Raw genomic sequence first — 57,671 nt, forward strand, 5'->3', positions numbered from 1 at the left:
AATCCACTGTTGCAGTTTTTCGAATCCCTCAATTGTATTTTTAAAAGAAAGATGTTTACTGGAAAGCACAATGCCACGAAAATTCGTAGCTTGAGCTACATGGACTTCTTTTGCCATATCGATGCCTACAACAAGATGGGAAGTGGTAATTCGTTCTATGCGTTGATTTTGTCCGTCTGATTGCTTAAACTTCATAACAAGAGCGCCTCCTTGATGGTGTTGGGTTTCGAACCCGTGGACAAACCCATCATACCGAGGCGCTCCTTTTTTGACAAAGCCCATTTCTTAGGCTACTAGAACGATTCAACTATCGTACTCGTTTGTGGAACTGAAAAGAGCTAAAAGGTTTCAACGATCGGAATGGTATTTACACGGTGTATTAAATAGAACTTGATGGCGGCACAGTCGATGTTAATAAACTGCAAACGATCGTTATGCATCCGTTCAGCCACCTCGTCTACGCTGACCCAAACTCCTCCCAAAATCGTTTTCTTCTTAGAGTCATGGGGATCTCACCGAATTCTCCTAGCAGTGAGAATGACAGCTTGAGGATGACCGTATTCTTTGATCTCAATACAGGCGAAATGGTGAACGCCTCCGAGATGACTGGTTACGACAAGAATGGTCGTACAAACTGGAAGGAAGTAGAGCTTAAACGGACGCCAGGCAATAAGTGAATGTTGGGAGTAACGAAGCAAAACGACTTAGGAGAAAGCGGCCTTCTCAGCGGGAGGGGCCGCTTTTCTCTTGGATTAACGTTTACATATTTACAAAAGTAGCATTTTATACATGAGGTCTGACCAACATTTTAACGAAAATATACGCAAAGGACATTTGGGCACATGAATAGCGGATTTTCCCTACTCTAAGGAATGACCGCTAAGGTATTTAATAGCGTCGATAATTCATATCCACTAACGCTAAGCGTATAAAACGGTCAAAATGTTGGTGCTACCTCCAAGATGAGTTGAACTATCGTTCCCCGCAAGTTTAACACTTTCGGGTTACTCAGAGTTCGTTTCCATTGATGAAATATGCTCTATAATATAACGATAATCTTCTTCAGAATCGGTCCAAAAAATAACCGGTACATGTTTTATTTTCATTTGTCGAAATGCTTCATTGCGGTGACGCCCATCAGCGATTTTATATTTGCCAGCGGAATAGAAGACGATTAGCGGCGGAAAATCCCAATTGCCATATGCCTTCTTCATTTTATCGACGACATGGAAAAACCATGCTATATCACTCTCTTTAGTCAGATAAGATGGAGCTCCTTCTTCAATTCCAAACTCCGATATATCCATTACGACCGGACCGATATAGTACCTCTGCTTAAGCAATAACCCGTCTGCTAATGCAATGTTCTTTCCGTCATTTCTAAGAAATAACTGAACCCACTCATCAATTGCACCACGTTGGGCATATTGAATTGCACATTTTGTACTGCCATATATCATTAAGTCATCCTCCACGCCCATGTCATGCTCAATCCTTTCCCTCCGACCGTTGCAGCGCATCGACCAGCTCTACAAAGTGACGCCCGCGCTCTTCAAAGTTGCTATATTGGTCATATGCAGTGCAGGCAGGGCTCAGCAGCACAGTGTCGCCCGGTGAGGCCAGCTTGTGTGCCTGCGCCACTGCCTCAGCCAGGCCTTCGCAGCGGACAATAGGCGGGCAGCTCGGCACTCCGCGCGCAGCAGCCTCGATTTGACTGGCCGCTTCGCCGATCAACAGCAGCACCTTGACATGATCAGGCAGCAGTCTAGCCATCTCGTCAAACGGTACTTTCTTATCTCGCCCGCCGGCGATCAGCAGCACTCGGCCCACATGCGCGTGCAGTGTGGCGACGGTTCGGGCGGGGCTGGAGCCGATGGAATTGTTGTAATAATGCACGCCGCCCACAGTTGCCACCCACTGGTTTCGGTGCTCCACGCCGACGAAGTTACGCACCGCCTCCAGGATTGCTTCATCCGACACCGTCCCCCGTACAGCGCTCATGGCAGCCATTACGTTTTCCACGTTGTACCACCCCGGCAAACGAATGTCACTGATGGGTAACAGACTGTCGATCACCCCGTCGTGGACAGTGTGCCCGCCGAAATATTTGGTCCGCCCCCTCCCGCGCAGCGCGGCAGTCGCTGGATTATCACCGTTTAAGACGGCAAAGTCGTCAACAGTCTGAAAATCCAGCAGGCGGCGCTTGGCAGCGGTATATTCATCCATGTCGCGGTGCCAGTCGAGGTGATTGGGCGAGATGTTGGTGATCACCGCCACATGGGGAGAACGCGTCATGTCCATCAGTTGGAAGCTGGACAGCTCGACCGCGCATGCGTCCAGCGGCGACATCTTGCCCACGCGCGTCAGCAGTGGCGTGCCAATGTTGCCCCCCAGATGCACCGTACGCCCCCCGTTAGCCAGCATGTCGGCAATCAGCGATGTGGTGGTTGTCTTACCGTCCGAACCGGTCACGCCGAAAATGGGACACGGACACAGCGCGAAGAACTCCTCCATCTCACTGGTTACACGGCTACCGCCCGCGCGGGCCGAGTCCAGCGCTGGATGGTCTGGGCGCATACCCGGAGTGCGGAACACCATGTCGCCTTCAACGCGATTCAGATAATTCTCCCCTAGGTGCAACCCGACGCCCAGTTCGTCCCACTCCTCTCGGGGCAGGGCGGGGTTGCGGTCGCGCACGGTGACGCGTGCCCCGGCCGAGCGCAGCATGCGGATCAGCGGTGCATTGCTGACGCCGGCGCCGATGACGGTCACATCCCGACCGACCAGCGATTGGATATAGGTAGCAAAAGCAGGATTCATAGGCACCTCCGCTTAGTAAATGTTAGGGGTAAAACCATTCTGCCCTGAAGCTTTCCTTCTCGGTTTAAATCGGTTTGACCGCGTCGTACCATATAAAGCAAGCAATAACCCCCTTAAATTGCATATTATTAAATCAAATATACCACATATTGGAATTAACCTGCCCGTTAGCTTAGTCCTGATTTCAGCTCTGTTATGAAAATGAATAATCCTCTAAATAATTCCAATAATGAAGAAGGAGAATCAAAAAGTAAACCTAATATAAGAGATAAGGAAGTCAAACCTTAGGAGGAAAACATGGGCAGATTAGTTCATTTCGAAATTCATGTCGATGACATGGAGCGTGCTAAGAAGTTTTATGGAGAAGTATTTGGGTGGACATTCGAGGATTGGAGCAATTATGCGGGAATGCCCTATTGGGGGGCTGTGACAGGCGATGCAAATGAGCCTGGAATTAATGGTGCTTTGGTGCAACGTCAAGGGGCTTCCGCAGTACCAGGCCAGGCTTTGAATGGCTTTGCATGTACAATGGGAGTGGGAGACTACGATTCTACGGAATCAAAAATTCTTAATCATGGCGGCAAGGTTGCATTGCCAAAGTATGCTTTACCTGGAATGGCGTGGCAAGGGTACTATATGGACACGGAAGGTAATATTTTTGGTATACATCAGCCAGATACGAACGCAAAATAGAATTATTTCGATATCACCTTTTCATGGAGGAGACATGTGAAGAATTGAAATCGTGCGGACTGAGTCCTTAGAGTTTCTCCAAAGCGAAAAGTCCTGATCAACACGGTCAGGACTTTTCGCTTTGTATTGAGGTGAGGGACTTCGCTCCCTAGAAAGCGGGTCGCTTCAATCCGCATGGAAAATCCAACCACCAAAAAGTCCGGTAGAATAAATTCATTCCCGACATGTAAAAAAAACATCGTCTGTTTTGACGATGTTAGTAGTTACTTATAATCCATTATGAATAAATAACCTGCATTCAAACGGATCGGTGTAAGCACTGATTGATTTTCTTGAGTTGGCTTACGCCCCTCTCCTTATTTCACGAGCAACTTCTGAAATGCTTCATCCTGTTGCATTTTCTCTTTAAGCTCCTGACAGTTGTTCTCCTTCGACTCAATCGTCCAACCGGCTACCTTCGTGCCGTAAACCACTGCCTCCGCCAGCTTCAAGCCGCGAACAAGGCCCATAATCGTCCCCGAGAAAAATGCATCCCCAGCACCGCTCGTATCGATAACTTCCACTGGGAATACAGGCTGATATCCCGATTCCTTCATTATCCGATCATAGAATATTGATCCCTCGGATCCAAGCGTGATCACCATCGCTTGAAGCCCCTGCTCTTCTACGTATGTCTGAAGCGCCGCCAGTTTCTGTTCGAGAGCCATATCACTGAAGTCGCTGCAGACCAGCTGCTCAGCTTCAATATTGTTGCAAATAAAGCAATCGAGCTTAGTCAGCAAATCACGGTTTTTAAGTATTACCTCGAGATTGCCGGGAATACCGTATACCGGCTTGTTGTGTCGACTTGCTATTTCTAGCATATGCCGGGAAATCTGCTCATTGAGGTCGATTTCCAAGACAAGATGGGAGGAACCGCTAACTATCTCCTCTCCACGCTGCATGATCATATGCTGCATTGTCGTCAAGTTCGGCATTTGGGAGATTGAGCCTACCAGCTCCCCATTTTCATTCAATAAAGCAAGCCACATCCCCATACCTTGATTAGGTGTTGCAGGCAAGTACTCGAGCGAAACCCCTAATTGCTTAAGGCGTTTCTTGATATCCTCACCAAGTGCCGAATCGTCCACTGTGGAAACGAGTGCTGTCGACAATCCAAGATTGGCCAAATTCTCAACAACATTGCGTCCAACTCCACCATGCACGAACTGAATACTGCCCAGGTTACGTCCTAGTGCGTTATATTGCTCATTAGCAAATCCTTTGCAATCGACAAAAACAGTGCCGACGACGGATATGAAATTTGTCATTCTAAATAAGCTCCTTATCCATATAGAATAAACTTTATTATACATGCATCCTTTCCCATCGTATATGCCCAGCTAATAACAAAGAACATTTCTTGACCCCAGGTAAAACTTCAATTTCTTGTGTTTCTCTGCAATGTAGCCAACATAGTAATGCAGAAGCCAGCCGACTATTCGTGATATAATTAATAAGGGTAGTTTTGTATGTAACGCGAGGGGAGATCATGCCTATGCTTGCTACAGCAAACAAGAAGACAGAGACGTTTGAAGGAAATCGCTTTCCGTTCAAAATGAGTATCCAACGGGATCATTCTTTTCTTGTTAGTTCCCATTGGCATGAGCATTTGGAGCTAATTCTTGCTAGCATATACCGGGTCATGCTCCCTTCTATCGCTTCCCGTAATGCTACTGCTCTCGTTCTATTACATGCCGGTTTCGTGGGCGGGTATCAGTGGTTCCGCGCTCTTTAGCCTTGCTTATGTGTCCCTGTTCAGCATGCTCATCGGCTTTGTGTTCTGGTATCGTGGTCTTGCCCAGGGCGGCATAGCCGGGGTTGGACAGTTGCAGCTCCTCCAGCCTTTCTTTGGCCTCCTGCTTGCGTCTCTCGTTCTGCATGAGTCAATCGGTTGGCCTATCTTTACAGTGAATATCGCTGTCATACTGTGCGTAGCAATCGCACGGCGGTTCGCAGCATAATCTACATCCGCTTCTTGATGAACCAAACAATTCATCGTTTTCCCCCTTGAGATGTTTAATAACATCTATTGTACGGAGAAAACCCTGCAAAAGCTGCCCGTTAAATGAGCAAAAAACTGCCAATTTTTGACGGCAGTCTAGTCCTGTCGGTTATTGATACGCAATCAAGCATTCAAAATGGTCTCTGCGAAAGCAACACTTTTTATAAGGCTCTGATATTCCTCAGGGGTTGTGCCGTCTTCCACGCTCCAGCATGCTCCCATAGCAGCTTCTACATAAAGGCATTTCTTTATTATGTTGTTCGGGATATTAAGCCTTTCTTCTAAAATGAGTATAATATCGTTTATTTTCATATATAATTCCGTAGTTATTTCATCACCAAATTCGTTCAATATAAAACGTGGAATATCAAATACAGGGTCGCCTATTACGCCTTTAGGATCGATTATTACATACTCTCCATCATTACCAAGTAAAATATTATCATGATGAAAATCGCCGTGGAGCAGCATCTTTTGTGAATACAATGTTGAAACTAATAAGCAGATATCTTTTGCTTTTTTCATATGCAAATATAACTCTTCACAATCTTGTCGCTTGCTCATGTAGTCTGTTATTCTATCGACCCACTCGATGTAAGTCGGATATATTTCTGTATTAGCAGGCGTTATATGCAGTTCTTTATAGAGGGAACAAAATACAGATAGTCTACTATTCAGAGAACTCTCATCCCTTAAAGGATTTCCCGGTTGCACACACTCTTCAAGCAGGACGCCGTTTTCGATATCAGCTTCAAAGACTCTGCAAAATCGTCTGCCATTATATTGACGCAATGTATTAAATTCTGTATATATTTCTCCAAATGAAGGATGAGCTATTTTTAGCACTACATTTCCAAGCCTTTCTGCGTAACATTTAAAAACTATGTTTGCAGAATATGAAGGAATAAATTCAATAAAGGTTAAGCTCCACTTTTCGGCATACACTTCAATATCCCTCAAAACTTTTTCATAAAAAGCTTTACCAAAACGATTGGTTATATGTTCAATTTCATTTTGACTGAAACCATATTGCTTGCTCATCTTAAGATCTACCCCATCCCCGCCTAATGGTAATTAACTGCAGCCAACAATAGTTTTATTTAGCAATCAATCAAGTTCATATTTTGCGTATCTTAGATCCCATAAACTTGTATCATAATTCTCTTTGAATTTATTAAATATTTCTTTCTCAATGATCTGAAAAATAATAGTTTCCCCCCACTCATCAGCTGCTTTAATTCCTTTTGAAGTTAAATACTTTAATCCTTCATCCCTCCCATTTACTTCCGTTTTAACTCCGCCTTTTTTGAGGATACCGAAATGATAGTCTCTATAGATGAGAGATTCTGCAATCCAGAACGTTTTAATTTTATATTTTTTGGATATTTCCATTGGTATTTTCTGATCAAAAATAAATCTACCATTAATATCAAAAATCAGTGTCCACGGTTGCGCATATCCCACTCCAAGGGCAGAATCCATTGTTACTGAAGCAATTTCTTCAAAATGCACACCGTCTTTTGATTTATAAAATATGTCAAGAAACGTATCTTCTTCTACTTTAACTACATCGGCTTTTATACAAAGTAATCCAATATTCCACGCCATCAAAGTCACCTCATAGTAAAAATTCATGATAAACAGCAGTGTTGAATGAATCAAATCAGAGTAGATTATCATATGTTGTGTCATTTTACAATAACTAACATTTACTCAATTTAAATAAAAAAGAGACCCCACCGAGGTCTCCACTTCGTTACATTTTGTGAATATGATTACCAAAGGGCTATTTTTTCCTAGCAAGCTTTATGGAAAGTGGTAGTAGAAAAACAGTATATGCAGCAAGAGCATATAGACAAATAATGAATGCCTCCGTGTAGCCTCTGGCGTTCGCTTGCCGCACCCCGTCCGCAAACAGCCGCTTTGCTTCGCTGGATACAGATGCTGTTGCATCTACGCATCTAGGTGACATAGACGCATGAGAGCTTATGGTTTCAGGATAGCATACCCGGAACTTGGCTAATACGGCCTCACTCTGCTCTGCCGACAAAGGTGCATACGCAGCCAATTGCTGACGCATCTGAAGCTCAGTCTGGTGGCCCGCCTTTTCTGCATGTTGACTAAGTGAGTTCGTCCATATGATACCAATTAGAGCGATTCCAATAGCATAAGCCACCTGCATTCCGGTCGTCAAAATGCCCGATGCGGAGCCAATATCTTGCTTCTTCACTTTGGAAAGAACGACATTGGTAAGTGGTGCGGCAATGAAACCCTGACCTATACCAAGCAAAGCTAATGCTGGAATCCATACATAAATATTGGGCGATATCCCTGTTCCTTGTACGGTCAGGGCCAAAAACAAATACCCTGCTGCCGTGAGCACAGAACCGACGCTCAGAACATGTGAACCGATCTTTGAAGCCAATCGCGATGACATTAACGATGCGAGGAAGTAACCTAGACCCATTGGTAAAATGACCGCTCCTGCTTTAAGCGGAGTAAATCCGAGCCCGATTTGGAACAAATAAGCGGAGATCAAGAAGAAGCTTGCTTGCGACGACATGAGCAAAAAGACGACAAGCATCCCGATTCCGAACCCTCTTTGACCGAATAAGTTCACATTCATGAAGGGGTCGACATTTCGCTGCAAAAGTCTTTTTTGAATCCAAATGAATAAGGCCAGCACGGGAACGGACAAAAGCAAACTGATAACGAGCGTAGACGGCCATCCTACTTTCTGACCTTGGACTAGCGGGTACACCAGCAATAATAACCCTGCAGCAACTAACGCCGCACCGAACCAGTCCGTCCTCGATGCAACCATCCCTCTTGACTCCGGTATCAACGGAATCATGCTTAATATCAATATACCGATAGGTACACTAAAGAAGAAAACCATTCTCCACTCCAGACCCCAGGGGTTCCAGTAAAGTAGCAATCCACCGATCAGTTGACCGGTAGAGGCAGCCAGCCCTTGTGTCGCCCCGTAAAGTCCAAATATCTTACTTCTTTTCTCCGGCGCATATTGAGCCTGGATAAGTGACAATATTTGCGGTGAAATCAGCGCTGCGCTCAATCCTTGAATGACCCGCACGACAGTGAGCATCCCAACATCAATGGATAGACCGCATAGCAAAGAGCTGATCGTAAATCCAGCGACGCCAACAAGCAATATCTTCCGTCGACCGAATCGGTCGCCGAGTCTGCCGCCAATAATAAGAGCGACCGCATAGGCCAGTGTATAAGCCGAGATGACGAATTGGACACCGAAGAAATCAGCATGAAGGCCGCGTTGAATCGACGGCGTCGCCACATTAACAATAAAAATATTGGCCACCGCCATAAACACAGATAGCAGCAAAACCGTCAGCATAATTCGCGGACGCTGAAGAGTGTTCACCTCCACCTGCGGATGATTCAGTGAACTATGTGCTGCAGCTTGCGACATCAATTTTATCCTCCTTGTGTACCCCCTGGGAACATTGACATGTGCAGGGATGCTCGATTACAATAAATGAGACAGAACTGTCTCATCCATCATTGATTCGTATGATACAGACAGATCTGTCTCATGTCAATAGCATTGTTCCTTAAATTTGGAATCGGGTGATTATTATGGAAAAAAAAGAATCGGCAAAGGAGCGGATTTTGCGGGTCGCTTCCAATTTATTTTACAAAGAAGGCGTTCGGGCTGTCGGTATCGACAGAATTATTGAGGAATCTGGCGTAGCTAAGGCGAGCTTTTACCGGAATTTCCCTACAAAGGATAGCCTCATCGTTGCTTATCTAGAGATAAGGCATGGTAAGAGAGCTGATTCGATTGCAGAAGCGAAACGGCGACATCCTAACTCTCCTAAAGACCAGTTCTACTCGCTTCTTGAAGATTTAGTCGAGCGGATGAAGGATCCGGGATTTCGTGGCTGTCCGTTTATGAATGCGGTTGTGGAGTTTCCCGATCTGGAGCATCCCGGTCATCGTTCTGCCGTAGATAACCGGCATCGGACTTGGGATATGGTAGAGGAAATAGCGAGGGAAGGCAAAGTGCAAAATCCGGTCGAGTTGGCCGCTCAGATCCGGATTTTAAGTGACGGGGCTATGATGAGTGCATATATCGATAAGGATTCGTTCCATCCAGACTATTTCCTGAGCGCGGCGAGGCGGTTGATTGAGGATCACTTTTCCCGGTAAAAAAAGCCGGCATCGCTATAAAGCGTGCCGGCTTCTTTCGTAATCGATCTTACTGTGAAGGTAACAGATTTCGTAAATCATCCATCGGAATGACTAGATGGATATTATTCATTGTCTTCAATGATCCGGATATAATGCCGGACAAACGCCCATACCTGTCAATGATCGGCCCTCCGGACATTCCGCTTACGATCTGGGCCGAGGTCAAAATCCGTCCTCTCCCATTGATCTGCGCGTTCGGCGAGTTAATAATGCCTTCGCTAATTATCGGACTGTCCTTCATAGGGTAGCCTATAGCGAATACCTTCTCGCCATGCTTTACTGCCGTTTCCCTAACCTGAAGGGAATGATACGCAACGTGCTCCCCCAAACCCGAATCTGGAATGGGAAGCTTTAAGATCGCCGCATCCGTCTGTTCATCACAGTTCAGCACTTCGATGGGAGATACCGTTCTTCCGTCGCCCATAATTCCTTCAAGCCTCTCCCCCTCTTTAATGACATGGCAAGCCGTTGCCGCGATGCCTTCCGGAGAGAGGATCACTCCTGTTCCGGAAGCCTTTAATATACCGTCTCCATTCAAAGCCCGGATGTAGAACACTGCGCTCTCTGTGCGCTCATAAATGTCTTCCGCATTGAAAGTGGCCGCCTCATCTGCATTGACTTTGGCAAGCAGACTCATACCTGACAACAGCAAAACGAATAATCCTAAACATAAAGCCGTTATTTTTCTTTTCAAATTTCATGCCGCCTCTCTGGCCCTGATGCTTATTTCATCGCTGCCATAATATCCCGAAAAGCCCAGTGAGCAGGAGGCAGGTCGCTGAATTTCTCAGGCAGATCCTGTTTCTTAATGCCTATGATTCTGTTGATCAAGACGACGGCCTGCGCCCTTGTAATTTCGCTATCAGGCTTAAATGTGCCGTCCGGGAAGCCCTCGACATACCCTGCTTTCGTAAAGGCATTGATGTATTTTTCCGACCAATGGCCGGATACATCAGACAAAGATGCATCACCTGTTTGGTTGATATCCAGCTTCAACACTCTGGACATAACGACGACAAACTCTGCTCTTGTCAGCCCTTTCTCACCGCCAAAGGTGTTGTCCGGGTAACCATCAATAATACCTGCCGACGCAAAGAAGGCGATCTGATTTTGTTTGCCGCTATCAACGTCTCTGAGCAGGTTTCCGACGGTCACGTCCTCTCTATTCAGCAGCGGAGCAAGCATATCTGTAATTTCGTATCTGCTGAGCGAATTATCAGGCCTAAATTCGTTATTCTCATAGCCTGATATGTACTTCATTTGGCTTACATCGCTTTTCAAATCGAACTTGGCATTCTCCACCTGGTAATGGATCGTCACGACCTGATCGTTTTGATCGGTAATCATTTTGATAGTCATATTCCGTGTGATTAACAATTCTCCAGTATAGCGGAGGCTGTTCTTTGTTGGAGTGCTTCCATCGGTCGTGTAATAAATTATTTGGCCCTCTGGAGCCTTTAATGTCACTTTGCTGTTTTTAGCGACAGTTACCGAAGCTAAATCATCGGTCTGAACTGCTTTTTCGCCAATATAAGCTATAACGGCCGGCTCTGATACTACAGGTGGGAACCAACCGCCACCTCCTCCACCTTTCCCGCGGGAAGGCTCTGGCTCCTGTTTGGTCCAGATCGCGGAGAACACCTCACTGCTTTCTTTTTCATCAGCCATTGTGATTGCCTTGATCGTTGTCGTATTAGTTAATACGATAGGTGCGGTATATACCTGAGACCACTGATCTGGCTGGCTGCCGTTCAATGTGTAGTAGATGATGCCATTTGCTTCATCTGCAGCTAGTGCTACAGAAGTCTTGGTGTTGAACGGATTGTCCCCGGTTATAGCTTTAGGCTTTTGAGCGGTCTCTGCAAACGCAGGGACCGGCATATTCACGGTCAACTCTCTGGAGTCTCCATTCACCGTTGCTCTCAAGATAGCCTTTCCGGCTAAGTTCATCGAGCCTTTCAGAGAACCTGAAGCGCTGTTGATCGAAATTTCCCTTGGATCAGCAGTCCAAGCTAGTTCACCGTCCTGAGTTAGCTCAAATTCAGACTTGATGTTATGAATAACATCTTTATCACCTAGGATAATGGCTGCCGCACTCAGCTTCGATGCTCCGTTTCCATTGAACGCAGCAAGCTGAGGATAGAATCCTTTAGCTGCCTTCCATATTCCTGTATTCAGGCTTACCGGCAGCGTCCCTTGGACAAAGTCTTTGGCTAGCAGTCCCGCTGCTTCGCCTTCTACTCCTGCTGCCCTGTTTCCATTAGCATTATAGTATGCCGTGTCCGATTTGAGCATTTGCTTGTTAAAAGCGGTGTTCTTGATCATAGCTGCCGCTTCTTTCTGACCCACAATGCCTCCGAAAAATGTTTTGCCTAGTACGATTTTTCCACCTACCGCAGCAATAACCTCACCGTAATTCATCGAATCACTTATCACGCCTTCAGATGCGTGTCCGGCAATACCGCCAGCCCATGCTTTCGTCGTCGCTTTGGCTTGAACGCGTCCCGAATAATACGTGTTCCCAATCAATCCTTGGTTCAGCCCCACGATACCTCCTGCTGTTGCTTGGTCCGATGTGACGGAGATATCTGCGAAGGAGAACGACTCCCTGATGTCCCCGGCTTTTCCGTTTACTCCGGCAATGCCTCCCACCAGCGCTTCTTGTCCTGCATTCTTCGGATGGATGATGCCTCTTGAATACGCTTTGCTGATTTTCCCTTCATTGGAACCTGCAATTCCACCCAAAACGCTACCCGCAGCGTCAATAGTACCGTTCACAACAACTTGTTCGGCGCTGCCACTGTTCGCTCCTGTCAAGCCGCCGATATGATTGGCCCCGTTTAGCGTAAGAGATTGAATGCTAGCATCTGAGATTGTGCCTCCATTATTTCCTGTCGCTCCGCCTGTAAAGTCGGTGCCGTTTACGGTCAAACCTTGGATGCTAACACTTGAAAGTCCGCCTTTATTCTCACCTGTTAATCCGCCGGTATTATTGGCGCCTTGTACGGTCAGATCATGCATGGTGACTTTCGAAATCATGTTTTCGTTGCTTCCTGCTACCCCGCCTGTGTAATCAGCTCCGCTAACGTTTAGAGATTGAAGGATAACATTCGAAATCGCGCCTTCATTTTTCCCCGTAATCCCCCCGGTATAATCGTCTCCCTTCACCGAGCCGCTAACGGTAATACCGCTAATGATAGCTCCGCTATGGTTAATCCCAGCTACAATTCCTGTATTAGCGCCGGCAGTAAGGTTTGCATCTGCAAAGGATACATTAACAATTTTCCCGTAGTTCTCCGCAGTAAAACCATAGGCTGATGTTCCGGATGCTCGACCTTGAAGTCCTTTAATTGATTTACCCTTGCCATCGAGCTCTCCATGGAAAGCAGCAAAAGGTACCCATGAGGTGTCACCAATGGAAATATCTGCGCCTAGGGAAAGCTTGTTCAAACTAGGCTTGACATCGGCTGCTCTATTAAACAACCGGTAATAGTTCAAGTTCACATCGTTATACAGGGTAACTACGCCATTTAGCTGTTTGACGTTCTGGATGACGATTTCACCTTCACCATTGAGGCTCAGGAAGGAAGCATCCATCTCGAAGTTCCATTTGCCAAAGCCATAGGCGCTTGTCATGTCATCTTCCGCTTTTGCTGCTTCCACTGTCCCTAGGCTGCGGCCGAATGGAGCCAGAGATCCTAGATAAGAGGAAAGCGTTACTTTACCGTCCCTGAAATTGTAGCCGATAAGCGCCCCCTTGAATGCATTGGCGCCAGTTACGTTCATCTTAATGTTCTCAGTGCCTGTGTACGCACTTTCGATAATTCCATCGTTGTACCCTGCAAAGCCCCCAGTATACGACCTGGTCGCATGATTAACCCCGTTGGTCTCCACTTTGCTTTGCAAAGCATATGCTTTCTTCACCATTGCCGATCGTTCCACGACTCCAGCAAACCCGCCGGTTCTCGTATCGAAGCCTGTATTTACCACATCTCCCGTGGCGTAAGCCTCTGTAATCTCGTAATGATCAACCGATCCCGCAAAGCCGCCTGAGTAAGCTCCCGTTATCCCTTGGACATCAACGACTCCTTTAGCATAAGCCCGCTGAATCGCTCCTGCCCCTGCCGGATCAGCGTCACCGAGCGAGCCTGCAAAGCCGCCCGCATAAATCGTATTATCCTGATTGTCACATACGACCTGAACAGGAATATCAGCAAAAGAATCGGCGAATCGCGTATTGTCCGACATCCCCACAAAGCCGCCGACGTGAGTAGCCGGCGTCATGCCCGGTTTCGTAACCGCACTAGCGATGACTATCTTCTCTCCTGCGGTTGCTGCTGCATTCGAATAATGAATTTCCCCGCCTGCCGCTCGACCGACGAAACCGCCGACATGATAAACGCGGCTGGAATCTGCGGCAATGCTGTTATGAGCGGAAGTACTTACAATAATGCCGCTGCTGAAACCTGCGACGCCTCCGACATCAGCCGTTTTTCCTCCGCTGACGGCAATGGCTGGAGTTGTTACAGAATGATAGATGGAAGCCGCCTTGTTTTTACCGGCAATACCGCCGACATACATATCGGCTCCATTATCCACTCCTGTCGCTTTAATGGATTTGGCCGACACGTTGGCATTGTAAATTCCTTTGTACAACGGTGCCAGCTTGCTGAAATCAAAGCTTTGATTGACATCCTTCGAAGATATAAGCCCCGCAACGCCGCCGACAATGGCTTCGCCCGATCTGGAAGCGGAATCGATATCCGACTTCACATCAACCATATAAAGAATAGAATCGTCTGCCTGGCCTGCAATGCCGCCGACGGTCACACGGTCTCCGGCAGCTTTGAGCGAGCCGCTCACTGAAGCCTGCCGTACTGCCGTATTCGCAAGCTTACCCGCAACTCCGCCTAGGATCGCTTGCTCGCTTGTCTCGGAGCTTGCAAGCATGACGTTGTCTACCTTAACTTCATCCAGATCAAAGAAATTGCTGCCTTTTCCTTCCTTGGTTCCCACGATGCCGCCCACAACGCCGTTTCCAACCATATGCTGTATGGTATTGCCAGCCGTGATAACTGTATGATTGATCGGATTATCAGAGCCGGATTGACCTGTGATTCCTCCCAAGGTCGATTCCGCTCCAAGCGCTTCCAGCTTGCCTTCAGTGAAGGCGAGATGAATATTTTCCGCCTTACCGGTAACATGCTGCCCGATCAATCCTCCCACGATACTGCCCGTACCCGTAGTTGAAATTCGGGAAGCAATGTCCATGCTGAGGCCACTGACATCGCCGTTCTGCCTTCCGATGAGGCCACCTATCGTAGCATTGCTCGCTGAACTGCCAATACTTGAATCCGTCACTTTGAAGGTGAACACGTTCGGATTGACCGCAAACGCATTGTCTCCAATAAGACCGCCTGCTACCGGATTCGTCCCCGTTGCTTCAATTCGGCTTCCGCCTTCCAAGCTAACGTCAGCAGTTGCTACAGTGCCTGTATTTTTTCCTATCAGAGAGCCAACGGTAGCACCGCTGATCTTAGCGCCTCCTGTCAGCTTGATGCTGATATGGGATACAGTCCCTTTATTGACCCCGGCAAGGACGCCTGTGAATTGTTGCCCGGTTAAAGACAGGGGCTCTAGCTTGATATTCTCTACAATAGCCTTCTGTCCGATGACTCCGAACAATCCGGAGTAAGAGGAAGTCGACGTCAAAGTTAGGCCATCGATCAAATGGTTGTTTCCTTTAAAATTCCCTTGGAACGCGCTATCTTCATTGATACCGATTGGCACCCATTGTTTCGATTGAATGTGGATTGGACTCATCACTTTGATCGTTCTGCCTTCAAAGGAGAATTTAGGAACGCCAGGTATAGTTCCGTTCACGATCGCCGCAAGCCCAGCAAGCTCCGCCTCGCTTTTCACCTCAAAGTTAATCGCGAAGGTGTCACGCACATACCAGTTGATGTTGGCATTCACGTCGCTGCCGCCGCCCGTCTCTCCTCCACCATTGGCAATACGGATTAACTCGGGATATTTATATTCCGCATCGAGCGAGCCGTATCTCCAGGTCGAATCGAAATCCCAGCCGGACAACCCAGGGAAGTAGTTTCTATCCTTAAGCGTTGCCGCCAATATTGTGCTAAGACGTGCATGTGCATTAAGCCAGAGGAAGCTGCCATCCGCAAAGTCCGGCAAATCTCCATTAATATCATTGTCTACATCTTTCACGTAATAAGCTTTATACAGCAATTCTTTGTTGGTATTGTCGTAACGTCCGGCAAAACCGCCGGCATAGGAGCCGTCACCGGCCGTCACCTTGCCAGCTGAGTATGCCGTTGTCACAGTACCGTTCGTAATTCTGCCAAGCAGGCCTCCCGCGAAAGAATGGTCTGCATTTGCAATGACTTCTTTAGCTGCATAGGAGTTCGTGATTGTGCCTGCTGCATGCTCGCCCGCCAAACCTCCGACAATCGAATAGCTTCCGTTCGCGGTAACCTTGGAAACCGAGTACGATTTATCGATCGCTCCACTGTTGCGGCCTGCCAAGCCTCCCAGATAGACAGAGCTGCCTTCGATACCATGAGCATTGCCCGTGATAGCAATGTCCACGTAGGACGCCGTCACTTGGCCCAAATTTTCTCCGACCAAACCACCGGCAAGCGTATTTTCACCTTCGATAATCAGGTTCGCATTGGAATACGTGTAATATAGCGTTCCACTTTCCATATTCCGTCCTGCCAAGCCACCTACGATGCCGGAATTCCCATCGGAAGTAATCGAAATTTTATCGGAAATGCTGTTATTGGCGATCAGACTGCGATTCTCACCAACCATGCCACCAGTTACCGAAGCCTCTGCGTTCACCAAGATCGATCCTACGATTCGGCTGTTCTGAATCGTACTGACTGCCTTGCCCGGATCGGAGCTAGGGTCTCCTGCCCGACGATCATTGATTCCGACAATACCGCCGATGATGGAAGAAGTTGCAGTCGGAGTCACCTTTATACTAAGAGCTGCCGTATTATTATTTAAGATAACGGAGGTCGTTTCCGTGCTCAGGTTGTATCCAGTCATACCACCAACTAATGAGTTTGGACTTCCTATGACTAGACTGACAGAGCCTGATGCAATTTTTTCTATACGTGATTTGCTGCTGTATCCGGCGATACCGCCGAAATAGGAAGATTCTGCAGTCGTTGCGCTGGTTATAAACAAGTTGTTGGCGTTGATTTTGACTTCGTCTCCGATGATTTTACTATTTTCAATTTTACCCGCTAGACCGCCTGCGCTGGCATTGGCTCCCTTAACGGAAATCGTCGCATAATCAGGGAGTTTAGCATCGACAGCAACGTCCTTGATCTCGGTATTTTGAACATATCCGGCAATACCGCCAATGGAGGCATTCCCCCCCGTTGCCTGGATCAAGGTCGCTTCTCCGGCATGGACCCATGCGCTGCTAATGCTTGCCGGCGATGCACTTCCATCCGGCGCTTCGGAGCGTCCGACGATTCCTCCGACCTCACCTGCTTCGCCGCTAACCTCAAGCTGATGATTATCAGCTTGAACGTTGGTAATAGCCCCCCTATTTTTACCGGCGATACCACCTACTTGGTTCGCAGTTCCCGAAGCGTTCACTTGAACGTTCAGAGCATTGCTCTTCGGGGTGTTCTTTTGATTTTCACCATAAAGCCCACCGATCTCAAGTGTGTTCCCCTGAGCCGTAACAGTTATATCTTTAGCTGTGATAGCAGAGCCGTCGTTAGTCGTATTTTCTTGAGTCGTATCCTGAACACCTACGGCGCCGCCAATCTTCCCTGCGTTAGCAGGAACTAGAATCTTGACGCCTTCGATATCGAGGAAAGCTTGTGGCGTACGGTTAATACCGATAGCTCCACCTACGCTGCTATTATCGGCTTTAACATCGATCTCCAGCTGCTTAACCTGAACCGGGGCCCCCACTGCTCCAATTTGAGCTTCAGCTGTGAGTGTTCCTGCCACTGCTCCCAAGTTATAGCTGGTTCTTCCCGCTTCACTCAACAAGCCAATCTGGGTAACAAGAGTGTCATTAACCGTAAGAGGTCCCTCATTACGCCCAATAATACCACCGGCTGTCAGTCTGTCGATGCCGTTTGCAGCAGCAAGCTTCACACTATCGCTATCGTGGTCTCCTTTATCGCCAACCGTTGCACCCATAATGGACCCTTGTGCTGTACCCGCAATCCCCCCTGCGAAGCCGTCCGCGGTTTGTACCGTCGCCGTTACATACTGGATGGTTGCCTTATTTACAGTACCTTTCAAATTTCCTGCTATGCCGCCGATGAACCCATCGGAGGTAATCCTAACATGGCTTTCCTTCGTGTTTCCTACACTAGCATCAGAAATAACTCCTCCGTCCACATACCCTGCAATACCGCCGGTATATGTGCTAGCGCCGCCTCCCGTCGATGTAATCGTACCACCCTTGTACGTTTGAGCTGCGTCAACGATCCCTGCCGGTGTCTGCTTTAAAGAACCATTGTTTATGTTTGCATTACCACCTGTCAAATAGCCAACAATGCCGCCTGTGCTGACCGTGCCTCCAGAGCTGGAAGCTGCAGCATTGACAGTAATATCGCTTGCAAACGTTGCGTTTGCTATCGTTTTATCAGAGCTATCAGCCGGAATGAAGCCGATGAAGCCCCCGGTATACAGCTTGGATATACCGTCTACCTTGATATCCCCGGCACTGGAAACGTTGCTGATCCCATTCCCCGTTCTCGCATAAGCTCGGTTAGAGATGATACCGCCCGTGTAGACTCCCGTTCCCCCGCTTACGGTGATGCTTCCGCTATTCTCGTAAGCGAGTAGAGACGCATTTTCGAATAAAGCCCTATTCTCTGCGTAGCCGATTAAACCGCCGGTATAGGCTTCATCCGGTTTGTCCGCCAGCGCTCCGCCCGATACGCGGATCGCTCCCGTATTTTTGGCTGCTCCCTTAAATGAGAAGTCCCCCGTCGCATAACCGATAAGTCCACCAGTATAAACGTGGTCTTTTCCTGATGCCGCAATGCTTACACTATTGACATGGCTCTTTTCCAACGAAAAGATGCCTTCCGTATAGCCGACGAGCCCACCAGTATAAACGTTAGTTCCGCCGTTGTTCGTTACAACTCCTGTATTGTTGAAAGTAACATCCGCATTGGCAGTACCTAGTGAACCTGCAAGTCCTCCGGCATACGATCCACTTGCAGAAGGAGCAGCGATACTTACCGCACCGCTATTGGAAGTATTTACAGAAAACTTCGCCAGACCGTTCGCCTTACCCAAAATGCCACCGGCATAGTTGTTCAAACCGCCGATAGCTGTAACGGCACCTGTGTTGGAAATGATCGTATTGTCCTGATTCATCTCGACGGACACCGGCGAATAGCCGATAATCCCCCCTGCATATACATTCCGGTTAGCCTTACTAGTTGCATTTAGCGCACCGTTATTCCATATTTTTACGTATTTTGCTCCGCTGCCGTATACACTGCCCGTGACCCCTCCGGCATACACATCGCCGCCGGATGCAGTTATCTGAGCGTTATTTTTCAAGTTGGATAAGGTTCCTTCGCCCTGGCCGACGATCCCCCCGACGTAAGTAACCTGATTAGACGTATCTATTTTTATAGATACATCATTTGTAATATCGTACAAAATACTGTTGTTTACCATCTTGCCGACCGCTGCGCCCACATAGACATTTTGAGTGACGGAAGGCATGTTAATGCTGCCTGTCCCCGTAAATTTGAAGCCTCCCACAGTAGCTCCGTCCATATAGCCGATGAAGCCCCCGTACATGATATTGTCATTTACGGTCATACCGCGGATTTCCTTGGAAATTCCACTTGCTGCAATCAACGTCCCTTTGAACGGTTTTGTCTGTGTTCCAATCGGCACCCACAGGTAAGCAGATAAATCCAAGTCCTGACTGACCTCCAGAATTTTCCCGTTAAACCCGTTGATAGGTATCCCATTTCGGTTGACCCCGTCATTAACTAGCTTGGCGACGCCAGCCAGTTTAGCCGGCGTATCGATAGTATAAGTCCCGTATTCGGTAGCATTATCAAACCAGGCCGTATCCGCATGGCCCCCATCCGTCCAATGGCTTGTGCTTGCACTTGCATGGAAGGTCATTAGGCCTGCCAATAATGCTATAAATAATACAGCAAATCCAATCGCATAGATTGATTTTTGCTTCATTGCCATGTTCACACCGCCTTAGTTTGGTAAAAATCCGAAGAGCTACCGGCAAACGTCCTATAGACTTGTGCCGGTAGCTTTCGTTTATTTGTTGCTAGAGATCCATGAGTCAAGTCTTATTGCAATAGCTGCTGCTTGAGCCCTTGTCAGATCGTCCAGCGGATTCACTTTATTGTTATCTCCTTCAATAATTCCGTTCTTAATGCAGAGTGCAGCCGGTATTTTCGCCCATTCTGGGACATTCGCTGCGTCTGAGAACGTGCTAAGCAGCTTGTCGGCTTCCTCTTCAGATAAATCTTCGACAAGTCCAAGCGCTTTAAGCAATCTTCCCGCCATCGTCATGGCTTCGATTCTCGACATCGTCTCCTGAGGAGCGAAGGAACCATCTGCTAGTCCGTTCACAATACCCATTTGTGCTGCAACTGACACACTCCTGTCGAACCAATCATCTACGCTGACATCTGTGAACGCAGCCTGCCCGTTCCTATTCATCATCCCTGCAACCCGAAGCAAAATCGTCGGATATTCGGCACGCGTAATATGACTTTCCGGCTCAAAGCGGTTCGTATCCTTGCCAAGTACAAACAGCTTGGAAGCAGCTTGACTGATACTAGCCTTGCCCCAATAGGTATCCTCTACATCTCCGAACGCTTTCTCGTTTCGTAAAAATGCCAGATTGCCGTCTCCCGTCAATTGAGCATCGATGTACGCTGCATCGCCAGATGCATTTATCTTCCATGGCAGCGGTGTCCAAGCTCCTTCCGGATTTTTCAGCACAACCGCTGTAAGCTGTCCAGGTTCAAGTGCCCCCGGCATCGGCACTCGCAATGACGCATAGGAATTCCAGCTAGTCGCCGGAATATTAGTCTTGATGGATACGCCTTGACCTGCTACCAATAAGGTAGAATCCAGACTATCCGCAATGCTTCCGAGAGAGTCGAGGACATAGCTCTCATTCGGGAAAATATTTACTTCCAAGTTCCCTTTCAGACCCGCGAGCTGTTTAGGTGTCAGCGTCAGTTGGGCCAAAGGAACATTGATGACGATATTTTTTTGTTTGCTGATAGCCAGCTGAACAACATCCGTATCTACCCGGAACGTATATCCTCTTACTGTATTATCCAGAGAAGTGATTACGATGTCTCCACTACCTGCAGCGTCCACACTTTTCGCTGTAATGCCGGCTACAAGTACGTTGTCCTGCTTATCGGCGTTAATACGCTGCTGGTTGATGGTTACTTCTGACGTTTCGACCGGGATGCCGCCGCCACCAGCACCGCCTCCTCCTCCGCCGCCTCCACTTCCTTTGGAAGAACGGAATACGTTAGCAGAGAGTTTGCCTGTCGAGGCTACAGCCAGCTTGCCCGAAGAGGTTCTTTTAGCCACAATGACGTCATCACCGGATTCGGCCTTAACATTCCCATCCTGAGGCAGGAAGCTCCACTCACTTAAATTTTGACCCAGCGTTGGAAGCGCCAATGCAGTACCTTTCTTAAACACTTTGTACACAAGTTGATATCCAAGCATTTCACCGGCATCGGTCACAGTCACCTTAGTTCTACTGCTGTCGTTCGCTATAGCTGAAGTGGCTGCTGTGATAATACCGAGCTCAGTCGGCGTTGGAACCTCTACAGTAGCAGCCGCCATCGCTTGCAGCGTGACCCCTTCAGAAGCCTGATAGCTTGCCTGGACAAGACTTGCTCCCGTTGATAGTGCTGTAATCGTTCCGTCTTCGCTCAGATCGACCGCATCACCTGACAGGATAGAGTAGCTGACTTGTCCTGGAGCGGCAACCTCCTTGAACTTCGGCTTGCCTTGAGCGTCTTTGCCGTCAGATACTCGGAGAAATGCCTCCAGCTTCTGGCTGTCCCCTCGCTTCATGACCGGGACCTGACGAATCACAAGACCAGCGGGTACGTTATACCGATCGTTCGTAATCTCAACAACAGCCGTGTTTTCATTACCTGCTCCGTCCCCGGCTTTAACAGTGAGACCTACGGTCGGATCGTTCGATTCCACAGCAACTTCTCCAGAGAATCGCCCGTTATCCTCCACTTTCAGAGCTGTCTCTTTACCATTCCCGATCACCTTAACAACAGCATCGTTCGAGCTTCGACCCGAAAAATGGATTTTCCCGCCATCGGTCCTTGCACCCGTTAATGGCTCATCCAGATATAATATCGGAGCAATCGTATCTACGGTCAGGTACAGCATCTTGACCTTGCTATCCTTCGTTTTCGTATTGGTTGCTACCAATTCAATTGCGTAAGTACCGTCCGTCGTGAGCGGTTTAAGCTGAAGCACGCCATGGCTTCCGCTGCCGTCATTATCGAGCGTAACTTGGCCAATCGATTGATTGTCGTAGAAGGCTTCTACTTTCACATCCAATTGATCCGAGAACAGCTCCATGCTCTGCTGTGCGATATTGTTGGTTAGCCAATCGATTTTTGGCTGAGGCTTTTGCAGCAGCTCCTTGCTTTGCTGAAGGTCAGGCTTCGCAGGCACAGGAAGCAGCTTGCTCACGCTATCCGTTCGGTTTGCATAATGGTAGTTCTCGTTTTTATCCACTTCCTTAGAAGGCTTGACAACAGACGAAACGCCTATCGTATACTCCTGCCCAACCTGCAATCCGACATACTTCACTTTGGCCGGATCAACGGCCTTCGAGTTAAGGCTCTTCGGATCAGTATCCGGCGCCGATGTCGTTGTAGCAGTCCAGCCTCCAAGTAAAATGCCCTCGTATTTGCCGGTTGCAGAGTTCCAGTGACCCGCTAGTTCCTTTTCCGTGAACATCAGCTCGCCGAAATTCGTATAAGGCTTCAGCTTGCCTCCCTGCTCCTGCATTGCATTGATGACATAGCTGTGTTCAAAGTTTTTCAAGTTGTCTTTCTTCGGCGCTGGCTTGAAGGATAGTTCGAAGTATCCGTTCCCTGCCGGCTCTATAGTCACGTCATTGACTGCCTGCGGAGCTAGACGATCAATGATTTCGAATTGCTCCGCCGAGGTTTGGGTACCGAAGGTGGAATCGGACTTGAGCTCTGCCCGCAAATAATAGCTGCCCTGCTGCATCAGTCCGGTAATATCCTGAACATCCTCTTCGCCTACACCGTCCTCATTCAGTGATACTTGAGTTACGTCAATGGCTTTACTGCCTGTAGTCGTTTTCCCGTTGACTCCGCCACTCTCGTTAACCGGAACATTTTTGGCAATCAGAATACCCGGATCGCCCGGTTCGAGCACTTCCTTGCCATTCTCAAGCTTTGCCGTATCCGCACTTACTGGATCTTTGGTCAAATACAGATTGACCGTATCTCCCGATTTCGCATTCTCTACGGCCCAATTTGCCGTGAACTTGTTCGTGCTGCTGCTATCTTTAGTCAAGCTGACATTCTTCAACTGTGGTAATGTCGGAATGTTAAGCAGTCTGGTCTGTACCGCCGACTCGGAGGTAAGGGTCCATATGCCACTGCCAGAAATCCGTTCCTGTGGAAGAACGATATATGCCTTCCGATGATCCACCTTATCGCTCGAGGTTGCAGCCGAGATGTACTGCGTAAAAGCTGTCGCTCCCGGTTTCTTATTATCGTTGTCAAATACGATCGGATAAGGTTGTCCTGCCGCATCCTTAAGCGTAAGGTTCGGTATTTCCTTATCCAAGTACTCTACTTCAATAATTGCGTTGCCGGATACACCATTCATCGGTATTTCATGCACACGCCCACTGTTTTTCACTGTAATGCCACCGATACCGATGTTCATCGCACCGTTATCCAGCACTTTAACTCCCTCAGCTACGTCACGATAAACAATCTCTTGAGTTTCTTTTTCCGCCTCTATCCAGGACGTGGCAACCGTCTTCACCCCTTGCCCGATGACGAGCAGACGTGGACCACGATTAGGATCATTAATTAACACATGAGTAAATCCGTCAGGAAGCTGCTCGCTTGAGGTGCCGAACTCGACCCCGCCGCCCCAGTAATAAGTAACACCGAGGGAAATGAACAGAATCCCCACGCTTCCCCAGACCTTGTCGTTGTTAACCCCGAAAAATACGCTGGCCAGCGGCAATCCACCGACAACAGGCACATCTTCAGGAATCTGAACCTTGGCGCCGATATATCCTTCAAAGTCGGTCCGGTGCTTCTCCAGATTTTGTCCTACAAACACTCCGACTTTACCTACGATGACATTCCAGCCGCCTATGTCGACTTCCGCCTGCATACGTACGAACCATGGAGTTACCCATTGGGCTTCAATCAGAGCCTGCGTCAGCATGTTGATTAAATCATCTTCCTCAGGATCACCTTTTGGGGAGAAATCCAGTTTCCCCTGCAATGCTATTCCCGTCCGCTTCAGAGTAAGATCGATATCGCCAAAGAAGTAAGCGGGCGCAATACCGAACCTTAGGCTGACTCCAGCCTCTATTACAAGCGGAAACGGATCATCCTTGGTGCCTCCGGCTATCGTATCTGCCAGCTCACGAACCGCTCCCCGCACACCTGTTAAATAAGTGGCACCGGTAATCAGCACCCCGGGGTTTTTAAGTGAGGCACTAAATCCCAACACATCCGGTAAAATCCGACCGTCATCTACTTTTTTGAAAGCAATTTCCACACCAACTTCGGTCATGCTCTTTAACTGGGCATCGAATTTTAACCCGTAGGTGTTGGAAACACCATCAACCTGCTGCACATAGTGGATGATGTCGATTTCACCGCTCGGCTTCTTTGGACCTTCCGGATCCTCTTTAGCATCTTCCTTGCCTTTGTTCTTCGGTTCGAATAAGCCTAATTCTTCGTTAAGATCGAATTTCAATCCGGCTTCGATACCTACGAAGCCTTTATCGTTAAATTGGACGTTACGCACTTCAGCGTTCAGCACCTTAAGCGAAACCGTGCCCCCGAAGGAAACACCGCCAGGTCTTAAAATAAAATCGTTAAATGAGATACCGAAGCCGGAAAATGTAAAGTTCGGCACGGCAAACAAGCTGTGCTTGTTGAAATAAACGAGCTGGACCATAACTTGGCGCAGCGGATTCAGTCTGTCTCCAAGCGCTCCTGAAGCCCATTTCAAGCTACCGTTTAAGCTGTCGTCCTCTTCATTTCCTTCTTTCTCTGGAAATTCCGCTTGTGGAATGGTATATCCTTCTCCCAATGTTTTCTCAAAACCATTGAAGAAATCTAACGTCCATTCTCCTCTGTGAAATACAAAGCCACTGCTGGCTACGCTAAGTGTTCCATCCCCTTTTACAGAAAGCGTGTCAAAGAATGGCATGCTATCGTAGCCGTTCACCTTCGACTTGGCACCGAAAATGTCCAGTTTGCCCCGGACAAATACCATATCTTTGCCTCGATATGACACGGCTCCGTTAATAATGGCCGGTTCGGTTTTCGTATCCACGACCACTTGTATATCATCGCCAGAGCCTGCTTGCTTGATCATCCCGCGAATGTCTACAAGCTTCTCCCGATCTTCATCTTCAAAAAATTCTTCCATCTCTTCTTCCGATTCGAACAAAGCGTATTGGTACGCAGGTACTTCCTTCAAAGCCTCGTCATCCAAAAATTCTGCAAGTTCGAACTCAGGGTCCAAAGCCTTACTTGCTATGCCAAAAAAAGCTTTGGTCTGTTTGAAAATGGTTACCGCACTGTATAAATCGGCTCCTTCTTTGAAAGGTTCTCCCGGGAATGCGCTGTTGATATCCTCCAGCAGCTGTCCGCTCAAAGATGGCGTGACATGGCTTAAATCGACCGTTTGCTTGTAAACAGCCATCAGTTTAGCTTCTCTGATTCGATTGATCTCGTTATCCGTGACGGCAAAGGTTTGGTTCGTCGTAATATCGTACATCGCAGCGATTTCCGTATCGCCGCCGGTGTCCCCTTTGTAATCAATTTCGACCTGATATTCACCTAAAGGCAGCTCAGGTCCAAGGCCGGCCTGAATCACCTTCCCTTTGTCATCAACCAAGTCTCCGCCTCGATACGTAATGCGCATATCTCCAGAGAATCCGTCATCTGTCGGCTGCAAAATAACCGAGCTTTTGACCGGCACTTTATACCGTTTGCCCGTTACCTTCTCCTTAAGATACAGATCGAAGTTAGGCCCACTCGTATCGCTCCCCGGATTGTAAGCATCGATATTCGTCATATTTACCGTAATGTATTTCACATCACCGCTGTACGCTTCTTTTGGTGATAGGCCATAAGCATACGTAGGCACTGCATTGCCGATGGCCGGCAATAGAATAAAGTTGGATTTATTCGACTCGTATTGAGCTTTTAACCCGTCATCCGTCTGCCCTTCAAGCTTGACTTGGGTTTCCGGACTTCTTACGGTCATCATGTATTGCTTGGTCGTCGGCCAAGGTCTTCCCTTAGCCTGCACTTTAAACGAGGCCGTTACCGTATCACCCGGTTTATATTTTGGAATAATGCCTTTCTCCGCCTCTTCCGGCGTCGCTGTCTTTCTGAACTCCAGTTTTTTGCTTCGATATCCTTCGGTTAGAGCCTTGCCGCTCGCGTCGCGCACAATCTTGCCTTGTTCATCCAGCTTGACGAAGCTAAGTCCACTGTCCAAAGTCAGCTCGACTTCGATTTTGGACTGCTCCATATTGAACATAGCGAGGTTTTCCACCTCGGCGTTCATATCGAAGATACCTTCGCCCGCATAATTGCTGTTATCGCTTAATGTTGCCAGCTGCTGTGGCGTATCGAGAAACCGAATAGAGAATACTTTATCCGGCTCAATGATTTCACCTAAGCCATAAACCGTTTCAAAAGTTTGAATGGCCTCGTTCGCGAGAGGCTTCGGCTGCCAATAGAAGGCAACAGCAGAATCCTTCGTTCCGTAATCATTCGTATCTCTCGTGAAATCAAGATTAGGATTCGGCGTATAGTCCCATTTCGTATTCGCAAGGCCGTTCCAATGCCCCACGATCATTTCATCCACGATGTTAATGTTCTTTTCCGCGAAGTTATTGAATCCATAAGCCATCACATTGGTTGCTTGCGGGTTTGTCTGGTCGAGCTTGTCCCTCATAACCCAATATGGCGGTAATTTATATAACGGTCTATCCTCTTCCGAGATGCTCGGATCATTCTCGGGATCATGAACCAGCTTTCTCTCTACCATAAGAGGAACCTTGTAAGCTGTTCCGATCTGGAACTCGGGCCCGTCATTTCCCCCGACCATCGTATCCAGCAGCATACGGGAGCCAAGCTCTACCTGAGCACCGCTTCGGTTGACTACCTCATAGCGGATATTGACATTTCCGACGTTTTTCTTATCCGATTTGTCACTATATAGCATTAAGATTTGCTTAATCTCAACGCTCTTGATTCTCCAAATCGTTTCGATTTGCCTTGTCCCATTCGTGTTCTCGACAATTCGAGGCGGAGTGACTTCAGAGAAAAAATCAGCCCCAAACTTGTACGGATTACCAAAAATATAATCGGTCCCGTCGATCCGAAAAGTCGTAAAGGAAGTTTCCGGATCATCGCCACGGAACATCATATTAACGTTATCATCTTTTTTCCGTATTGGCTGCCCTTCTATCGTTCTTATGCCGTACCGCCCAGTGCCATTGTCGACCGTGATTTTAATAAAATCATTTTGCAGCACCGTCACCTTGGGAGCGCTGAGCTCCGCCGCAAGAACAGACGCAACTTGGGCATTCGAGCCCATGACGAATATAAGTACAAACAAAAATACAAGCGTCCTTTTGACAAGCTTCAATTAAACTGCCTCCTATCCTGAAACCGTATTGCCATCATTTCCTTAATAAGGACAAGGGCATCCTTGGCAGGAGCCCTTATCCCAACTATCCTGTCTTAGCCAATCTACTCTTTTTTGCCGATAAAGAAGGTCGAATACTCACGTTCCCGTTCCTGGTTTCTTACGATAATCGTATACCAGCCCGCTTCAGGGAAAGTGACCTTAAACTTGCCGTTCACCAAATCGCTGTACGAGATTTTGCTGGCAATGTATTTCATTTGCCCTTCTCTGTACAGACCCGGCTGATACATCAGATCGTAAGTACCCCATTCGTTGATCTGCTGCTGTCCGTTGACATCCATGATGTTATATTTCGAGATGCTGAAGGTGAGTGTATTTTTGTCAAACAAGGCGGATTCGCCACTGGAAGCGGATATGAGTACATCATCAGCGAAGATGAGCATGCCTTCGTTGGAAACTACAGTAACGTCCTGGTAGGCTGCCGAGGTATTACCTACCTGATCAATAGCGGTATAAGTTACCCGCTGCCGTCCAAGCTTGGATAGATCCAACCCACTGATCGAAACGCTGATTGTATCTGCAGCGGACACATTGTCGCTAACGGTGTATCCTCCCAAATCTTTGCTGAATTCAAAGCCCTGCTGGTTTTGCGTAATGCCGACCGAGGACAAGTTCAGCTTGATATCCGGCGGCGTGTTATCCAATCCTTGGATGGTAACAGGCACTTTCCTCGTATTCCCCAGAAGATCGGTTAAAGCGATGAGAGTTGAGCCATCCGCAGAATAAATCCGTGAATAAGTAAATGAGCCGTCCGAACCGCTGATTTGATTCGTATACTGACCGTTCTCACGAATAGGAGTCGTTCCAGCAAAGACCTTATTAGGATCTTTAGCTTTTCCGGCGAGCGACACTTTCATCTTGCCCTGTGCATATCGCTGTCCGTTAATCGTTACAATCTTGTTGTCCGGCAAAGCGTTGCCAGCAGCATCTACGAAGGTGTAAGTTACCGAATCAGCTACTGGTGGTGTGGAAAGGACGTTTTCTACCGTTTCCTTAACAACCGTCGTGTTGCCGTATTGATCGGAAACCATAAACGAAGCCGTGCCGTTTTCCAGCAGCATCACGGTATTTTTTCCATCTGGCACGATGAAATCTTTGTCATTTTCTTTTTCTTTAACCACGGTTAAATTGACTCCGTTGGAGTGCAGCACGTTACCCGCGTTATCCGTGATTGTTCCGAACGTTTTGCTGCCGTTCTCGCCGTAAGCATAAGAACGAACGATCTTCACCTTTGGCGCGCTTTTATCGATATTATCCACTTTTGCTATGGCTTCGCCTTCATTCCCCGCTTCGTCCTTAAACTTAAACGTGAATTCGCCGTTCTCTGTAAAAGTATGAGTCGAGCGACGCTCTGGATCGGTAACGGTAACCGGTTCGGATAAGCCGGTCAGTTGGACGGTTACATTCCCGTTCGTTTTTCTTGTGGTCAAATATTCAATGGTTCCCACTGGTGGAGTGGTGTCTACATTTTTGACTACGGCATACAGCGTCGCTTTTCTTGCTGCATCGGCGTTATCCGTCAGGTCAAAGGAATATAGTCCGTTTTGACTGACATGAAACGTGTTGCCGGTACGTACTGGCGTCGAAGGATTGACAGTCGAAGGCACGACTTTGATGCCAAGCGGAGCTGCGATATCTAGGTCTACACCTACAGTTGCATTGACAGGCCTGTCGGTGCTTAATGTAGCCAATGCATAGACCGGCATACTTTTGGAAACGCTGCTGGCATCCAAACTTTTCGGCTCACCGACCACTCCGGCAGGCGTTCTGTATTTCACCTGAATGTGCAAATCATTTGTGTTGTTCGTAGGTACCTTAAGCGCCACAAAGTTCGTATAAGGGCGCCATCTTAACCAGCTAGCCCCATTATCAGGAGATACAGAGAAATCATAGCCGCCTTTATCTACTGACTCGGCTGCAAGTCCGAGCTGCACAATAGCGGTATAGCCATCCTCCGCGTCACCGTACAAATAAATCAAATCCGATGTCACTTCTTCCGGAGGTTTCTCAGCATCTTCAGACTTGGATAAGGCGAATACGCCAGTTGTTTTGGCGATCACGCTATTCTGAGCTGCATCCATAGCCCATACGTACAGTCGGAAGCTTTTTTGTTCACCGGGTTGAAGCACGTCATTTTTAATTTCGACTTGCCCATTAGTCGGCAAATCTATCCAGCCTGGTGAAGCTTCGTTCGGCGCAGGCAGTTGTTCGTCGACCCACTGATATTTCTTCTGCTGCATCTCCGCTTCTTTAATACCCGCCTTCTCTGCGGTAACGGTTACCGATTGGGAAGTCTGTGGATAGTTAACTCCGCTTTTGCTGAAGGTGACTACCGGAGGCTCGTTATCGAAATAGTAAAGCTTGGAGAAGAAATACTTTTTCTCAAATCCTCCGTCATCTACCTTAATAAAAATGTGAACATACTGTTCGCCGTTTCTCGCCACATCAGCAGGCACGGTATACACACGCTCTCCATTACTTCCACTTGTAAAGGATGGAAATGGTTTGAAGGAAGCTTCCTCGGGACGTACCTGATTGCCACTAATCGAATAGCCCGCATACGTCACATAAACCAGATTGTTCACAGACATCAAGGCTTTCCCCTGATACGTGGATTGCGTTACTGTGCTGGAGTAAGTCGATTGAGTGACCGTTCTCGAATAAGTCGACTGGGTTACAGTCCCCGAATACGTCGTGGATGTCACTGTTGATAGCGACGACAAACTGGCAAGTCCAGTGAGCTTAAATTGGACGTCATGGCTTTTGACATACCCCGGATTGGCTTCCGGTGAGAAGCTGCCGCTGATCTGATCGGATGAATTCACCGTCACCTTCTCACTGTCAACGATCCGTTCATTGCCTGCTTTATCAGCCGTTTTGACTTTCAGGACATAAACTCCGTCTTCAACAACCTCATTTTGAGTCGTTACCGTCGCACTGTTTCCTGTCATCGGCATCCAAGCTGCGTCTTGTGCCGCGCTTGTTTCTTTCACCCATTGATAGAAGCTGCTGCTTACACCGCTATGCTCGTCAGTAATCTTCAGCTTCATTTGGACCGCTGCCGTGTTATCTCCGATTTTTTCTTCGAAAGTGACGGTCGGCGCTTTGTTATCCACCTTGATGGTGCCGATGCTATGGATCCAGTTGGAATCGTCTGTCATAAAGTCGTCTAACGGCCATATTTCGATATCACCGTAGTCGCCCACTTTTTTCAGGACTTCATTATCTGCATATATTTTTTTATCCGCATCGGAACCCGGAGCCTTATCTAACCATTCTTGGTATTGATCGTGATGGTCCTGACTGAAGTTCTGCTGCTTCTTGTATTGCATCAGTTCCCTCGCCGAGTCCCAAGTCATATCGGCTGTCCAGGTGTGCAAATACCATTCACCGCTTTTATCTTCTGCTAGCGCCTCGGAAGGCAAAGCGATCAGATTCGTTTTGTTATTGGCAGCGCTGAGCTTAATGTTTTTAAATGCCTCATCTGGGTACAAATCTTCACTCGGCTGCTTGCCCTTTAGTGAGTATCTTTTAAGTGCTGCAAAATGATCTGCTTCTTTTCCAGCAAAAGGATCATTCGGACTTTGGCTCCACATGTAGTAGACAAGCCCTACGGCTGGCGCAGACGCTCCCGTCATATTGGACGGCCGGTAAATTCCTCTGCTCGGTCTTACCTCACCAGGCCTCGTCGGATCAAGTGAAGGTACTATCAATGAAGGATCGTTGGCATCTATTGTTACTTTCCCGCTCTTTTGATAGGTTTGATCCGAGGCCCCTCCCGTCTCATAACGGTAGCTGACCTCCGGCTTCGTATTGTCTATCCATAATTGTGCCCAGTCAATCTTCGAATTGACGTTGGAGGCGTCTTCACCATCCTCCGGATCTGTGAAAATACCATCATAATTGGCGGGCTGGATCAGCATATTGCCAGCATAATCCTGCAGCACGTTGGTGTCTTTATTCCGGTTGGTTACAGGGTCGATGATGTTATCCTCATGAGTCAAGGCAATGACTTTCAAAAGCGGTGCCTCAATGTCTACTCCGTCCGGGATTTTCAGATGAAAGGTCCACTTATCCGTACCATCACCCGATACATATTGGGCTTTCATACCATTACTCAGTAATAGGTACGTTTTGGTCTTATCCCATCCTGTTTTCACGACAGCTTCTTCCGTCAGCTGCACGGTAAAATCAAAGGAGTCGTTCCTGTTCAAGGTGACCCCGGTTAATATTTCCGGCTGAATGCCGTTGCCTACCTTCGTATATTTAGGAGGTACCGCATCTACGATGACCCGGAGTCCTCCTTCTTCAAAGTTGAAGGGATTCACGGTTTTACCGACCAAATAATTATCGCCTGCGCTGCTTGTACTGCCTGCCTTATTAAAAGCTGAAAAATCTTGCACTATATTGCCTGCTGCATCAGCAAGAACAGCTCCCCTGAGCTTTTGTTCCAAGGATGAATCGATATCGTAAGTATCATCGTTCGCGTTCTTCTCCTCATCATTCCTTTCCATTTTCGGTATAAGAGGAATATTCCCGCTATGATGATATTTAGAAGCCGTATATTTGTACTCAATGCTTTTATTAAGCGGAACTTTATCAAGACTTTGAGCAAAATCTGATGCTGTATAGTTTGTATTTTTTAAATACTGCTGTTCACCGGCAGCTGGCAGCCCTGTACCAGCAGGGTTTACAAACAGTGGATGCTTGAGAAAAGGATCGCTGTATGCCGAACTCACAGATGTCGGCCTCACCGGTTCGCTGAAGTTATAAGCGAGACTAAAAAACTCATCTTTCTTTGCATATAGCTCTCTTTGGATCGGTTGGATTTTTTCATTATTTCTCCAAGCTCCGTTCCCTTTAAATGTGTAGTCGGTCAAACTCGGGCGCGACTCATCTTTAAACTTTATGTATAATCCTCTTGGACCCGATGGAGCATCCGTATCATCCCTAACGCCTTCCACATTAATCTTAATCTTTGAATTCTGATTTATCGAAATATCACCTGTGCTCCTTGGACCAACACCGCCATCCCATGCCGTTTCGTCAAGCAGATCATGACCATCGACATTCACTATGACTCTTGTTCCTTGGAAGCATTTAAAGGCACCGAATAGGCCACACCCGCTCCCTTGCTCGACCCAATCCAGTGCGGACCAGCCGATGGCAACCTTAGCTTGACCGCTTTGGGCAAGATCTTTTAATGCAGGATTTTGTGCAACATTGACTTCCAGATCCATGGTGTCGCCTGAATAAACGAATAGATCACCGCCAACAAAATCTTGTTGTCCCCCTATACCGCTTCGAATATAGCCGGGGGTGGAACCCTGAAAATTCCCTAATGCATTCTCTGCTGCAAAGGTACAATTACCGATTCTAACTTGGATCGAACCGAATCGAACCTCCTGGTCTCCAGTTATACCGCATGAAGCACTTGCCGCCTCCACCCTCGGAACATCCCAGGGAGAAAACAGCGATAACAGCATGCTCAGACATAGAATAATTGAGCACCATTTTCTTGCCGTCTTGCTGTTAAGCATTCAAAATAGACCTCCTCAAAAAATACTTTAGTTATTAAACTAAATAATTCTTCTGAATCTATATGCTTATATTTCTAAAAAACATCCCTTTTTAGAGTAAACCGGGACCAATCTAGCACATTTTTACATCATACGACATCGAACCTTAAAGAAACCTTAAAAACATAGGTCTTTCGACACAGAAATAAGCGTTTTTCACAACAAACCTGCATAATAAGACTTATGTTCAAACAAAAAGCGACAACCCCTTGATTTTCATCAAAAGGTTGTCGCTTTTTCCGTCACACTATTCTAGACTGTTTCGCAGGAAGGCTCGCCCCAACCGGAATCAGTACTGTAACCTTGGTTCCTTTGCCGGGAGAGCTATCCATTCTAAGGTCCGAATTATATTCATATTTAAGACGTTTCATAATATTTTTCAAACCAACTCCCTGCGAAGCATCAGGGGTCTGATCCAAAAGCTGCTTGAGCCTCTCAGCCTCTATGCCGACCCCATCGTCTTCGATTTGAAAGCAATAATGTCCATTCGTTCTGCTCGCTGTTATTTTAACTGTTCCTCCATCCGTTCTGCCTCCTATCCCGTGACGAATGGCATTTTCAACGAGCGGCTGGATGAGCAGAGGGGGGATGCTGACACCGTACATCTCTTCCGCTATGTCATATTCAATCCATAGTCGATCTTTAAATCTCGTGCGCTCAATCTCCACATAGGATCGGATCAAGTTCAGCTCTTGACCGAAGGAGGTCCGTTTCTGAACATTGCTGAACCGAAAGCTTCCGCGCAAATAATCGGCCAAATCTGTGGTTAACTTTCGCGACTTTTCCTCGTCCGTGTAGCTCAATGCTATGATAGTGTTGAGTACGTTGTACAAGAAATGAGGCTTGATCTGAGACTGGAGAAACGCTACCTCCAACTCGATCGCCTTTTCAAGCGAATCCTTCATTAACAGCAAGCCCTTAATTCTCGCCTTAAGCTCCATCGTATCAAACGGCTTCGATAAAAAGTCGTTTGCCCCTGCTTCAAAAGCAGCAACCTTATCCTGTGGCTGTGTCGCCGTCGTCACCATCAATACGGGCATTTCAAGCAGCGTATACTTTTTGCGAATCGTTTGGCATACCTCGTACCCCGACATTCCAGGCATCATCAGATCCAGAATAACCAGATCGACCGCATTCGGTTTATGGATTTGTTCTATCGCTTCCATCCCGTTTTTGACGGCGATGACATTGCAGCCCAGAGGCTTAAGCGCATCGATCAAAATTTTCAGATTCGAGAACTGATCGTCAACGATGAGGATCGTGTGTTTTCCCCTACTTTCCATATAGTATGGAGTAGGGAAGGAATAGGCCTGCTCGTTCCCTATTCGGTCATACGCGGTTCTGTCTTTCTTCGCTCTATCATCGTTTCCAGCGGATGGCAGACTGAATGTAAACACCGTGCCTTCGCCTTTTACAGAGTAAACTGTAATTTTGCCTTGCTGCAGCTCGATAAGCTGCTTAACGATGGATAATCCTAAGCCGAAGCTCTGGCTGCCTGAGGATTCAAACGATTTAAACGGTTCAAAGATGAATGAGATAGCATGCGGATCGATCCCGGCCCCCGTATCCTTAACGGAAATCTCGATTTTCCCGTCCCGCTCCTCTGCCGATACTTCAATACTTCCGCTCTCCGTATGCTTAACGGCATTATCCAGTAAATTATTTAAAATTTGCCGAAAACGGTTCTCATCCGCCAAAACATTCGGTAAATATTCCGGAACGTTATTGATTAAACTCACATTTTTCCCTGCCGTCAAAAAAGAGAATATCCGTAGAACAATGTCCACCGTTGTTCGCACATCGACCGGTACGGGCCGTACGGTAAGATCTCCCTGCTTGAGCCTCGACAGATCCAATATGTCGTAAACGAGCTGTGACAGCTTCTTACTGATGCTGTGCACCAGCTCCAGCTTCTCTTGCTGCTCCACCGGCAGCGGCTCCCGCACATCATCGATCATCGATTCGGAAATCATGATAATACTTTGCAAAGGCATCTTAAATTCATGTGATGTTTTCGAAAGGAAATCATCCTTCAATTTATCCGCTTTGAGCAATTGCTGGGAAAGCTGCTCATTCTTCTTGAAAGCGTTAGAGAACCGTAGCGACATTAGCAAGGCGAGCATCAACAGTACGAGGAATACCTCGAATGGGAAAGTCATATAAAGCGGCACGTTCGTATACACGTTAAAGCTTTGGATCATGGAATGATAGTTTAAGGCGATAGCAGCTACTACCAAATACATGCTGCCTTCCACCCGGTGAAATGCAGCCAGCAAGTACACATACGTCGCATATAAAAAGGGAGCCGTCGCATAAAAAGTCGTAAGCAGCATAAGAATCCTGCTATTAGTAATATCAACAAGTCCGAAAATCATCAAGGCTACCCCGAAACCGATACCCGCATACACAAGCCACTTCGAGCAAAAAGGACGAAAAGCCGTGTAGACATAAAAGAGAAGCGCAATGCAAGCTGCGTATACAGAAATCGTCTGCATGCGGATGTACACATTGTACGACACGAAGTCGAATAAGACGAACAGCAGTCTCTCACCCCGCGTCGATAAATACACCGTAGTAAATATGCACAAAAGACCAAATGCAGCAAGGGAATAGTCGCTTTTCCGCTGGATATACATGCCGATAAAATACACGCCGATGATAAAAAAACAGCAGATCGAGATTAAGTCGTGAGCAATTGCAGTATCGCGCAGGCTGGAAATCTGGTCCGAATAACCAAAATAAATAGAGTTGGCAATACCGCTGCTGGCTGCATAATCGTAGTTGGCCACTTGGACGATAATTTCGTTCCAGCCCGGCTTTAATGAAAAATAACTAACATACGGTTTGTTGCTTCCGGTGTATGACGTTTTATCCGGCAGAATTCCTGCAGAGCCTACTATCTCACCATTGACTATGATACGGTTGGACATTTGGATGGATAATGTTTTTAAGCCGTAAGTTCGACTGACGTCATCTATTTGGATTTGCAGCCGATATGTTGCGGTTCCGAAAGCATCCATACGATCTGTCCATGACCCAGGTACCGTAATCAGATCGGATGAAGGTGCTGAGCCGTTGTTTTGCTGCATAACTTCATGTCCAAGCAGCTGCCCAGGATAAAATTCCCACTCTCCATCGAGTGGAACAGCTCCTTTCTCGACAAAGAGCCAGCCCCTCAGATCCATGCGGCCGCCTGATGCGACTGGAGTATTTTTAATGTTAGCCATGAACAATTGGTATAAAAATCCGTAGCTAACAGCCAATATGATAAGGGTTACGGCCGCTGCCGCCAGTTTTTTTCTCATGCCGCTCTCCTCAAATGAATTAGGCGAAGCTTTTATATAAGCGAACCGTCTCTTCTTCTAGATCTACGCCCAGATTCACCCGAACCGCATGGTCGAGCTGCCGGAATATTTTTAAAGCCTCATTGCGCTTATCTGTATGGATATACAGTTGAATCAAATCTCTGCCGTCTTTCTCCGAATCAGGGGATACCTCCAAAACATGCCTCAGGCTGTCGGCAGCCAGTAGAGCATTTCCGCACTTCATGAAATAGTTGTAAGCGATCCTCAACGTCTGGATATATTTGGATTTGAGCTCTTCGCGCTTCCACATGGCCCAATCGAAATCGCACCCCTGCAAATACTCCCCAATATGTAAAACATTCAATCTTTCGTATTGCTTCTCGTCCAAAGCCTCGTTTGATGCCGCTTTTTCCACTATAGATAAAAATTCAGCTACATCACTTTCCATTGAACTCGTATCTATAACATATCCTTTGCCGACTTTATTCACTTTCAGATTAACGTTATTCGCCTGAAAGCTTTTGCGTAAATAGGAGATGCAAGTATATAAGTAAGTTCTTGCCTTATCTAATTCGGACTCAGGCCAAATCGAATTAATTATCATTGCGGCATCGACTTGATGACCAACATGATGAATTAAAAAAGCGCACAGCTCCTTCTCCTTATTGGTTTTCCAAGGAAGAACTCCGTTTGCTGTCTGTATCTGGAATCCTCCAAAGCATTGAACGAAAGTTCCAGCTTTATCCTCAGATTTCCTATGGATTTTGCCGGATATGGCTTTCATGCAGCGTGAGACAGTATTCCGCAGCCTTTCTTTTGTAAAGGGCTTCAATAAGTAGTCCACAGACTGAATTTCAAATGCTTCTACCGCATATTCCGAATAGGCAGTGGTAAACACAATTTCGGTATGGGGTAAAATGGTCTTGATCCGTCTTGCCGCCTCCATTCCCATCATGCCCGGCATTTGGATATCCAAAAACACAGCGTCTGCCTGCAGCGCTTCAAGAGCCTCCAGAGCTTGCACCGGATTCGTAAATCGTCCTACAACCGTTACATTACCGATCTCATGCAATAAGATTTCCAAAATATCGAGCGCATTTTCTTCATCATCGATAAGTATAACGCGCATTTACCCATTCGCTCCTTTTGTATGGCTACACCTGAAACCATCTTAGCTAAAAGCATTATACAATGAGGTTTCTTTATAAATCTACTGGTTCTACACCAAAACCAATGCTTTGTCCCTCAGTCCACTGCATCGCATGTAAAATAGACCAACCGAAAATCACCGGTTAGCCTCATCTTATGAGGGACCGCCCACAGCAGCCCCTTCATTTATGAATCTATCATTATTTTAAACTTTGGGTAAAACCTGTTCTCCATGTCGGATATAGCGGCAACCAACCATACTCGTTGCGGGCTTTGGCATTCGACGCCCCCCGTTCTCCTCTATTGCTTCCCGGCTGATATTCCGGGGCAGGGGCTTGCAGGGCATCGGCATAGATCGCCAGCCATTCTTTGCCTGAAGCAGGCTCGTCATCTACGATGTTAACCGGGCCAGCAGGCCAATCCAGCGCCAGCACGGCAGCGTTCGCGGCATCCTCCACATGAAGGAAGGATGTAATTCCGTCCGTTGCTTTTACTTGCTGCTGTCGTACTCTTTGCGCCATAACACCTTTCTTATCGTACCAGGTTTCGGGTCCATAAAACATCCCATAGCGGAGAATGACGTGATGCGGCATCTCGGCTACGGCCCCTTCCAATGCTGTGATACCATCTATTGTCGATTTTCTGGGCAATGGAGCCTGGATATCTAGTGGAACTGCCTCTGTGGCAGGACGATCACCGGGTTCATACGCCCAAGCGATACTTTGCGAGATAAAGCGCTCGACCCCCGCCGCCTGTGCAGCATCTATCAGATTACGCGTTCCTTCTATTCTAATTCTGCTGTTGTCTTCTAAATTCCAATTGCTTAAAGACGTGAGCTGATGAATGATCACATCCGGCCGTGCCTCGCCCACCACCGATAGAATCGCCTCTTTATCAAATGCGTCGACAACGACGGGCCTCGCCCCCAGAGCTTGAATGAGGGGCTGGCGTTCTTCGTTATGAGTCATTCCAGTAACTTCATGACCCGCCTGTACCAATTTTGGAAGCAATAAGCGTCCAATCACACCTGTGGAACCTGCTACGAATATTTTCATATGAGATCTCAAGCCTCCATCGCCGTTCCCAAGGCTAACAGTTTATTTACTGTTTTCCAATTACGGATAGTGGCTGGAACATCCAGCTTATGAAGATTGGTTGCCAGCTTGGAATCGCGAACACTATAGCGGAATAATAGGTAAATCTCTCGCCCCACGATGTGATACATATCATTCTCACTTTGGTATCCCTTCAGCCGCTCCGCCTTTTCCGGCAATGGCTCTTCCAGCAAAAACGAGACATACAAGCTTTCTGCATCTGACGCTGCCTCCGCTTCGGCCACTTCCTCATCCGAGAACGGACAATGAGCAGCAATCCTTTTCAGCTCATCAAAAGTCCTTAGTACAACCGTTATGGAAAACCCAAAAGCCGCTTCCAATCTATGCTCGATCCGTTCGCGCAGCGGCTCTTCCTCCTCATTCGCTTCAAACAGCACATTGCCGCTCTGTATATAGGTTTGTACCCTGCTTAATCCACCCATTAATTCGAGGGTCTGCTTCAAATCCGCCATCTTGACTTTATTTTTGCCACCTACATTAATTCCTCGCAGTAAGGCGATATATATCATCTTCATCCCTCTTCTTTCAATGCGAATCTTGACTTCTAGCACGCATCACATGAAGTAGTATAAACCATCTTGACTGACAACCATGGGCAGTGGATCCCATGCAAAGGTTATCTTGCCTTCGCAACAACTCGCGCCATAGAAGAATCCGCTTTAATATTTAGCGGCAGAGCTATAATTTCAAACGATGGTACCTGCAACAGCTGTTCTACATTCGTTAAGTTTTCGATAATCAGAATCTCGTTATGAAACAAACGCTTATGAACTTCAAAGGGATACTGATCCGGCGAAGGCAAATCCAAGCCGATCATTTTCACTTGCTTTCTGATGAGCAGCTCTGCAAATTCAACGGTCAGCACGGGATGATCCGAATAATACTTGGGCTGTCCGTAATATTGACTGTACCCTGTATACAAAATGACGATTTGCCTCTGCTTAATAAGCTGTTCGTACTCTTTCTTGTAATCTATTATGGTTTCTTGGGACACATCGATCAGACATGCTTCTCCTATAAAAGTATCCACAGGAAATTGATTAAGATACTTGTCACAATCGATAAGATGCATAGGTCCGTCTATGTGGGTGCCTGCATGCATGTTTACGGATAATTGATGGTTGTTGTAACCATCCTGCTTAAATTGCTTGGATTGCACCAATACAGTTTCCGCATCTCCGGGATATACGGACATTCCATCATGGATGGTATGCGAAAGGTCTATGAACATCCTTTCTTAACCTCATTTCTTTTCAGCACTCAGTGAAAATAGACTGTCCGGGTCCAGATGTTTAGTCAGCTGATCCAGCTCCGGTGAAGGAAACCAGTCATTTTCCAGATAATCGCCATATTTTATAGTGTGTATGACTGAATTGGATGAGAGGTAAATGTTATGCCAAACCAGAGGAGTAAAGGTGATGCTCTCTCCTTGCTTTAATACACCTAGCTTAAACTCCCTGTCCTTCTTTATAGCATAGGCTATCCATCCTGATTGCACTACATAAAATTCGGACACCGACTTATGATAGTGACTGTTCTGCCAAGCACCATCTTCCGAAGCGACCGTTCGGCAATAGGAACTTCCGTCCTGGGAACAATTGAGCCTGAACCTGCGCTCCCCGTTTTCCATCAAATCGAATTTAGTTGCTACTCCAAACAAAGACGCTTCTTCTTCAGAAATGCGGATCATTTAAACACCTCCATAGGGTGAAGCAACCTTCTAGGCTGCCTGTAGCGCTCATTCATTATCCAGCATGCTTTTGATCATTTTAAAATTAACCAATTGAATGCCTCTACGCTCTACAACCTGCGACTCTATGACCCGGTATCCATGCCTTTCAAAAAAAGGTCTGGCCGTAATGCTCGCCTCTGTATCGATTTCGGCAAGCCCTAATGCTCGGGCCTCGGTCTCCAAAGTATTCACTAAAGCGGTAGCGATGCCTTGTCTTTGAAAATCCTTGTGAACGTACAGCCGGTCTAAATGCCCTTCCGATGTCATGTCAGAAAAACCGACGATCATTCCGCCGCCAATTTCAGCAACATAAGTACTGTTGCGGCTCAACGAGTCTCTCCAGGTTGCCAGCTTGAGCATCTCCTCATCTCTAGGTGCCCAAGCGTCCAGCTGCTCTTGAGAGTAATCCCTGCCGTTCACCGAATGCACGGTTTCATAAAACAACGCGACTATTGGACTCGTATCGGAGGCTTGGAACTTTCTAATTATCATGTCATTTCCTCCTTTTCCACAAGGAAATCATTACCATTGCCATTTGTTTAAGTATATTATAATTGTTTATTTTTTGCAGCGAATGCTTGGATTGTTCTTGCTACATAGGATTGTATCACATTTGCCTATGGATCCGGGCAGGCTGCCACGTCAGCCTGTTTTTTTGTTTCCACGAGATCATGACTATTTGCTTATTGCAATATACAGTCGCATTGTATATAGTATAACTATACAGTTGAACGATATACAGTTGTATTGAATAAAAGGAGAGAGCATATGAGTCGTGATAAAAATTTGCCACTGACGGAAACCGTTTATTATATTCTTTTGGCTTTAGTGGAACCGGCGCATGGATACTTAATTATGCAAAAGGTGGAGGAGCTCAGCGGCGGGCAGGTCAGAATGGCGGCCGGCACACTTTACGGAGCGGTCGAGAATCTGGTGAAGCTGAAATTCATACAACCTGTCCAAAGCGAAGATAGTCGACGCAAGGTTTATTCCATAACAGAAAAAGGAAAAGAAATGTTAAGGCTCGACTTTGAAAGAATGAATCACATGATTGAAGTGACAAAAAATATTCTGAAATGAGGAATCAAGATGAGAAAATATAAGTTTTTCATTGATTTTGATAAAGAGGAACAATGGCTTAATGAGATGGCCCGGCAAGGCTATACACTCACTAAAAAATCAATCGGTTATGAGTTTCAACAGGTCCCCCCAACCAATACGGTCATCAAGATGGATTATCGGACATTTAAAAAACAAGACGATTTTGAAGACTATCGCGCCCTGTTTGAAGACTTCGGCTGGAAACACATTGCAGGAACAAAGAGCTCTGGAGCTCAATACTTCAAGAGTATAGATGAAAACGAAAATCAAGATATTTTCTCAGACGCCGATTCCAAAGCCAGCCGATATAAAAGAATATCTCAGATGTGGATCTCGTTGGCTTCATGCTTCATCTGTTTATTTGCCGTCTTAGTTTCAACCGACTCCATTAAAGTGGGAGCTCTTCTGAATCCGAAATTATTATATTTTACTCCGGGACTATGGGAGAAAACGGGATCTGCCTTTTGGAATGCCTTTTTCTTTGAAACGCCGTTTGTGTTATTTAGAGGTTTCTTCTGGTTGCTCATTCCGATGATGATAACGTTTTATCTTATCTTTGCATATAAAGCGAATAAACAATACTTGAAAACACATGAAGATAAGTAACGGTCCCTTTACTACTTCATAAAGAAAGAGCCGTCGAAAACGGCTCTCTACAGTTATGGTAAGGCATATAAACAGTTTGTATTCATCCGATAAGCGAGCATCATCTATTAACCTAAATGAAACGTTCGGTCACGAACTATTTTACTAACAGTATTCCCATGGATGCAAATGGCCTCATGGTCTGCAAGTCTATGAACCTCGCATTGATGGTTCGCTTCAAATTGCCGTATTCTTTCCTCATGGGATTTCTCATCCGGAAACTTATCTTCTCTCCCATAGTGTGGAAAAATGATCATTTCATTCAAATGAAGCGCATCTAGGTTACTCATCCCAACCTGATTAAAATCGGGAGTGAAGTGATCGACAATACGAATATCCGGCCCTAAAACCATGGTCCCGGCACTGATCCCTACAAGAACTACACCCTTATGACTTAACTCCACAATAAGCTTATCTGCTCCGCTCAAACTCAATATCGATAAAATCGACTCGCCGAAATCCCATCGTTTCCAAGGCTTTTTTGGCTTTCACCGATGGCCGGGAATGCTCTTTTAATTGAACAGCAGCAGTAGTAATAATGGCCGAGGTCATTTCTCGCGGATCTTGTTCTAATAAATCAAGGAATGCTTGGGTTACCCGCTCAGTCGGGAAAGCGCAAGAGGTTAATAATAATTTCCGCATTTATTTTCTCCTAAGATCTTATTTAGAAAGCGTTTTCAATTCATTGTCTTAGTTTAAAGGAATTACGGATTTTCTTTACATCACTAAACATGGACAAATAATGCTGCTTCTTGTTTTCATCATCCGGGACATATTGGACATCTGAGGGAGTATGGAACGTATACACCGCATCCCCGATCTCGCCAAGCTTGGCAATATGAATGATCTTTGCCAGTTCTTCGCCTTCTGAATCCCACTTCGCTTTAGGCCATACTTCAATCATAAATAACTGCCCTGCCGGCTCATTGGTCTTATCTGAGAAAGTAATGCGATTTCCGGCTTCAAGCACTGTATATTTATCTTTCCACTTTCGGGGAATATCCAGCGTAAAATGCTGTTTGGTATTTTCATATACGATGCTTTGGGACTCCTCATCCTTGTCTGCACATGCATTAAGAATACAGAGCGTGGTCAATAACAGTACCAGTACCAATTGTTTGCCTTTCATTCACAATCCTCTCCTTCGGCATTCGTTCCGCTGTCCTCACTATAATTAGACGTTCTTATATGTAAAAAGTTTCCTTTCGCTAGTTTTATTTTCCGTCAAGAGAGGAAAGTGGATTCCTTATAGGTTAGATTAATCGGCCATCTCAATCCATGAAGCAAAAAGGTTCAATCTTTCCTTATCCACATCCTGTCTTCCGTAAGCATCCAGAAATATATCCTTGTATTTATCCGACTTTAAATTGTAGTTCAACGTCCAAATACCCCAGTAAATATCATAATGTCGGTCTCCTACCCCGCCGTACCCCAGATCAATAAACCCTTTAAGCACGAATCGATCCATAATGATATTAGGCAAGCAATAGTCTCCATGAATAATCGCATTGTCGGCAGCCTCATACTTGATTTGCTCTATCATTTGAGAGCTTAAGCTTATTGACGTCTGTTCATTTAACATCTCTGCAGTTCTATGAGGATAAGGGCAGCCCTCGATAGGCAGTGAGTGCAGCATTCTCAAGTATTCACCGAATACACCCGCTAATTTACCGGGATTCCCGATGTGCTCTTCTGCCGTTCCATCCTCTCCCGCTACCGCTTCCGTAAATAAATAATCTTGGTCCGCATCGGATTCATATGCGATGACTTTAGGGGCAATGGCATGACAGGAGTTCAAAAACCGGGTCATCGCATACTCCCGTTCAAGACTCCCCCGCTTGCTTATTTTGAGATAAGCCTTCTCAGCCCCCTCAACAAGAAGCGTTCTTGCATTTTCCGAACAGCTGCTGTCATAGATCCTTGCATGTTGCATAAATGGTCTAATGGAGATCGGTACGGTATTTATATTAAAAGAAATTTCGGTTCTCTTCATTCTTGGTCGTCCACCTTATATATAAAATTACTAAATAAATTTGCTCACATCGATGAGCTTTTCACGAAAGCTTCAAATGCCGCAACCGAGTCAAACCGCTGAATTGGCACCCCTTCTGAACGCAAATGATTCTCCAGCCGTTCTTCCAGCTCCAACACAGCCTTCCGCAGAGGTTCGAAATCCGTCGAGTCCAGAAGAGCGGCCAGGTCCGGATACCCGAATTGCCTGTAATAGTGCCTATATTCTCCTAAGTCCAGCTCCCGCGGCCAGCGTCCGATTTCAGCAGCATAAAGAATTCTCGCCAGTTCGTCCTGAAAGCTAATGGCCGCGAAAAATGCCGTTTCGTAATGACCTTGCTCACACGCAGTCAAAATTTTGTTCAGGACCCCTTTCCCCTCTTCAAAATATCCCTTCATCCGAGCCTTATAGGAATGAACCTTGGGCTGATTTTGGTTCCGTACAGCGAGCAGATGCACAGTGTCCGCGACCATCTGTTCACAAGCTTGAACGATTTCATTCGTAGAACGGCTGTACATGATCGTGTCGAGGCACTGCTCCAATGGTTCCGGCTTGACCGGCAGATTCCTGACTTGCTCGCGAAAATGCCCCCACATGCGTGTGTAATACGTTTGGTTTATCAAAGCAAGAATTTGAAAAAGATCAACACTAACCTCATGTGCCAGCGTTCGGCAGTAGGATAAATCCAAATCCAGTCCGGCAAGCCTCATTTTTGTCAAAAGCAGCACGCTATTTCGCAGCACAGCTTCCGCTTTGTTAATCAGCGCATCGGCATGAGTCGGATCCTTCATTGCCGCCGCGGTATCGCGAAGGCTCAAGAACCGGTCGAAGTCCTCCTCCGCTCGGACATACAGCAATTCATAATCTGTAATAATGGTCGTGCTCCAATCCTCCAATGAGGCCATTTTCTCAGCTCTTTCCCAACTGATTGGCCAAAAATCGAAGCTTATTCCATCTATAATAAACTGCATCTCCACTTCTCTGCCTCTAGAAGTAGCCGGTATGAAGAAAAAATCCAAGTCTGACCGCTCCGTAGCCCTCCCCTGCAAGTAAGACCCATAGTATCCGACGATTGCCACATCTTGCGGGTGATGGTTCCTGATGTGTTTGACCAAAATGTCCGCTACCGCAAAAACATCGACCATTTCATACACCTCCTATACAACCCATTGCCGACTCCACCTACATTGCTCCCGGCACGAATAACTATATAGGATTTTTTACCAATAATGTAGGTTTATAATTGTTTTTTACCTTAACCTTTTCTTCGCTAAAATGGTTAAGTTCCCTGCTAGACCAAAGTCCAGATTAAAGTCTGGTCTTCTGACTGTTACCAGAAAACTCCTAAAGCTCTAAACTAAGACTATCAAATGAGTCGAAGGAGAACTATTGTTATGAAAAAGCCTTTCAGCCGTTCTATCCTTGCCATTATGCTTGCTAGCGCCACTTTGGCCAGCTCTATTCCTGTTTCTGCTGCCTCTCAAGAAACAGGCGCCAAAGTCGCTCCAACTTCCAAGCAAACCATACTTCCTCCATTGGACCTCGGGGCTATGCGTGATGTGATGTCAGGTTTACCGAACTCGAAAGCCACAGCTGCCCTGGTCTATGTGGGGACACCAACGGATAGCTGGATGGGCGCATCCGGAGTGGCGGATATTGCTTCCAACTCCCCTGCACGTGCTGATGGAAGGTTTCGAATCGGCAGCATCACCAAGGTCTTTACCGCTGCCATCGTGCTGCAGCTCGCCGCAGAACAAATGGTCGATTTAGATCAGCCGATTCAGCATTACTTACCTGATTTGCTGCCCGCTGAGTTCCCACCGGTCCTTGTCGGCCAACTGCTTAATCACACTAGCGGTCTGCCGAGTCCCGATCGCCCGGACAATGTAAGTGAAGATGAAATGAGGTTCAAAAACTGGACGCCGGAGGAATTCCTCAAGCTGGCTTTCAGTCAACCTATGGAATTCGAACCAGGGGCCAAGCAGCACTATCTTAATATCAATTATGTACTTGCCGGCTTGTTGATCGAGAAAGTAACCGGTAACCCTTATGAAGTTGAGGTCCAATCCCGGATCGTGCAGCCTCTAAGCCTGTACAATACATACTTACCCGGAAGCGACATTCGAATCATCGGCCCACATGCTAAAGGGTATCAAGCGGTCCAGCAGGGGGACAAAACCGAGCTGGTTGACGTTACGGAAGGCAGTCAGTCGTTCACTTGGGCTGCAGGCGAAATCATCTCAACAACAAGTGATCTCGACATTTTTATGACTGCATTGTTCAACGGTCAGGTAGTACCAGAAGCTGAATTGGAGCATATGTTTACTGTGCCGGATGCTCCAGTATGGAATAAAGACGGTAAGGATACAGGACAGGCAACGCTGAGCATGGGCTTAATGCGGACGGATATCAAGGGCGTCACATTCTGGGGGAAAACCGGAGCGAGACCGGGCTATGCCAACGGCATGTTTGCTACACGTGACCTGCAGCGCAAAGTAGTTTACTCTGTGAATTCGACTGATGCCAAAGGGTCCGATCAAAATCAGCTGGGTCTTAAAATCGGTATGGCCGCCTTCGGGCTGAAGTAAAAAAAGACACCTTTGATGGTGTCTTTTTTTACAGGAAATGACGCAAAACCATTAATACTACGACTCCGGATAGCACGGTTCCTAATATGCTGCGAGTCAATACGGCTATAATGAAGCTGGGAACAGCAGCCCATAACTCTAGATTTTGTGACAAAGGAGGAATGCTTCCATCATGAATGAACAGCTCTTGGCCAATTAACGCAGCCATAACCGCAATCGGCACATAATTCAACCATCGCATGGCCCAACCCGGTAATTCAAAACGACTAAGCACCATTAGCGGTACCACTCTGGGAATAAACGTTACAACTGCGGTCGCTACAACAACCAATAAGACATACCATCTTACTTCCATTTTTCCATCACCATTCCTACCGTAGCTGCAACAACGGTCGCAACAATAATTCCTAGACTTCCTGATAACACAAAGGTGCTCGCGACTCCAACCACAATTGCGACGATACCTACAATAAGATCACGCCTAACATTTTTCCTGCCTACCAGGGAAAGCACCAGAAGTCCAATAAACATGCCAACCAATGCAAAATCGAGACCCCATTGTTCAGGATTCGAAATCCATTGGCCCAAAAATGCCCCCACCAGGTTAGCTCCCCACCAACCCAAATAGGCGGTAATATTCAGACCATGCATCCATTTCTCATTGATTTCCTTCGTTTTTACAGCCTTATTCATAGCGACCCCAAACGTCTCGTCGGAAAGCAACGTACCGACCAGCATGTTTTTATACGAAGAAAGATGCTTAAAATACGGTGATATGGCCGCGCTTAGCAAAATGTAACGAGCATTGACGAAAAAAGTAGTAATGGCAATAGCTGTAATCGAACTGCTAGATGTCATCATACCGACTGCAATGAATTGAGCGGAACCGGCGTAGAGCAGCAAGCAGAACAGGGTTATTTCGGAAATACTTAGTCCAGCAGTCGTCATGACAACCCCCGCGGCGATCCCTATGCTTACGTAGCCAAGCAAGGTCGGGAGACAGTCCTTCACCCCTTGAAGAAAGCTTTCTTCATCCTCATGGGATGAAACGGTTTGTGCGTGAATTTGTTTTGTACTCATTTAGTTCCCTTCTTTATGTTTATAATTGAAAGTATCAGAAGTTATTCAGCTAACTACTACGAAAAAATCGAAAGAAAATACGGTTCAATCACTTGAACCGTTTTCCAGTTACTACATGAAATAAATCAGGGCGATTAGTCCAAAAATCTTTGAACTTCTCCGGACCAAAGTGCGTCGCTACTTCTGCAAACATAATGTCATGCCTTATGTACTCAATAGCAACTAAAACAAGTGCGGGATCTTGCGTTTTAACAGCCCAGGAAGTTGCAGCTGAACTTGGATTAAAATTCGCAATGAGCACTTCTTCATGATCCCGGGTAACAACTGTCAGATGCCCGTTCGCTCGCTGTTCGGGAAATTCGGGAGCCATATAGTTATGATGGGTTGTGGTTCCCAATTTCGTACCTGGCGCTCCGAACACGCAAGAAAAAACATCCAATCCAGCCTGCACACGCTGATCAACAGCCTCTTTAATAGTAGCAACCTGAGGCTCCCAGATCGATAGCCACAACTCACGCTCGGCTTTTTCTATCATTTCGATCATTTCAGCCATAACAAGTTCGTCACTGCTGATACGACGAATGACATCGATCTCTTGCTCACTTTCCAAGGCAGAGAGACTTTTCTCAAGATATTCAAAGGATTGCTCGAATGTATTGCGCAGCCGGCTTATTAATTCTTTGGCCGGTAAGGGCGCATAGGTTACAGGCTCGGAAGGCACCGTATAGACGGCCCCTTTATCCAGCAGCTTGCCTAATACTTCGTATATCATGGAGCGCGGGACACCCGACCGTTTACTGATTTCATAACCGGTAATAGGCGAGTTTTTTAACAGCCCAACATAAGCTTTGCATTCGTACTGCGAAAAGCCTAATTTTTGAAGCTCTTTATAAATATCGTCCATAAGACTCCTTATTAGTAGTTAGTGTTATACTTACTATACAAACAAACCATTTATTCGTCAATGAGTGTAATTCAACAAAATCTTGCTTACCTGAAGTCAAAGAGGCTTGGATGATCGCATCTACAAAATGCCAAGTTTTTTTATACTAAAAGTAGGAAGTTGTATAAGGAAACCACTCGTCATATAATAATCAGAAGGAGGTGGTACACGTGGCAATCCACTTTGCCGGAGCTAGCAACGACTCATGCAGAGCCTAGTATTGGAGGCGATACTTTGCATGGGGCTGGATGATTACTGAGTATGACATCGCCCAAATTAGCTTATATCGTTTCTAATAATTGGCTTTGCACCTTATACATTTTCAATAATATAAGGAGCTGAGACTCATGATTCAACCATTTATTAGAAACCATCAATATAACCTTATCCAAAAACAAATGGATCTTCTGCAGCTAACGTACAGAACGGTTTCCGACCCTAAAGTTGTGGAATCTGTACGTGATAGCGCCGAAGCCAAAATTATAGAAGTGTTTGATCAAGCTACGGACGCTCAACAGGAAATGCTAGCTGCTATTTCAACGCTGAAAACAGCCGAGGATTTTCAGGCATATGGACGTTCTTTGGAGCCGTATTTGATACAGTTTCCACAAGTGACGGAAAAGCAGATCAAGAAGCTGTTTCACAAAAACAAAAAGTTGACGCTTCCTCATTTATCGACGATACCCTACAATCGGGTAACCTATCTTGGCTGGTTAGACATTTCAACCAATAAAATGTTTATCGTTTATGACCTGAACGGCCAAGTTATCGGTATTGAAGGCAAGTTCACACCTCTAAATAAGAAAGGCATATGTTTTATATGCAATAAACACGAAGAGGTTGCATTATTTTCAGCCGTGTCTAAATCTAAACCTGTGAATGCTACCCCCGATTATTATAAAGCGGTCGGCAACTACATGTGCATTCACAGCGATGCATGCAACAAGAACATTACGGACGTGACTTCTTTAGAGAGGTTTATTCATAGTGTGATAAAATAACACAAGTTCAATACGGCTAACGAATCTGTTAGCCGCGCTTGCCTCTCAAGCTCCCTGGTAGGGAGCTTTTTTTAATTCCATAGGCTTCAAATGAACCTATAGAGCTGGTAATAACCCAAAAAAAATCAAAGTACGATTTTCGGCGGCAGCAGCTTTTAGAACAGATATAATATGAACATGAGGATTTGTTACCGACGCTTTCTGGCAAAGAAGGAGGAACCTAGAATGATAACGTCCGCAATGAAGTCGGAATATTATCAGGCGCTAATAGATAAAAAATCAGAATATGAAGGTATATTTTATGTAGGAGTCAAGACGACCGGCGTTTTCTGTCGTCCGACCTGTCCTGCAAGAAAGCCAAAATTTGAGAATTGCGAATTTTACGAGACAGCCAAGCAAGCGCTTCTTGCCTCCTTTCGGCCCTGCCAACGCTGTCGTCCGCTTTCGCATCCCAATCATGTTTCAGAGCTTGTTCAGCAGCTTGTAAATGCGGTGGAAGAAAATCCAGAACAGAGATGGAAGGAAGATGACTTTCGGAAGTTATCGGTCGATGCTTCAACCGCGCGCCGTCAGTTTAAGAAGCGGTTTGGCATGACATTTGTTGAGTACGCTAGATCTCGGCGTATGGGAATAGCACTGAAACATATAAGAGCCGGTAACGCTGTAATCGATGCCCAACTATCAACCGGTTACGAGTCCAGCAGCGGCTTCAGGGACGCATTTTCCAGAATTATGGGGGCAGCGCCTACTCTGCTTGGGAAGCATAATATTTTAAAAGCATCGTGGCTGGATACGCGACTCGGACCTATGATAGCCATCGCGGATGAAGAATCACTTTATCTGCTTGAATTCGTGGATCGCCGGGGATTGGAGCGCGAGGTCGAACGTCTTAGACAGAGGACCAAATCAGCCATTATTCCTGGTTACACAGAACCCATTCGATCAATTGAAAAGGAGCTAGAGGGCTATTTTGAAGGGGAGCTAATGGAATTCAAAACACCTTTATGGATGGCGGGATCTCCTTTTCAAAAAGAGGTCTGGGAGCAGCTGCAAAAAATCCCTCCAGGTCAAACATCATCCTATGCTGATGTTGCAGCGGCAATTGGCAAACCAAGCGCTTATCGAGCTGTAGCTCAAGCCAATGGGGCCAATCAGCTTGCCATTGTCATTCCATGTCATCGTGTCATCAACTCCAATGGTGACTTAGGCGGTTACGGTGGAGGGTTAACGCGTAAGCGCTGGCTGCTGAATCATGAGAAAGAGAGTCTGTCTATGGAAACAGACGAAACCAAAGAAGGATAGGTTAAACTGGTACCCATACTCTGGACACTTCAAAAAAAGTGTTTAGTGTATGGGTACTTTTTTGTATACTGAAGGCAACAGTGGGGGCGAACAAGATGAGTAAAAAGCATTTCAATCAAAATGAACGTGAACGATTAACATTAAATCCGCATGTCTTACGGGTGAGCGAAAAATCGATTACCTATGCCGATGAATTCAAACGTCTGTTCATCGATCAATATATGTCGGGCCAAACACCAAGAGAGATATTCGAGGCGCACGGATTCGATGTGGAGATGCTCGGAATGAAACGAGTCGAGCAGTGCGCGGATCGTTGGAAGAAAGCCTATGAGAAGGAGGGAATTACTGGGCTAGCGGACTCTCGTAAAGAAGCTGCACTACGCTCTTCAAAGCGTCCCTTATCCTCAGAAGAGATTATTGCGAAGCAAGAAGCGAAGATTAAACTTCTGGAGGCTCAGTTGGCGTACGTAAAAAAGTTAGACAAGAACGAAAGGAGGCTGCTAGCAAACGGACAAAACCTGCACAAGAGTGACTGTTTCGAGCTTATCCAAAACGCTGTAGAGCACGGCCTAGCACGGATGACGCGTTACTTCTGTCAATTGTTAGGCGTGTCTCGTTCCGGGTACTACAATTACCTCAAAAGCTCCGACAAACGACTTGCACGCATCAAAGCAGACGAACAGGCTGGTGCTTTAATCAAGAAGGCTTTTAATCGAAGAGGCTTCAAGAAGGGTTCTCGCTCCATTAAGATGACGTTGGAGAATGATTACCATACGGTGTATAACCTGAAGCGAATTCGAAGGTTGATGCGCAATTTAAACCTCGTATGTCCACATCGAAAAGCCAACCCCTACCGACGTATGGCAAAAGCGACGCAAGAACACCGCACGCTTGAAAATACGTTACAGAGAGACTTCAAGAAAGGCATTCCAGGTCTCGTCTTGCTAACAGATATTACGTACCTGCCGTATGGTAACTCTCAGACGGCTTATTTGTCGACCATTTTGGATGCTTCCACAGGTGAACTTGTGGCTCATAACTTGTCCACTACCTTTCACCTTCCGCTTGCAATGGACACGATAGAATTGTTGATAAGACAGAGAAGGTTAACATTACATCAAGAGGCCTTCATTCATTCGGATCAGGGTGGCCACTACACAAGCCCCACTTACCAAAAGCTATTGAAAGACAAAGGACTGGGGCAATCCATGTCCAGACGAGGGAACTGCTGGGATAACGCCCCTCAGGAGTCTTTCTACGGTCATATGAAGGACCATGTGAAGAGCAGGAAATGCAAATCCTTCGCTGAATTAGAGCGAGAAATTAACCGCTATATTCATTACTACAACAATTTCAGATACCAGTGGGGATTAAAAAAGATGACTCCTGTACAATACAGGAATCATCTCTTAAGTGCTGCTTAATTCTTTTTCTTTTTTCAAAGTGTCCTTGACTTAGGATCCAGATTAGGTTGAGGGAAAAGCAAAGAGCCTACTAATAACAATAAAAACACAAGGAAGATTGCCTTGTGTTTTTATTGTTAATATCTAATCGCTGTAAAGCTCTAAGCTGACGGCAGACCATAACTATCAAGAAAAGCGTTCACCATAGCGAGCGGCTCGTCATAGCCGTAATTGCGGAACGAATATCCTTTGACGACATACGGCGCCCCGTTGTAGAACATCTCGTACTGCTGGTGACGTCCGCCAAATTCAGAACCGATAATATCCCAAGCTAGCTTGAACAGCTGCACCTTTTGCTCCGCCCTCGCAACGTTCGAGCGGATATATTGATGCATATCCCCACGGGTCTCCTGGTTTACCAGCTCTCTGTAGGACGACGGTACTTGGAGTACTCCTCCTCCCACCAGCTCGCGCAATATGCGGATGACTGAGGAATAGATCGTATCCTGCATGCCAACAATACCGTACAAGAACCGTCCGTGCGGCCTCGCTACTCCTTGGCTATCGATGATGCATTCGTATTCGGATGCAAGCAGCATCCCCTCCACGGAAGCGGCCAAGGAAGCCAGCTCCCCAAGTCGTTCTTGTACTTGAGGGAACTTGTCAGTGCCATTCATTTCCGTGACTTTCCTTGCCACACCGATCAGAAACTTCATTTTGACGGTTAAGCGAGTTTGCGCCTGATTATTGCCAAGCACGTGTGCCGGTGTGGACAGAAACTGGGCACGTGTCGCTTCAATATTTTTATACACGAAGACATCTTTCCACGGTATAAACACATCGTCGAACACAACGAGAGAATCGCTCTCATCGAACTGGGTGGACAGCGGATAATCGTAGGTACTCGGCTTATCCGCCGCGAAGCTTTGTCGTGCATATAGCTTCAGCCCCGGTGCATCCATCGGCACGACAAACGATATGGCGTAGTCCTCGTCCCCAGGACGCAAAGGGGTAATGCTGCTGCATAACAAATAGTTAGATACAGCCGAGCTCGTTCCTAGCATTTGCGATCCTCGTACGATGATTCCATCTCCTCTTTCTTCATACACACCGACCGGGAGGAACTTCTCCTCCTGTTCATGTGCCGTTTTAGTACGGTCGATCTGCGGAGGGATGATGACATAAGTAACGAACTGATCATGATCCCTTGCGTATTGATAGAAATCGAGAACGTTCTGCGCCCTATCACCGAACACTTCCGGGTGGCTCGCAAAGCCTGACAAAAAACTGGCAACATGATCCGGGCTTCTTCCCGCAAAGCCGCAGGTCGCTTCAGCCCAACGGGTAATCGCTTGACGGCGGTCCGCCAAATCTTCCCTGCTTCTCGGTATCATAAAGATTTTATTCGCAATGGAGCCATCCACGGTGGTGTAAGTCATCTGATTAGCCGGATTAGCTGCAATATCATACAATTTGGAAAATGATTGAACAATACCCGAGAAGGCAGGATGGGTCGTTACATCATGAACGCGTTCACCGTTAATATAGATGCAGCGGTTGTCCTTCAAAGAGTTTTCGTACTGCTTGCCGGTCCTTACCATCCTTTTCTTCCTTTCCAACTGGCATTACTGCCCTCGGTTACCGGAACCCCAACGTTTGACCCAATCCGGATCGTAGCCAAACTGATCGAGAACTCGACCTACCGTATGATTCACGATATCATCAATCGTTTGCGGTTTATTGTAAAAAGCAGGCATCGGCGGAAATACCATTGCTCCTGCCAAAATAACGGTTTCCATATTTCGTACATGAATCAAATTCAGCGGGGACTCCCTTGTCAGCAAGATCAGCCTTTTACCTTCCTTCAGCATGACGTCTGCCGCTCGAGTAACCAGATCGGAAGCAAGTCCTGTTGCTACTCCGGCCAACGTTTTCATACTGCATGGAGCGATTACCATCCCGTCCACCCTAAAGGAACCAGAAGAAACACTAGCAGCCTGATTTTTGACATTATGATAAACGGAAGCCATCTTCTTCACCTGATTCAAGGAATAAGACGTTTCCATCTGAATCGTCTTCTCCCCCCATTCGCTTATAATCAAATGGGTTTCAGCCCCCAATCCATTCAATGCTTCCAATAAACGCACACCATAGATAGCACCTGAACCTCCGGTAATGCCAATGATGATTCTTTTCATTCAGGAGTCCCCCATCATTTATCTATTCGTTTATTTATTGCCCGGAAAATAACGGTCAACGAACTGCTGCGGCAGCTTGTCTACTACGGTGGCGTTCTGCACATACTCCGCTAGGTTAGGAATGCGGGTCACTTCGTAGTCAAATGGCGCTGCGCTTAACGGAACCGTGCAGTCAAATCCGATCTTGGAGCCTACTCCGTTATCCGTGGACGGATCGAGCTTCGAGCCTAGTGCGCGGTGGACGACGACAAGGTCATGCTCTGCCTGAAACCGCGTCGCCACGCACCAGTCAACCTGATCCATATCGAAAATATCGATTTCTTCGTCTACGACGATCACCTTTTTCACATCATAATGTCCTGCAAAAGCGGCAAGAATGACATTTTTAGCTTCGCCTTCATTTCGTTTTTTCATAGAAACGACCATATGAAAGCGGCATTTACCGCCTTTGGTTAAATGTACGTTACGAACGGTGGAAACCGTATTTTTCAATGATCTCAATAGCGACGCTTCCCGCGGAATCCCTCCAAGGAGCAGGTTCTCGTCCGACCCCGCCAGGCAGGTTTGATAAATCGGATCTTTGCGATGGGTTACGCAATGGACCTCGATAACCTCTTTATCACTTTGTGCTCCGTAGTAAGCCGGGAATTCTCCGAACGGACCTTCCGGTTCACGTATCTTAGGTAAAATCTTGCCTTCGAGCACGATTTCGGCATGCACCGGCACATCGATGTTCACGGTTTTGCAGCGGACTACCGGGATTGGAGCATTTTTCAGCGCACCTGCAATTTCCATCTCATCTTGACCTAAAGGTGCAATGGCCTGGGAGGCCAGCATCAGAATCGGATCGACTCCGATAACGATAGCGATTTCTAGAGGAAGCCCTTTTTCCTCCATTTTTTTATAGAAATTAAACGTATGTCTCGGAAGAATCAGCGCGCCAAGCCGGTTTTTGCCCGAAACCTGGAGCCTGTGAATGGATACGTTCTGGCTGCCGGACTCTGGATCGCGAACAATAGCAAGCCCTGCGCTGATATACGGCCCCGAATCTTTCTCCTGGTGAATCGGAATCGGGAACAGGCTTAACAAATCGATATCCGTATTGATAACAACCTCATGTACGGGAGCCTCTTCGCTTGAAACCAGCTCGGTCGGCAGCGGATGGTCGATAGCCTCGAGAAACTTCGGAATCATTTCATTTTCCTTGCACCCCATAGCTTGGGCGAAATGGGAACGGGTACTTGCAATGCCGGCCACAGCGGAAGTGGTGTAGCCCGAAATTTTCGGGAAGAACACCGGCTTCACACCGTCATATTGCTTGGTCAAAGCGGCAAGCTCGAACTCCGTTGATACATGTTTGTCCACTACCGCCAATTGATCGGACTCGTTCATAAATTGCAACCAGGATCTCAAACTATTAGCCTTCATCTTATACGCCGCCTCCATCATGAGATAGTACTTGTTTTACCTGCGGTTTTTTGTACTTTTGATACATGCATAATACAATCAGCGCCACCAGACCGACAACACTGGATATAACCTCAGGAACAATCATACAGATCGAAACAATGTAGAAGCATAATCGGATAACTATATTCATATCACGGAATAGATAGCCGACAACGGCCGCGCACAGTGCAAAAATCCCCGCGCAAGTGAAGAAGACAGCCCACACGATATGCTTCCAATCACCGATTAATAGCAATTCAGGACTCATAATAAAGGCAAACGGAATGAGCAGTACCGGAATACCGTAGTAAAAAGCGACAAAGCCCGTTTGGAACGGCTTCGTTCCTGCGATTCCTGCAGCGCTGTAACTGGCTAGTGCGACAGGCGGCGTAATCATAGACAAGCAAGCCAAGTAGAATACGAACATGTGGGCCGTCATTTTCTCAACCCCGAACTGCTGCAGTGCTGGAGCCATCAATACCGCCGCCATTATGTAAGCCGAAGTCGTCGGCATCCCCATGCCCAGAATAATGCAGGCAAGACATACCAACAGTAAGCTGATCACATAATTACCCATCGAGAACTGGATAATTAAGCTCGTGAATTTCAAACCAAGCCCGGAGTAGACGATAACCCCTACAATAATACCGGCTACAGCACACGGAATAGCAACTTGAATCGATTGCTTAGCTCCGCTTTCCAGTGCTTCGAATATTTTCACGATCGTAAATCGGGTATTTTTACGGATAAAGCTTGTTATAACAATAACTACGATAGACCAGAAGGCCGCTTTTTGAAGCGTAAAGCCGACGAAAATAAGCACCACCAACAAAGCCAAAGGAATAAGCAGGTGCAGCCTGTTCAAAATTTCCTTTTTCTCCACGGCATGCTCGTCTTCAACCTCGCTTTTGCCCATGCCTTCTTTTCTCGCTTTAAGGTCCACCATCACGTAAACAGATAAATAGTACAGAATAGCAGGAATTAACGCAGCCAAACATACGGCGCTGTACTTAACCCCCAGCATGTCCGCCATAATAAAAGCCGCTGCGCCCATAATAGGTGGCAGGATCTGCCCCCCTGTTGAAGCTAATGCTTCTACAGAAGCAGCGAACATGCCCGTATAACCGGATTTTCTCATCAGTGGAATGGTAAAAATCCCAACGCTCGCAACGTTAGCGGCTGCACTCCCGCTGATCGTCCCCATCAAGCTGCTCGCAACTACGGCTGCTTTGGCAGGTCCGCCCACCGTTCTACGCGTAATGGTG

39 protein-coding genes and 2 pseudogenes (1 of these 41 running past the window's edge) are annotated in these 57,671 nt (G+C 46.7%); 10 read left to right on the forward strand and 31 right to left on the reverse strand.

The annotated features are described in order from the left end of the window. Together BP97_RS37155 and BP97_RS40305 are read right to left on the reverse strand one after the other, a co-directional pair. Positions 1-195, reverse strand: a pseudogene (locus BP97_RS37155) (IS110 family transposase); the annotation flags it as partial. Positions 196-338: 143 nt separating this feature from the next. Then, positions 339-482 (reverse strand): hypothetical protein, encoded by a 144-nt coding sequence (locus BP97_RS40305; RefSeq protein WP_156043288.1) that lies wholly within the window; start codon positions 480-482, stop codon positions 339-341. 63 nt (positions 483-545) lie between these two features. Between BP97_RS40305 and BP97_RS41455 the strand changes: the two genes are divergently transcribed. After that, positions 546-677 carry a hypothetical protein gene (locus BP97_RS41455; protein WP_269321923.1) on the forward strand — a complete coding sequence of 44 codons (132 nt, stop codon included), beginning with the start codon at positions 546-548 and terminating at the stop codon, positions 675-677. Between the two features lie 327 nt (positions 678-1,004). Here the strand turns inward: BP97_RS41455 and BP97_RS0122835 are convergent, their stop codons facing one another. Both BP97_RS0122835 and murD read right to left on the reverse strand, forming a co-directional pair. Beyond that, positions 1,005-1,460 carry a ParB N-terminal domain-containing protein gene (locus BP97_RS0122835; RefSeq protein WP_028551195.1) on the reverse strand — a complete coding sequence of 152 codons (456 nt, stop codon included), beginning with the start codon at positions 1,458-1,460 and terminating at the stop codon, positions 1,005-1,007. Positions 1,461-1,488: 28 nt separating this feature from the next. Next, complete coding sequence (murD, locus tag BP97_RS0122840) at positions 1,489-2,820, reverse strand: UDP-N-acetylmuramoyl-L-alanine--D-glutamate ligase (RefSeq protein ID WP_028551196.1); 1,332 nt, start codon at positions 2,818-2,820, stop codon at positions 1,489-1,491. 297 nt (positions 2,821-3,117) lie between these two features. Here murD and BP97_RS0122845 point away from each other — a divergent pair, with 297 nt between their 5' ends. Continuing rightward, positions 3,118-3,513 (forward strand): VOC family protein, encoded by a 396-nt coding sequence (locus BP97_RS0122845; protein ID WP_028551197.1) that lies wholly within the window; start codon positions 3,118-3,120, stop codon positions 3,511-3,513. 356 nt (positions 3,514-3,869) lie between these two features. Here BP97_RS0122845 and BP97_RS0122850 read toward each other — a convergent pair whose 3' ends face one another. Next, positions 3,870-4,823 (reverse strand): carbohydrate kinase family protein, encoded by a 954-nt coding sequence (locus tag BP97_RS0122850; protein ID WP_028551198.1) that lies wholly within the window; start codon positions 4,821-4,823, stop codon positions 3,870-3,872. A 381-nt stretch (positions 4,824-5,204) separates the two neighbouring features. Here BP97_RS0122850 and BP97_RS39805 point away from each other — a divergent pair. After that, positions 5,205-5,516: pseudogene (locus BP97_RS39805) on the forward strand (EamA family transporter); the annotation flags it as partial. Positions 5,517-5,680: 164 nt separating this feature from the next. On the opposite strand, the gene BP97_RS0122865 reads toward BP97_RS39805, so the two are convergent. The 3 genes from BP97_RS0122865 to BP97_RS37160 all read right to left on the reverse strand — a co-directional run bounded on the left by BP97_RS0122865 (position 5,681) and on the right by BP97_RS37160 (position 9,005). After that, positions 5,681-6,598, reverse strand: coding sequence for an aminoglycoside phosphotransferase family protein (locus BP97_RS0122865; RefSeq protein WP_028551201.1), 918 nt, complete (start codon positions 6,596-6,598; stop codon positions 5,681-5,683). Between the two features lie 66 nt (positions 6,599-6,664). Next, the gene (locus BP97_RS0122870; RefSeq protein ID WP_028551202.1) at positions 6,665-7,165 is read right to left on the reverse strand and encodes a hypothetical protein; all 501 of its coding nucleotides are present in this window, start codon (positions 7,163-7,165) and stop codon (positions 6,665-6,667) included. Positions 7,166-7,343: 178 nt separating this feature from the next. After that, on the reverse strand, positions 7,344-9,005 hold the full coding sequence (locus BP97_RS37160; RefSeq protein WP_051620893.1) for an MFS transporter: 1,662 nt from the start codon (positions 9,003-9,005) through the stop codon (positions 7,344-7,346). Between the two features lie 167 nt (positions 9,006-9,172). Here BP97_RS37160 and BP97_RS0122880 point away from each other — a divergent pair, with 167 nt between their 5' ends. Beyond that, a complete protein-coding gene (locus BP97_RS0122880) occupies positions 9,173-9,745 on the forward strand; it encodes a TetR/AcrR family transcriptional regulator (protein ID WP_028551203.1) in 573 nt (190 codons plus the stop codon). A 49-nt stretch (positions 9,746-9,794) separates the two neighbouring features. On the opposite strand, the gene BP97_RS0122885 is transcribed toward BP97_RS0122880, so the two are convergent. The 11 genes from BP97_RS0122885 to BP97_RS0122935 form a co-directional block, all read right to left on the reverse strand. Further along, positions 9,795-10,481: a S1 family peptidase gene (locus BP97_RS0122885; protein WP_028551204.1), complete on the reverse strand. Its 687-nt coding sequence runs from the start codon at positions 10,479-10,481 to the stop codon at positions 9,795-9,797. A gap of 29 nt (positions 10,482-10,510) precedes the next feature. Then, positions 10,511-20,017: a chitobiase/beta-hexosaminidase C-terminal domain-containing protein gene (locus BP97_RS0122890; protein WP_028551205.1), complete on the reverse strand. Its 9,507-nt coding sequence runs from the start codon at positions 20,015-20,017 to the stop codon at positions 10,511-10,513. 78 nt (positions 20,018-20,095) lie between these two features. Then, on the reverse strand, positions 20,096-27,745 hold the full coding sequence (locus tag BP97_RS0122895) for an S-layer homology domain-containing protein (RefSeq protein WP_028551206.1): 7,650 nt from the start codon (positions 27,743-27,745) through the stop codon (positions 20,096-20,098). A gap of 104 nt (positions 27,746-27,849) precedes the next feature. Further along, positions 27,850-33,345 carry a hypothetical protein gene (locus BP97_RS0122900; RefSeq protein ID WP_028551207.1) on the reverse strand — a complete coding sequence of 1,832 codons (5,496 nt, stop codon included), beginning with the start codon at positions 33,343-33,345 and terminating at the stop codon, positions 27,850-27,852. Between the two features lie 281 nt (positions 33,346-33,626). Then, positions 33,627-36,689, reverse strand: a complete 3,063-nt coding sequence (locus BP97_RS0122905) for a hybrid sensor histidine kinase/response regulator (protein ID WP_028551208.1) — start codon at positions 36,687-36,689, stop codon at positions 33,627-33,629. 19 nt (positions 36,690-36,708) lie between these two features. After that, the gene (locus tag BP97_RS0122910; RefSeq protein ID WP_028551209.1) at positions 36,709-37,818 is read right to left on the reverse strand and encodes a response regulator; all 1,110 of its coding nucleotides are present in this window, start codon (positions 37,816-37,818) and stop codon (positions 36,709-36,711) included. A 220-nt stretch (positions 37,819-38,038) separates the two neighbouring features. Continuing rightward, positions 38,039-38,893 carry an NAD-dependent epimerase/dehydratase family protein gene (locus BP97_RS0122915; RefSeq protein WP_028551210.1) on the reverse strand — a complete coding sequence of 285 codons (855 nt, stop codon included), beginning with the start codon at positions 38,891-38,893 and terminating at the stop codon, positions 38,039-38,041. 8 nt (positions 38,894-38,901) lie between these two features. Then, the gene (locus BP97_RS0122920; protein ID WP_036746396.1) at positions 38,902-39,462 is read right to left on the reverse strand and encodes a DUF1697 domain-containing protein; all 561 of its coding nucleotides are present in this window, start codon (positions 39,460-39,462) and stop codon (positions 38,902-38,904) included. Positions 39,463-39,569: 107 nt separating this feature from the next. Next, positions 39,570-40,184, reverse strand: a complete 615-nt coding sequence (locus tag BP97_RS0122925; RefSeq protein WP_028551212.1) for a cyclase family protein — start codon at positions 40,182-40,184, stop codon at positions 39,570-39,572. Between the two features lie 12 nt (positions 40,185-40,196). Beyond that, positions 40,197-40,643 carry a cupin domain-containing protein gene (locus tag BP97_RS0122930; protein WP_028551213.1) on the reverse strand — a complete coding sequence of 149 codons (447 nt, stop codon included), beginning with the start codon at positions 40,641-40,643 and terminating at the stop codon, positions 40,197-40,199. 48 nt (positions 40,644-40,691) lie between these two features. After that, positions 40,692-41,177, reverse strand: coding sequence for a GNAT family N-acetyltransferase (locus tag BP97_RS0122935; RefSeq protein ID WP_028551214.1), 486 nt, complete (start codon positions 41,175-41,177; stop codon positions 40,692-40,694). Between the two features lie 276 nt (positions 41,178-41,453). Between BP97_RS0122935 and BP97_RS0122940 the strand changes: the two genes are divergently transcribed. Beyond that, the gene (locus BP97_RS0122940) at positions 41,454-41,765 is read left to right on the forward strand and encodes a PadR family transcriptional regulator (RefSeq protein WP_028551215.1); all 312 of its coding nucleotides are present in this window, start codon (positions 41,454-41,456) and stop codon (positions 41,763-41,765) included. Positions 41,766-41,774: 9 nt separating this feature from the next. Further along, positions 41,775-42,392 (forward strand): DUF2812 domain-containing protein, encoded by a 618-nt coding sequence (locus BP97_RS0122945; RefSeq protein WP_028551216.1) that lies wholly within the window; start codon positions 41,775-41,777, stop codon positions 42,390-42,392. Between the two features lie 107 nt (positions 42,393-42,499). On the opposite strand, the gene BP97_RS0122950 is transcribed toward BP97_RS0122945, so the two are convergent. The 5 genes from BP97_RS0122950 to BP97_RS0122970 all read right to left on the reverse strand — a co-directional run bounded on the left by BP97_RS0122950 (position 42,500) and on the right by BP97_RS0122970 (position 45,587). Continuing rightward, the gene (locus BP97_RS0122950) at positions 42,500-42,835 is read right to left on the reverse strand and encodes a Type 1 glutamine amidotransferase-like domain-containing protein (protein ID WP_028551217.1); all 336 of its coding nucleotides are present in this window, start codon (positions 42,833-42,835) and stop codon (positions 42,500-42,502) included. Between the two features lie 7 nt (positions 42,836-42,842). Then, positions 42,843-43,073, reverse strand: coding sequence for a hypothetical protein (locus BP97_RS0122955; protein ID WP_028551218.1), 231 nt, complete (start codon positions 43,071-43,073; stop codon positions 42,843-42,845). 40 nt (positions 43,074-43,113) lie between these two features. Next, a complete protein-coding gene (locus BP97_RS0122960) occupies positions 43,114-43,560 on the reverse strand; it encodes a hypothetical protein (RefSeq protein WP_028551219.1) in 447 nt (148 codons plus the stop codon). A 129-nt stretch (positions 43,561-43,689) separates the two neighbouring features. Next, positions 43,690-44,424 (reverse strand): aminoglycoside 3'-phosphotransferase, encoded by a 735-nt coding sequence (locus BP97_RS0122965; protein ID WP_028551220.1) that lies wholly within the window; start codon positions 44,422-44,424, stop codon positions 43,690-43,692. A gap of 44 nt (positions 44,425-44,468) precedes the next feature. Then, positions 44,469-45,587, reverse strand: a complete 1,119-nt coding sequence (locus BP97_RS0122970; protein WP_028551221.1) for a hypothetical protein — start codon at positions 45,585-45,587, stop codon at positions 44,469-44,471. Positions 45,588-45,836: 249 nt separating this feature from the next. On the opposite strand from BP97_RS0122970, the gene BP97_RS0122975 reads away from it, so the two are divergent. Continuing rightward, positions 45,837-47,030: a serine hydrolase domain-containing protein gene (locus tag BP97_RS0122975; RefSeq protein ID WP_028551222.1), complete on the forward strand. Its 1,194-nt coding sequence runs from the start codon at positions 45,837-45,839 to the stop codon at positions 47,028-47,030. Between the two features lie 28 nt (positions 47,031-47,058). Here the strand turns inward: BP97_RS0122975 and BP97_RS0122980 are convergent, their stop codons facing one another. From BP97_RS0122980 to BP97_RS0122990, 3 genes are all read right to left on the reverse strand, one after another. Continuing rightward, positions 47,059-47,385, reverse strand: a complete 327-nt coding sequence (locus BP97_RS0122980) for an AzlD domain-containing protein (protein ID WP_028551223.1) — start codon at positions 47,383-47,385, stop codon at positions 47,059-47,061. Continuing rightward, positions 47,376-48,110: an AzlC family ABC transporter permease gene (locus BP97_RS0122985; protein ID WP_028551224.1), complete on the reverse strand. Its 735-nt coding sequence runs from the start codon at positions 48,108-48,110 to the stop codon at positions 47,376-47,378. Before BP97_RS0122985 ends, BP97_RS0122980 begins: the two co-directional genes overlap by 10 nt. Positions 48,111-48,198: 88 nt before the next feature. Further along, on the reverse strand, positions 48,199-49,014 hold the full coding sequence (locus tag BP97_RS0122990; protein WP_028551225.1) for a TrmB family transcriptional regulator: 816 nt from the start codon (positions 49,012-49,014) through the stop codon (positions 48,199-48,201). A gap of 386 nt (positions 49,015-49,400) precedes the next feature. Here BP97_RS0122990 and BP97_RS0122995 point away from each other — a divergent pair, with 386 nt between their 5' ends. The 3 genes from BP97_RS0122995 to BP97_RS37165 all read left to right on the forward strand — a co-directional run bounded on the left by BP97_RS0122995 (position 49,401) and on the right by BP97_RS37165 (position 52,780). Further along, complete coding sequence (locus BP97_RS0122995) at positions 49,401-50,054, forward strand: FusB/FusC family EF-G-binding protein (RefSeq protein ID WP_028551226.1); 654 nt, start codon at positions 49,401-49,403, stop codon at positions 50,052-50,054. A 225-nt stretch (positions 50,055-50,279) separates the two neighbouring features. After that, positions 50,280-51,356 carry a bifunctional transcriptional activator/DNA repair enzyme AdaA gene (locus tag BP97_RS0123000; protein ID WP_028551227.1) on the forward strand — a complete coding sequence of 359 codons (1,077 nt, stop codon included), beginning with the start codon at positions 50,280-50,282 and terminating at the stop codon, positions 51,354-51,356. Positions 51,357-51,451: 95 nt separating this feature from the next. Further along, positions 51,452-52,780: an IS3 family transposase gene (locus BP97_RS37165; RefSeq protein WP_036746397.1), complete on the forward strand. Its 1,329-nt coding sequence runs from the start codon at positions 51,452-51,454 to the stop codon at positions 52,778-52,780. Between the two features lie 140 nt (positions 52,781-52,920). On the opposite strand, the gene BP97_RS0123010 is transcribed toward BP97_RS37165, so the two are convergent. The 4 genes in view from BP97_RS0123010 to BP97_RS37175 are tightly spaced (at most 30 nt apart) and all read right to left on the reverse strand, a layout consistent with a single transcriptional unit that may run on beyond the window. Continuing rightward, positions 52,921-54,360 carry a 4-hydroxyphenylacetate 3-hydroxylase family protein gene (locus BP97_RS0123010; protein WP_028551229.1) on the reverse strand — a complete coding sequence of 480 codons (1,440 nt, stop codon included), beginning with the start codon at positions 54,358-54,360 and terminating at the stop codon, positions 52,921-52,923. A 24-nt stretch (positions 54,361-54,384) separates the two neighbouring features. Continuing rightward, entirely contained in the window at positions 54,385-54,957 is a 573-nt protein-coding gene (locus tag BP97_RS0123015) for a UbiX family flavin prenyltransferase (protein ID WP_036746399.1), read from the reverse strand. Positions 54,958-54,987: 30 nt separating this feature from the next. Then, on the reverse strand, positions 54,988-56,385 hold the full coding sequence (locus BP97_RS37170) for a UbiD family decarboxylase (RefSeq protein ID WP_051620895.1): 1,398 nt from the start codon (positions 56,383-56,385) through the stop codon (positions 54,988-54,990). A gap of 1 nt (position 56,386) precedes the next feature. Then, positions 56,387-57,671, reverse strand: partial view of a TRAP transporter permease gene (locus BP97_RS37175; protein ID WP_036746401.1) — the 3' portion only. The gene runs 599 nt beyond the window's last position; the window shows 1,285 of its 1,884 coding nt (coding positions 600-1,884); its start codon lies off the right edge, out of view; the stop codon is at positions 56,387-56,389.

Source organism: Paenibacillus sp. UNC451MF, from assembly GCF_000686845.1.
GTDB lineage: Bacteria > Bacillota > Bacilli > Paenibacillales > NBRC-103111 > Paenibacillus_S.

What these genes read in the sequence shown, in the direction of transcription:
- BP97_RS0122835 (WP_028551195.1), bottom strand. Translation starts at nt 1,460, where the DNA reads ATGATATATGGCAGTACAAAATGTGCAATTCAATATGCCCAACGTGGT.
- murD (WP_028551196.1), bottom strand. Translation starts at nt 2,820, where the DNA reads ATGAATCCTGCTTTTGCTACCTATATCCAATCGCTGGTCGGTCGGGAT.
- BP97_RS0122845 (WP_028551197.1), top strand. Translation starts at nt 3,118, where the DNA reads ATGGGCAGATTAGTTCATTTCGAAATTCATGTCGATGACATGGAGCGT.
- BP97_RS0122850 (WP_028551198.1), bottom strand. Translation starts at nt 4,823, where the DNA reads ATGACAAATTTCATATCCGTCGTCGGCACTGTTTTTGTCGATTGCAAA.
- BP97_RS0122865 (WP_028551201.1), bottom strand. Translation starts at nt 6,598, where the DNA reads ATGAGCAAGCAATATGGTTTCAGTCAAAATGAAATTGAACATATAACC.
- BP97_RS0122870 (WP_028551202.1), bottom strand. Translation starts at nt 7,165, where the DNA reads ATGGCGTGGAATATTGGATTACTTTGTATAAAAGCCGATGTAGTTAAA.
- BP97_RS37160 (WP_051620893.1), bottom strand. Translation starts at nt 9,005, where the DNA reads ATGTCGCAAGCTGCAGCACATAGTTCACTGAATCATCCGCAGGTGGAG.
- BP97_RS0122880 (WP_028551203.1), top strand. Translation starts at nt 9,173, where the DNA reads ATGGAAAAAAAAGAATCGGCAAAGGAGCGGATTTTGCGGGTCGCTTCC.
- BP97_RS0122890 (WP_028551205.1), bottom strand. Translation starts at nt 20,017, where the DNA reads ATGGCAATGAAGCAAAAATCAATCTATGCGATTGGATTTGCTGTATTA.
- BP97_RS0122900 (WP_028551207.1), bottom strand. Translation starts at nt 33,345, where the DNA reads ATGCTTAACAGCAAGACGGCAAGAAAATGGTGCTCAATTATTCTATGT.
- BP97_RS0122905 (WP_028551208.1), bottom strand. Translation starts at nt 36,689, where the DNA reads ATGAGAAAAAAACTGGCGGCAGCGGCCGTAACCCTTATCATATTGGCT.
- BP97_RS0122910 (WP_028551209.1), bottom strand. Translation starts at nt 37,818, where the DNA reads ATGCGCGTTATACTTATCGATGATGAAGAAAATGCGCTCGATATTTTG.
- BP97_RS0122915 (WP_028551210.1), bottom strand. Translation starts at nt 38,893, where the DNA reads ATGAAAATATTCGTAGCAGGTTCCACAGGTGTGATTGGACGCTTATTG.
- BP97_RS0122920 (WP_036746396.1), bottom strand. Translation starts at nt 39,462, where the DNA reads ATGATATATATCGCCTTACTGCGAGGAATTAATGTAGGTGGCAAAAAT.
- BP97_RS0122925 (WP_028551212.1), bottom strand. Translation starts at nt 40,184, where the DNA reads ATGTTCATAGACCTTTCGCATACCATCCATGATGGAATGTCCGTATAT.
- BP97_RS0122930 (WP_028551213.1), bottom strand. Translation starts at nt 40,643, where the DNA reads ATGATCCGCATTTCTGAAGAAGAAGCGTCTTTGTTTGGAGTAGCAACT.
- BP97_RS0122935 (WP_028551214.1), bottom strand. Translation starts at nt 41,177, where the DNA reads ATGATAATTAGAAAGTTCCAAGCCTCCGATACGAGTCCAATAGTCGCG.
- BP97_RS0122940 (WP_028551215.1), top strand. Translation starts at nt 41,454, where the DNA reads ATGAGTCGTGATAAAAATTTGCCACTGACGGAAACCGTTTATTATATT.
- BP97_RS0122945 (WP_028551216.1), top strand. Translation starts at nt 41,775, where the DNA reads ATGAGAAAATATAAGTTTTTCATTGATTTTGATAAAGAGGAACAATGG.
- BP97_RS0122955 (WP_028551218.1), bottom strand. Translation starts at nt 43,073, where the DNA reads ATGCGGAAATTATTATTAACCTCTTGCGCTTTCCCGACTGAGCGGGTA.
- BP97_RS0122960 (WP_028551219.1), bottom strand. Translation starts at nt 43,560, where the DNA reads ATGAAAGGCAAACAATTGGTACTGGTACTGTTATTGACCACGCTCTGT.
- BP97_RS0122965 (WP_028551220.1), bottom strand. Translation starts at nt 44,424, where the DNA reads ATGAAGAGAACCGAAATTTCTTTTAATATAAATACCGTACCGATCTCC.
- BP97_RS0122970 (WP_028551221.1), bottom strand. Translation starts at nt 45,587, where the DNA reads ATGGTCGATGTTTTTGCGGTAGCGGACATTTTGGTCAAACACATCAGG.
- BP97_RS0122975 (WP_028551222.1), top strand. Translation starts at nt 45,837, where the DNA reads ATGAAAAAGCCTTTCAGCCGTTCTATCCTTGCCATTATGCTTGCTAGC.
- BP97_RS0122980 (WP_028551223.1), bottom strand. Translation starts at nt 47,385, where the DNA reads ATGGAAGTAAGATGGTATGTCTTATTGGTTGTTGTAGCGACCGCAGTT.
- BP97_RS0122985 (WP_028551224.1), bottom strand. Translation starts at nt 48,110, where the DNA reads ATGAGTACAAAACAAATTCACGCACAAACCGTTTCATCCCATGAGGAT.
- BP97_RS0122990 (WP_028551225.1), bottom strand. Translation starts at nt 49,014, where the DNA reads ATGGACGATATTTATAAAGAGCTTCAAAAATTAGGCTTTTCGCAGTAC.
- BP97_RS0122995 (WP_028551226.1), top strand. Translation starts at nt 49,401, where the DNA reads ATGATTCAACCATTTATTAGAAACCATCAATATAACCTTATCCAAAAA.
- BP97_RS0123000 (WP_028551227.1), top strand. Translation starts at nt 50,280, where the DNA reads ATGATAACGTCCGCAATGAAGTCGGAATATTATCAGGCGCTAATAGAT.
- BP97_RS37165 (WP_036746397.1), top strand. Translation starts at nt 51,452, where the DNA reads ATGAGTAAAAAGCATTTCAATCAAAATGAACGTGAACGATTAACATTA.
- BP97_RS0123010 (WP_028551229.1), bottom strand. Translation starts at nt 54,360, where the DNA reads ATGGTAAGGACCGGCAAGCAGTACGAAAACTCTTTGAAGGACAACCGC.
- BP97_RS0123015 (WP_036746399.1), bottom strand. Translation starts at nt 54,957, where the DNA reads ATGAAAAGAATCATCATTGGCATTACCGGAGGTTCAGGTGCTATCTAT.
- BP97_RS37170 (WP_051620895.1), bottom strand. Translation starts at nt 56,385, where the DNA reads ATGAAGGCTAATAGTTTGAGATCCTGGTTGCAATTTATGAACGAGTCC.